This is a genomic window from Variovorax sp. GW821-FHT09B01, assembly GCF_059418345.1.
In genome coordinates this window covers 56360-111173 of sequence record NZ_JBWKPQ010000020.1, presented here as the reverse complement: position 1 = coordinate 111173, position 54814 = coordinate 56360, and the positions used below count along the sequence as shown (strand labels likewise).

Here is a 54814-nt window from a genome sequence, read left to right as displayed (position 1 = left end):
CGCCGGTAAAATCGTCCGCCTTCCCTGCCCCGCGCGGCCCGCGGCCCGTACGACCTGCGTACCGGCGCCATGGCCGCATTGCCCCCAAGCCCCCATGAGCGAACCCACCACACCCACCGCCCAACCCGGCCTCGAGAGCCTTTCCAAATCGTTCGAACCTGCGGCCCTCGAGGCGCACTGGGGTCCCGAATGGGAAAAGCGCGGCTACGCGCACGCGGGCTGGCGCGGCACCGGGAAGCCGAAGGCCGACGCCGGCGCGTTCTCGATCCAGCTGCCGCCGCCCAACGTGACGGGCACGCTGCACATGGGCCATGCGTTCAACCAGACGATCATGGACAGCCTCACGCGCTACCACCGCATGAAGGGCGACAACACGCTGTGGCTGCCGGGCACCGACCACGCGGGCATCGCGACCCAGATCGTGGTCGAGCGCCAGCTGCAGGCACAGAACATCAGCCGCCACGAGATGGGCCCGACGCCGCAGGAGGCGCGCAAGAACTTCATCGCCAAGGTCTGGGAGTGGAAGGAACGCAGCGGCAACACCATCACCCAGCAGATGCGCCGCATGGGCGACACCGTCGACTGGAGCCGCGAATACTTCACCATGGACGAGAAGCTCTCGCCCGTGGTGATGGACACCTTCGTCAAGCTCTATGAAGAGGGCCTGATCTACCGCGGCAAGCGCCTGGTGAACTGGGACCCGACGCTCAAGACCGCCGTGAGCGACCTCGAGGTCGAGAGCGAGGAAGAGGACGGCTGGCTCTGGCACATCGCCTACCCGCTGGCAGACGGCTCGGGCACGCTCACGGTGGCCACCACCCGGCCCGAGACCATGCTCGGCGACACGGCCGTGATGGTCCATCCGGAAGACGAGCGCTACAAGGCGCTGATCGGCAAGCAGGTGCGCCTGCCGCTGGTCGACCGGCTGATCCCGGTGATCGCCGACGACTACGTCGACAAGGCCTTCGGCACCGGCGTGGTGAAGGTCACGCCCGCGCACGACTACAACGACTATGCGGTGGGCCAGCGTCATCAGCTCGAGACCATCGGCATCCTCACGCTCGACGCGACCGTCAACGACAACGCGCCCGAGAAGTACCGCGGCCTCGACCGCTTCGTGGCGCGCAAGGCCGTGGTGGCCGACCTCGACGCGCTGGGCCTCTTGGTCGAGACCAAGAAGCACAAGCTGATGGTGCCGCGCTGCGCGCGCACCGGCGCCATCGTCGAGCCGATGCTGACCGACCAGTGGTACGTGGCCATGACCAAGCCCGGCGCCGACGGCCAGTCGATCGCGCAGAAGGCGATCGACGTGGTGCGCTCGGGCGAGGTGCGCTTCGTGCCCGAGAACTGGATCAACACCTACAACCACTGGATGGAGAACATCCAGGACTGGACCATCTCGCGCCAGCTCTGGTGGGGCCACCAGATCCCGGCCTGGTACGACGACGAGGGCAATGTCTACGTCGCGCGCAGCGAGGAGGAAGCGCAGGCCCAGGCGCCCGGCAAGACGCTGCGCCGCGAGGAGGACGTGCTCGACACCTGGTTCTCCGCGGCCCTGTTCCCGTTCTCGACGCTGGGCTGGCCGAACCAGGGCACCGAGCCCACGAGCGACTACAACCTCTACCTGCCCTCGAGCGTGCTGGTCACGGGCTACGACATCATCTTCTTCTGGGTCGCCCGGATGATCATGATGACCAAGCACTTCACCGGCCGCGTGCCGTTCAAGGACGTCTACATCCACGGCCTGGTGCGCGACGCGCAGGGCAAGAAGATGAGCAAGTCCGAGGGCAACGTGCTCGACCCGGTCGACCTGATCGACGGCATCGAGCTGCCCGAGCTGCTCGACAAGCGCACCCAGGGCCTGCGCAAGCCCGAGACCGCGCCCGCGGTGCGCAAGAACACGCAGAAGGAATTCCCCGAGGGCATCCCGGCCTTCGGCGCCGACGCGCTGCGCTTCACCTTCGCCTCGCTGGCCTCGCTGGGCCGCAGCATCAACTTCGACAGCAAGCGCTGCGAGGGCTACCGCAACTTCTGCAACAAGCTCTGGAACGCCACCCGCTTCGTGCTGATGAACTGCGAGGGCCAGGACTGCGGCCTCAAGGAGCACACGAAGGAGGAGTGCAAGGTCGGCGGTCCCGCGCACGGCTACCTGAAGTTCAGCCGCGCCGACTACTGGATCGTCTCGCAGCTGCAGCGCGTCGAGGCCGAGGTCGCCAAGGGCTTCGAGGAGTACCGGCTCGACAACGTCGCCAACGCGATCTACCAGTTCGCCTGGGACGAGTTCTGCGACTGGTACCTCGAGATCGCCAAGGTGCAGATCCAGACCGGCGACGACGCGCAGAAGCGCGCCACGCGCCGCACGCTGATCCGCACGCTCGAAACCCTGCTGCGCCTCGCGCATCCGGTGATCCCGTTCATCACCGAGGAGCTGTGGCAGAAGGTCGCGCCGGTGGCGGGCCGCACGGGCGAATCGGTGATGGTGGCGGCCTATCCGCTCAGCCAGCCCGAGCGCATCGACGAGGCCGCCGAGGCCTACGTGGCACGGCTCAAGGCGCTGGTGGACGGCTGCCGCACCCTGCGCGGCGAGATGAACGTCTCGCCCGCGCTGCGGCTGCCGCTCTATGCCGTGGCCGACGACGCCGAGGGCGCGGCCTTCCTGCGCGAGACCGCGCCGGTGCTGCAGGCGCTCGCCAAGCTCAAGGAAGTGCGCGTGTTCGACGACGAGGCCGCCTGGGCCGCGGCCGCCGAGGCCGCGCCGGTGGCCGTGGTCGGCAATGCCCGCCTGTGCCTGCACATGGAGATCGACAAGGTGGCCGAGCGCGCGCGCATCGGCAAGGAAATCGCCCGCATCGAGGGCGAGATCGCCAAGGTCAACGCCAAGCTCGGCAACGAGGCCTTCGTGGCCAAGGCGCCGCCGGCCGTGATCGAGCAGGAGCGCAAGCGCCTGGCCGACTTCACGGCCACGCTGGAGCGCCTGCGCGACCAGCTTGTGCGCCTCGGCTGACATACGGGCTTGTCCGCAGGCCGGTAGGATGGGTGGCCGATGCAGAATCGGCCAGGCGGCGGACCGGTTCCGCCGCCGCAGTTCCGGACGGCCCCGGCGGCCCTCACTCCTTCCTTCTTCCTGAACGAACCGACACCGAATTGCCCATGTCCACCTCCCCGACGCGCATCCGCAAGGCCGTATTTCCCGTTGCAGGCTTCGGCACCCGTTTCCTGCCGGCCACCAAGGCCCAGCCCAAGGAAATGCTGCCGGTGGTCGACAAGCCCCTGATCCAGTACGCCGTCGAGGAAGCCTATGCCGCGGGCATCCGCGACATGATCTTCGTGACCGGCCGCAACAAGCGCGCGATCGAGGACCACTACGACACCGCCTACGAGCTCGAGAGCCAGCTCGAGGCCAGCGGCAAGGATGCGCTGCTGAACATCGCGCGCTCGGTGATGCCCGACGACATGACCTGCTCCTACGTGCGCCAGCCGCGCATGCTGGGCCTGGGCCACGCGGTGCTGTGCGCCGAGCACCTGGTGGGCAACGAGCCCTTCGCCGTGCTGCTGGCCGACGACTTGATGGTCGGCCCCACGGGCGGTGAGCCGGTGCTGGCCCAGATGACCGCCGCCTTTGCGCGCCTCGGCGGCTCGCTGCTGGCGGTGCAGGAAGTGCCGCTCGAGCACGTGAAGCGCTACGGCATCGTGGCCGGCGACGCCGTCGAGGACGGCCTGGTGAAGGTCAACCGCATGGTCGAGAAGCCGAAGCCCGAGGACGCCCCCTCGCGCCTGGGCGTGGCCGGCCGCTACATCCTCACGCCCGGCGTGTTCGCCGAGATCCGCGAGCAGCCCAAGGGTGCGGGCGGCGAGATCCAGCTCACCGACGGCATCGCCGCGCTGATGAAGAAGGAATCGGTCTACGCCTATTCGTACAAGGGCGTGCGCTATGACTGCGGCAGCAAGGAAGGCTTCCTGCAGGCCAGCGTCGAACTCGCGCTCGCGCACCCCGAGGTGGGCGCCCAGTTCCGCGACTACCTCAAGAGCCTGAAGCTCTGAACTGGGTCACTCCAAATCAAAAGGCCGGGAAGCGATTCCCGGCCTTTTTGCTTTTCGATGCCGCGTCGCGGGCGGTCTCAGCGCCGCTTCAGCACATGGATGAAGTCGGTACCGACCGTCTGCTGCTCCATCAGCGCATTGCCGGTCTGGCGCGCGAAGGCCTGGAAGTCGCGCACCGAGCCGGGGTCGGTCGAGACCACGCGCAGCAGCTGGCCGCTGGCCATGTCGTTGAGCGACTTCTTGGCCTTGAGGATGGGCAGCGGGCAGTTGAGCCCGCGGGTGTCGATTTCGCGGTCGACGTCCATGCTCAGGCTCCCTTGCCGATGGGCGGCTCGGGCGGCAGGTTCAGGCCGCGGCGGCGTTCCTCGTTCTCGGCCGCGGTGAAGAACACCGGCTCGTGGCCGCGCGTGCGCAGCCAGTCGGCCAGCGCGTAGCCGGTGCCGGCGGGCCAGCACTTGAGGTCGGGCAGGTCGTAGAGGCGGTAGTCGACCAGCTCGGGCGAGAGCTTGACCTCGCCATCGGCCACCACGTGGTAGGCGATGATGACCTGGTTCATGCGCTGGAAGTCGTAGGCGCCGACGATCTTGGTGGCGCTCACGTCGAGGTTGGTCTCTTCCTTGACCTCGCGCGCGATGCCTTCCTCGGGCGTCTCGGCGGCCTCCATGAAGCCGGTGATCAGCGCGAACATCTTGCCGGGCCAGGCCGCGTTGCGCGCCAGCAGCACCTGGCCGCGGTACTCGACGATGGCCGCGAGCACCGGCGTCGGGTTGTTCCAGTGCGTGTGGCCGCAGTTGGGGCAGCGCAGGCGCTCCTTGGGGCCGCCGTCTTCCATCAGCGCGATCCATTCGAGCGGCGTGGCGCAGACCTGGCAGAACTTGGGATGGGGCATGGGGTGGCTCTTGTTCTTTCTTGTCTCGTTCCGGGGAACCGCCGGCGCGCCGCGTGGCGCACCGCGGTGCTGGCATCAGGCGGGGAAGACGCCGGTCGACAGGTAGCGGTCGCCGCGGTCGCAGACCACGAACACGATGGTGGCGTTCTCGACCGTGTTGGCGACCTGCAGCGCCGCCCACAGCGCGCCGGCGGCCGAGATGCCGCCGAAGATGCCCTCTTCGCGCGCGAGGCGCCGGCACATCTCCTCGGCATCGTCCTGGCTCACGTTGATCTCCTGGTCGACGCAGCTCGGGTCGAAGATCTTCGGCAGGTATTCGGCCGGCCACTTGCGGATGCCCGGGATGCGCGAGCCTTCGGCCGGCTGCGCGCCCACGATGCGGATCGCGGGGTTCTTTTCCTTCAGGAAGCGCGACACGCCGGTGATGGTGCCGGTGGTGCCCATGGCGCTCACGAAGTGCGTGACCTTGCCCTGCGTGTCGGCCCAGATCTCGGGGCCCGTCGTCTCGTAGTGGATGCGCGGGTTGTCGGGGTTGGCGAACTGGTCGAGCACGCGGCCCTTGCCCTGCGCCACCATCTGCTCGGCGAGGTCGCGCGCGTATTCCATGCCGCCGCTCTTGGGCGTGAGCACGAGCTCGGCGCCGAAGGCCTTCATGGTCTGGGCGCGTTCGATCGAGAGGTCCTCCGGCATGATCAGGACCATGTGGTAGCCCTTGATGGCCGCGGCCATCGCGAGCGCGATGCCGGTGTTGCCCGAGGTGGCCTCGATCAGCGTGTCGCCGGGCTTGATCTCGCCGCGCTCCTCGGCGCGCTTGATCATCGAGAGCGCCGGGCGGTCCTTGACCGAGCCGGCGGGGTTGTTGCCCTCGAGCTTGCCGAGGATCACGTTGTTGCGCCGCGCGTTCTCTTCGGCGTTGATGCGCTGCAGCGCCACCAGCGGCGTGCGGCCGATGGCGTCTTCGATGGTGGGGTACTTGTGGGTCATGACTGCGTCCGGTCTGCCGCGCGGGAGGCGCTGGATTCCGCCCCGGAGGGTAGCGGATATGCGAAAGAAGGAGCTTTTGGACGGTTCATCATTCCACTGTGCCATAATTTTGGGCTTCCTTCCTGCCGTGCCCGGGTGGTGAAATTGGTAGACGCAGGGGACTCAAAAATAGGGACTTCTACGTAGTTCTTGCTTGAGGTCACTGCCTGCCAAGCCGCATGGGACAAGGGATTGAGTGATAAATCGCCTCTTGATCGAGATGCCTGCATTTCGAGCCAGGAGTCAGCTAGGAGCCAGGACGATGCAAGCTGGCTCCCAGTGAGGAGTAGATAGTTGAAGTAGCATCGTGCGTCATGCCCGAGTGGTGAAATTGGTAGACGCAGGGGACTCAGACCAAATTTGAGCCCTCCGGGGGAAACCCCAGAGGTGAAGCCCGTCAAACTCGGCGAAGGCCCTGGACGCAAGTCCGAGCTAATACCGAGCCAAGCCCTGGAGCCGAAAGGCTCCTCGGAAGGTGTAGAGAGCAGACGGCGGGCACCTACGGCCGAAAGGCTATGGTGAAGGCGTGCTCCAGCCCACGAACGCCGTTTCTTCGGAGACGGCGGCGGCGAAAGCCGAAGTGGGAAGAAAATCCCCCGCCGCAAGGCGTGCCGGTTCGATTCCGGCCTCGGGCACCAATTCAAGAGCCGCCTCTGTCAAGCAGAGGCGGCTTTTTCGTTCTTGGTCTGCGTGCGCTTGAATCCTCGATCCCCCGCCATGAAGGTTTCCAGCATGTACGGGATCAGCATCGTGGCATCGACCGCCTCCCCATACGCCTGCGCGTACAGCGCGGCATAGCGGTCAAGGTCGGCTTTCAGGCTGACCGAGCACGCAAAGGTTAGCTTCGTGGACTCCAGCTTGGGCAGCGGCCCCAGCCGCAATTTCTTCGTCGTGCTCATCGCATCGCCCCCCGCTGGAAGAACATCGGCTGGTACGGTCGCAACACCAGATCGCGGTTGACGATGATCCGCACCGGCAGGCCCGGCCGCTCCGTCAAGGTCGGCTGAATGTTCATGTTGCGCCGGGTCATCTCCTGGCCGACCTGATTGATGCTGTCCTGCGCGCTGTCGCGCCCGGCAATCACGATGCGGTTGCCGTTCTGCCGGTTCTCCGGCGCGGCCAGCTCCGCGCCCACGCCCAGCAGTGTCGTCAGCGCCGCACCGGCAAAGACGCGATCCCAGTGCCAATCGACGCCATCCTCCAGGCCGGAGTAGCCGGCCGGGTCGGCGCCCGCGAGGTTGTCGAGCTTCAGCGAAGACGTATCCGGCAAGATAATGCGGTTCCACACCACCTGCACGCGGCTCTGCCCATAGCTCATCTGGCTGTTGTACTTGCCCATGAGGCGCGAGCCCTGAGGGATCAACAGAAACTTGCCCGTGGCCGAGTCGTAGACCGGCTCCGTCACCGTGCCAATCACGTCGCCCGGCAGGTCCGACTTGATGCCTGTCACCAGCGCCCCGGCGATCACCGTCCCGGCCATCATCTGGTACGGCGAGGCTGGCATTTGCAGATTGCCAGAATTGCGGGTTTCCGTAGAACCGCCTTTCAGGAAAGCCTCTTTCTGGTCTTGCCGGTTCTGCACGGCGGTCGGGTCGGCAGGCTGGGCAGCCGTCGAGGCCGGCCCAGCGGCCAGCGGGTCGAAGCCCGCCAAGGTCGATGCCGGGCCAGCCGCTTGCGCAGTCGCTGGCGCTGCGGTCTTGCCGGGCGTACCAGAATGGAAGAACACCGAGGAAGCCGCTGCCGCTTCGGCTTCCTTGCGCCGAGCGTCCTCCGGGTCGTGGCCCGGTGGCGCATACGTGGGTGTCACCGGCTGCTGCGCCTTCACGATGGCAGGGCCGAGATCGCCCGGCAGCGGCGGCCCCAGCTCCGGCACCTTCCGCAGCTTGGAGTAATCCGAAGGCAGGCCATCCAGCCCCTCGGACTTCGAGACGCGATCCACGTTGTAAAGCTCGGTCTGCTCGCCTGCGCCGCGCCGATGTGGCTGCAATGACCAGATCGTGGCCCCTAGCACGGCGACCGACAGGCCGCCCGTGAGCATGGCCAAGGTGCGCCGATTCAGGCGTGTGACCGGGCGCGGCTGGGCGCGCAGCGCCACCGCCTCGGGCGCGACCTTGCCCGCCTGTGGCGTGCCAAGATCGCGAGTGTCGTCCTGGCTCATGGTCAGTTCCTCCGCGTGCCACCGGAAACGCCATCGGTGCGCTCGATCCGCACCACATCGCCCTTGTCTCCGCCCAGGCGCAGTTCGGCCGCACCGAACAGGCGATCCACGATGTAATACGGCGACCGAAAACGGTAGTTCACCAACTGCCCGTCGCCCTGCGCGCCGATGACGAACAGCGGCGGCAGCTCGCCCTGCGCGATGCCCGGCGGGAACTGGATGTAGACCTTCCCGCCGTCATCGAAGGCGCGCAGCGGCTTCCACGGCGGATTGCTGCCGCTGACCGCGTAGCGGAAGCGGATCTTCTCCAGCGACAGGCCGCTATCGACCGGCGCGACGGCGCTGGCCGCTTGCGCCTGGCGCTGCAGGGCCAGCATCTTGTCCTTCGGGTACTCCCAGGACAACGACGCCATCCACGTCTTCTCGGTCGAAGTCAGCTCCAGCAGGTAGGTGCGCCGGCTGGTGGTGATGACTAGGTTGGTCTTCAACCCCGAGCGGATCGGTTTGACCATCACATTGACGCGCAGCGCATCGCCGCTGCCGCTCGACGTGTCCCCGACGATCCAGCGAACCGTGTCGCCAGCAGCCACCGTCACCAGCTCCTCACCAGGCTGGAGCGCGATCACCGTCACGCGGCCCACGGCCGCATAGACCTGATACAGCGCGCCATCTGTGAAGGGCCACACTTGAATCGCGTTGACGTAGCCCTCGCGCGTGGGCGCAATACGCGCCTCGGCGTTGGCGCGAGACACGCGCACGGTTTCATCGGCGGGTTCTGCGACGGACTTGGCATCCGGCACAGGTTTCATCTGCGCTGGCATCGGCAGCACCTGCGGCACAGCCACTACCTCCACAGGCGTAGGCGGCTCCGGCAGCGGCTGGGCCTGCACCGGCTCATCGAGCGAGATGGACGGCGGCGGCTTGCCCTGCGTAGCGCAGCCCGTGAGGGCAAGCAGCATGATCGGCAAGGCGGATTTACGGAAAAGATCATTCATGGTTTTGCTCCTTCGTTCGCTTCCAGTTCGCGGCTCCACGACAGCCCGTTGGCGTAGATGCCCAGGGGGTTTTTGCGCACGCGCTGCTCGGTGCGCGGCGTCTGCTGCACGATGGACACCACGGCGTTCCAGCGTTCGGTGCGATCCAGCGCGCCGTTGACGAAGCGCGTCTCCGTCCAGCGCACGTTGAACGACGTGTCGCTGGCGCGGGTCACGCTGCTGATCTGCACCGTCACCGACTCCTTGCCGATACGCGCGAACGGATCGTTCACGCGGGCGTACTCGTTGAGCACCACGGCGCCTTTGTCGGTCGTGTAGTCATAGGCATCGAGCCAGTTCTGCCGCACCACGATGGGGTCGATGGACAGCGAGCGCACCAGACCGATGAAGCGGCCGAGGTGGTAAGCAATCTGCGCATCGCTGGGCCGGTACGGCGTGGCCGCTTCGCCGACAGCGCGCACCTGACCCGAGTTGTCCACCTCGATGACGTAGGGGGTGACGATGGACTGCGCGGAACGCCAGACCAGGCCACCGGCCATCAGTACGGCCAAAGTGAGGCAGCCGAAGGCCATGAACCGCCAGTTCTTCGCCTGTACGCGGGCCGAGCCGATGCGCTCGTCCCAGGCCTGGGCGGCGGATTGGTACGGGGTAGCAGGCTGCGGTGTGTTGGCATAGCGCACCTGCGGTCTTTTGAATCGCATGGGAGTTCTCCTTCAAGATCAGGAATCGGAATCACGCAGGCTTGGCCCCTGGCTGGAGCTGCCGCCGTCGCCGCCGCGCAGCGTGTGGGCGGCGGTCGTCGCGGCATGGGTGAGTTGCTGCCTGCGGTGCAGGCGCTTGGCCCAGGCGGGTTGTTCGGCAGACGGAGCCGATCCGCTAGCGTCAGGGTCGGCGTGCGCGGCGCCGGAGGCCGGCGCGTCATCGGGCCGAAAGGCCGCCGCCATGCGTTCCTTCATCGACCGCGCCCCATCGGCGACTTTCTGCCCGGCCGCCTGCGCGCCGGTCTTGGCAACATTGCCCACGCCGGCGGCGGCACCCTTCAGGCCGCCACCGGCCGAAGTGGAGCCCGCCTGGTACGTCGACTTGGCGCTGCTGGCGGTCGATGCCATCGAGCGGGCGGCGGCGGGTGCCATGCGTGCCCCGGCCGCCACTGCGCTTCCGACGCCGGTAGCCGCGGCACCGACCGCCACGGCGGTTCCGGCTGCGCCGATGGCAGCACCGGCCATCGCGCCCGCGCCGAGCTGTGGCCCACCGGACACCAAGCCTGTCGCAATGCCCGGCCCAAAGATGCCCAGGGCCAGCATGGACAATGAGGCCAGCATGATGACCAGCGCCTGGTCGATGGACGGCTCGGAACCGGGCGGTATCCTGAATTCGGCGAACAGCCCTGAGCCGATACCCACGACGACGGCGAGCACCAGCACCTTGATGCCCGAGGACACCACGTTGCCCAGCACCTTCTCGGCCATAAACGCTGTCTTGTTCCAGAGGGCAAACGGCACCAGCACGAAGCCCGCCAGCGTGGTCAGCTTGAACTCGATCAACGTGACGAAGAGTTGCACCGCCAGCACGAAGAAGCTGACGATGACCACCAGCCAAGCGAGAAATAGCACGACGATGGGCGCGATGTGGATGAAGACCTCCGGGAAGCCCGCCATCTCCCGGATCTGGTCGAGGATGGGCGCCGCTGCGTCGATACCGGCCTTGGCCAACCGTCCCGGCTGCAGGAAGTTGCCCATGCTCAAGGTCGAGCCGCTGGCCGTCAGGCCCAGCCCGGCGAATGAGCGGAACAGGATGCCCGCCAGGGTGTTGAAATTGCCGATGATGTAGGCGAAGGCACCCACGTACAGCACCTTGCGGATCAGCTTGGCGATCACGTCCTCGCCCTGGCCGGTGGCATGCCCCATCGCCCAGAACAGCCCGGCGAGCGTCATGTCGATGACGATCAACGTTGCGGTCAGGAACGCCACCTCGCCATGCAACAGTCCGAAGCCCGAGTCGATGTAGCGCGAGAAGATGTCGAGGAAGCGGTCAATGACCGAAACGTCGTTCATGGCCTGGCTCCGTCAACGACTGTAGAAATCGACGGACCGCGGCGTGTACGGCGTGCCCTCACCCAGGAAGCGCCGGTTCACCTCGCGGCCCCGCTCCACGGCGGCGGCCTGCCGCGCCAGTTCCAGCGAGCCCGCGCGATCCTGCGTGATCTGCAGCCGCTGCGTTTGGATCGACTGCTTGGCCTGCAGGGCCAGCAACTGGTTCGTGGCCTGCATCGCCTGCAAAGCGCCCACCGCCGATTGGCTCTTGCCCACGAGGTCGGCCAGCACGCCTTCGTCGTCGCTCAGGTTCTGCGATGCCTGAGCCTGCATCTGCATGGTGGTCTGCAGGCCATCGAGCGTGTTCTTCCAGCGTTCCTGCGCGTCGCGGTACATCTGGTTGCCGCTCACGGTGGCGGCGTATTGCTCGGGGTACAGGCGCTGGAATTCCCGATCCAGATTCGTCACGTCATAGGCCAAGCCCTTGGCCTGCGCGATCAGCCGCTGGGTGGTCGCCAGATTGGCGCGCAGCTGGCCGACCACGCTGGATGGCAGACTGGCCAGGTTGCGCGCCTGGTTGATGAGCATCTGCGCTTCGTTCTGGAGCTGCTTGATCTGGTTGTTGATCTGCTCCAGCGTGCGGATCGCGGTCAGCGTGTTCTGCACGAGGTTCGTGGGGTCGATCACGACCCATTGCGCCTGCACGGCGGTAGCGGTGCAAAGCATGGCCGCGACGGCGGCGGCGAGAAGACGCTTTTTCATGATGGGTTCTCCTGGAGATGGGTGGACGGGAACGAGGACAGCAGGTCGGCGGCCCAATTCAGGCCGCGATGGCGCAGCCACGCGGCTACGAACGGGGTGGAAGCGGATGAAGCGGCAGCGAGCACCGCGTCGATGTCGCGCTGGTCTTGCGGCGTGGACGTGCCCGCAAAGGCCAGCGTCGCGGCGCCCAGGTCGAGGTCGAACAGGCGGTTGCCGAGTCGGGATTGGTAGTAGTAGTCGCGCTTGGGCTGCGCGGTCGCCACGATCTCGATCTGGCGCGAGTTCAGCCCGAAGCCTTCGTAGATAACCCTGATCTGCGGCTCGGTCGCCTGTGGGTTGGGCAGGAAGATGCGGCTCGCGCAGCTCTCGATGATTGCGGGCGCGATGCTCGAATCCTTGATGTCCGCCAGGCTCTGCGTGGCGAAGATGACGCTCACGTTCTTCTTGCGCAGCGTCTTGAGCCATTGGCGGATGCGCGCCGCAAACACCGGGTCATCGAGGAACAGCCACGCTTCATCGAGGATCAGCAGCGTGGGCGCACCGTCGAAGCGTTCATCGAAGCGCGCAAAGAGGTAATGCAGCACGGCCATGACGGCGGCCTTGCTGTGCATCAGTTCCTCCATCTCGAAGCACTGCACGGAGCCGGCGCCCAGGCGATCCGAATCCGCATCCAGCAGCTTGCCGTGGGCGCCGCCCAGCACGTACGGCGCGAGCGCCTGGCGCAGCGCATTCGATTGCAGCAGCACCGACAGGCCGGTCATCGTGCGCTGCTCCACCGGCGCACCGGCGAGACTGCCGAGCGCCGACCAGATGGCGGCCTTCTCTTCGGGGCCGACGGCTACACCCTCATGCCGCAAGCGCCCTTCGATCCATTCGGCGGCCCAGGTGCGGTAGCCCTCGCGGTCGATGCGGGCGAGAGGCTGAAACGCGATCTCGCCATCCATCCCGAGGTCGTAGTGCTCGCCACCCAGCCCGAGGATGGTGGCGCGCATCGAGCGTCCCATGTCGAAGGCAAAGATGCGCGAGCCGCGATAGCGCCGAAACTGCATCGCCAATGTGGCGAGCAGCACCGACTTGCCCATGCCCGTAGGACCAGCCACCAGCGTGTGGCCCACGTCGCCGATGTGCGTCACCAGCCGGAACGGCGTCGCGCCCTCAGTGCGCGTGACGATCAGCGGCGGGCCGTCGAGGTGCGCGTTCTTCTCCGGCCCGGCCCATACCGCCGACACCGGCATCAGGTGCGCCAGGTTCAACGTGGAGACAATGGGCTGGCGCACGTTCGCGTAGGCATGACCCGGAATGGACGACAGCCACGCATCCACGGCGTTGAGCGTTTCGGGGATGGTGACGAAGCCACGCCCCTGGATGACGCGCTCCACCCTGCGCAGCTTCTCGTCGGCCACGGCGGCATCCGCGTCCATGACGGTGACGGTCGCTGTCACGTAGCCGAAGGCCACTTGATCGCTGCCCAGCTCCTGCAAGGCGGCATCGGCATCGGTGGCCTTGTTGCTGGCGTCGGTATCGACCAGCGGGCTTTCTTGCTGGAAGATCGTCTCGCGCAGCAGCGCGATGACGTTCTTGCGCTTGGCGAACCACTGGCGGCGCAAGCGCCCCAACTCCCGTTCCGCCTCGGATTTGTCGAGGCACAGAAAGCGCGTGCTCCAGCGATACCCAAATCCCAGGCGGTTGAGGTCGTCCAGAATCCCCGGCCAGGTCGAGGTCGGGAAACCGCGCACCGTCGCCACGCGCAGATGCTGGTCGCCCAGCATCGGTGCCAGGCCGCCGATCAGCGGCGCGTCGGCTAGCAGAGCGTCGAGGTGGAATGGCACCTCGGGCACGCCCACGCGGTAACGCCGCGTTGAAACGGTGGCATGCAGGTAGGTCAGCGTCTGGCTGTCATCGAGCCAGACGATCTCCGGCATCACGCCATCGAGCAGGTCAAAGATGCGATCCGTCTCCGCGACGAAGGCAGTTAGGCGCTCGCGCCAATCCACGCCTTCGGTGGGTCGGTTCTCATAGAGCAGCCCTGCTGCGCGGGCGCGCGACTCCTCGGCCGGCAGGTACACCAGCGTGAGGTGGTAGCCACTCTCGAAATGGTTGCCCGAGTCCTCGAAGGCGGCGCGGCGCTCCTCGTCCACCAGCCAGGACAGCGGCTCAGGAAACTCCGAGTGCGGGTAGCTGGCCGCGGGCCGGCGCTCGGCTTCGATGAACAGCGCCCAGCCCGAGCTCAGGCGGCGCAGCGCGTTGTTCAGCCGCGCCGACGTGGAGATCAACTCGCCCTGCGTCGCGCTGTCGAGGTCAGGCCCCCGAAAGCGCGCCGTGCGCTGGAAGGCGCCATCCTTGTTCAGCACGACGCCCGGCGCGATCAGCCCGGCCCAAGGCAGCCAGTCGGCCAGCAGCGCCGGCCGCTGGCGGTATTCGGCAAGGTTCAGCATGGCATTCCCCTCACACGTCCAGCAGCGGCCGGTGCTTGATGTGGCGCGCGAAGACCTGCATGAACTGCGGATCGACACGCGCACCCCAGACCGCCAGCGCATGGCCGGCGATCCAGAGCACCACGCCCGGAATCCACAGTTGCAGGCCCAAGCCCACGGCGGCGGCCAAGGTGCCATTGGCAATCGCCACTGTGCGCGGCGCGCCGCCCAGCAGGATCGGCTCGGTCAGCGAGCGATGCAGGGGCACCTCGAAACCTGGAGCGAACCCCTGCACGCCATCGTGGGCCGCGTTCATACGACGGCCCCGCCCGAGAAGCTGAAGAACGACAGGAAGAACGAGGACGCGGCAAACGCGATCGACAGACCGAAGACGATCTGGATCAGCTTGCGGAACCCGCCCGAGGTATCGCCGAAGGCCAGCGCCAGGCCCGTGGCGATGATGATGATGACCGCGATGATCCGGGCCACCGGACCCTGGATCGACTCCAGGATGGATTGCAGCGGCCCCTCCCAGGGCATCGAGGAACCTGCGGCCTGCGCGGTGCCTGCGAGCAGCAGCATCAGCGCCGCGAGCATCAGACCCTGCAGGGCCGGGCGCGCCAAGCCATCCAGCCGCGCGGGGTGGCAGCGCAGGGCAAGCGGGTTTACAGAAATACGGAAAGCAGGAACGATCATCTGCGTCATGGCAGTTCTCCAGGTTGATCAGGGGACACGGAAGAAAGGTCGGACTGCGGCAGCAGCTCCGGGAATGGAGCCTCCAGCGCATCCGCCAGTTGGTAGCCCGAGCCGTCGAAGCCGACGACCCGAGCGATGCTCTCGATGCGGCGCTTGCGTCCGCGCCCGGCAATGTGGATGACCACGTTGACCGCTTCCGCGATCAGCGCACGGGGCGGGTTCACCGCCACTTCGAGAATCAGTTGCTCCAGGCGCAGCAGCGCGCCCAGCGCGGAGCCGGCGTGGATCGTGGCGATGCCGCCGGGGTGGCCGGTGCCCCAGACCTTGATGAGATCCAGTGCCTCGGCGCCGCGCACCTCGCCGACGACCACACGATCCGGGCGCAGGCGCATGGACGAACGCACCAGCTCGGTCATGGACACGACGCCCTGGCGCGTGCGCAGCGGTACGTGATCGCGCGCCGCGCATTGCAGCTCCACCGTGTCTTCGAGCACCAGCACGCGGTCGCCCGTGGCGGCGATTTCGGCCAGCAGCGCATTCGCCAAGGTGGTCTTGCCGGTGCTGGTGCCGCCCGCGATCAGGATGTTCTGGCGCTCGCGCACGGCGCGCACCAGCAAACCAGCCTGTGCGGCGGTCATCATCCCGTCCTCGATGTAGCGCGACAGCGGGATCACACCAAAGGCACGCTTGCGCAAGGCGAAGGCTGGCCCCGGTGCAGCGGGCGGCAGGATGCCCTCGAAGCGTTCGCCGGTCTCGGGCAGCTCTGCCGTCAAAAGCGGCTGGCCGCGATGCACCTCGGCGCCGACGTGGGCGGCCACGAGACGGATGATGCGTTCGCCATCAGCCTCGGACAGCTCCTCGCCCATCGGGGCGCGGCCCGTGGACAGACGATCCACCCAGAGCGTGCGGTCGGGGTTGAGCATGATTTCCACCACGTCCGGGTCTTCGAGCGCGGCGGCGATCAGCGGCCCCATGGCCGTGCGTAGCATCTGAATGCGGCGATCCAGCGAGGTGGCCGTGAAGGAGGAAAGAACGGCGCTCATAAGGCACGCTCCTGGGCATCTGCAGCGGCCGCCGCGCCCTCCGATCGCGTCGGATCGGGGTGCAGTTCCTCCACCACATCCCGCACCAGGCTGCGCCCGCGCAGCAAATGCCGTCCGAGCTGTTCGACGAACTGCTCGAAGCGGGCCTTGCCCTGGGCGCGAGCGGCGTCCTGATGGGCCTCGGGCACGGGCGTGCTCACAGTGAGGAAATAGCGGATGAACAGCGCCAATGTTTCGATGGCAATGTTCTGGTCGCGCTCCAGACGCTCGGCGTGGCGCGACAGGCGATCCAGTCGCTTGGCAATCGCCGCCTCGCGCTGGTCGGCCGCATCGGGCGACAGCCAGGAGGCCAGGGCCGCCGCGACGATGCTGGACTTGGACACGCCCTTCTTGGCGGCCAGTTCATCGAGCCGCTTGCTGTGCTCCGGCTGGATGAACACATTGAGGCGGTGTTGGGTCATAGGTCGATTCCGTCGTCAGGGTCAAGGGAAGCCAGCCGGGCCGTGCGCTGCAGGGCCGGGTCGAGCTGGCGAGGAAGGGGAAGCTGCATGTCATCGTCATCGAGCAGCCCGAGGTCGGCTGCAGGCGCAGCCAGGTCGGGGTCGTAGGCGGCGGCTTCGGAGAGTTCGGGTTGGCGACGCGGGCCGCCGTCGTCAGCGGCAGAGGGGAAGCCTTCAACGGCTTCGGTTGCAGGCGCCACCGGAACGGGAGGAACCGTCAGCCCGCTCCAGTCGTCGGGCCGTAAGGGAGGCACGTCGGCGTAGCGCCCCGCAACGAGTACAGGAGGCGGCAGCACGCGCCGCTGGAAGTTCGCGTCAGAGTAGTAGCGCAGCTTCTTGGCCTTGATCGGCGCGACGCTGGAAACCATCACCACCGCCTCATCGGGCGGCAGCTGCATCACCTCGCCCGGCGTGAGCAGCGGGCGGGCGGTTTCTTGTCTCGACACCATTAGGTGCCCCAGCCACGGTGCGAGTCGATGTCCCGCGTAGTTGCGCTGCGCGCGCAGCTCGGTAGCGGTGCCAAGGGTTTCGGAAATCCGCTTGGCCGTGCGCTCGTCGTTGGTGGCGAACGTCACGCGCACATGGCAGTTGTCGAGGATGGAATGGTTCTGGCCGTAGGCTTTGTCGATCTGATTGAGCGACTGCGCGATCAGGAAGCTGCGGATGCCGTAGCCCGCCATGAAGGCCAGCGCCGTCTCGAAGAAGTCCAGGCGCCCAAGCGCCGGGAATTCATCGAGCATCAGCAACAGCTTGTGACGGCGCTGGATGCCATCGCTGCCATCGAGTGATTCCGTCAGCCGCCGCCCGATTTGGTTGAGGATCAGGCGGATCAGCGGTTTGGTGCGGCTGATGTCCGAAGGCGGCACCACGAGATACAGCGACACGGGATGCTCGGCCGCGATCAGGTCGGCAATGCGCCAGTCGCAGCGCGAGGTGACTTCGGCCACCGTGGGGTCTCGGTACAGGCCGAGGAATGACATGGCGGTGCTCAACACGCCGGAACGCTCGTTGTCCGATTTGTTCAGGACTTCACGCGCTGCCGATGCCACCACCAGATGCGGTCCATCGCCGATGTGCGGCGTGGTCATCATCCGATGCAGGGTAAGCTCGAAGGGACAGGCCGGGTCGCTGAGGAAGTTGGCGACACCGCGCAGCGTCTTGTCTTCGCCTGCGTAGAGCACATGCAGGATGGCCCCAACCAGCAGCGCATGCGAGGTCTTCTCCCAATGGTTGCGCCGCTCCAGTGCTCCTTCGGGATCGACCAGAATGTCTGCGATGTTCTGCACGTCGCGCACTTCGTGCGCGCCGCGCCTCACCTCCAGCAGCGGGTTGTAGGCCGCCGACTTCGCATCGGTCGGGTTGAACAGCAGGCAGTGCGAGAAGCGCGAGCGCCAGCCAGCGGTGATGCTCCAGTTCTCGCCCTTGATGTCGTGAATGACGGCCGATGCGGGCCAGCTCAACAAGGTGGGCACCACTAGGCCCACGCCCTTGCCCGAGCGGGTAGGCGCGAAGGTCAGAACATGCTCCGGGCCTTCGTGCCGCAGGTACTGCTGGCGATGCAGGCCAAGGAATACGCCCGCAGACCGGTCAAGACTCGCCTTGTGGATGTCCTCCGCATTGGCCCAGCGCGCCGTGCCGTAGGTCGTGACCAGCTTGGACTGGCGCGAGCGCCAGATCGACATGCCGACGGCAACCACCACCGCGATCAGGCCGCTGCCTGCGGCAATGGCACCGCCCACGTCGAATACATGCGGCGCGTAGGCGTCGAAGAAGAACCACCACTCGAACAGGCGCCAGGGGTGATAGACCGGCGTGCCGAGGAAATCGAACCAGGGCGAACCCAGGCGTAGCTGGTAGCCCAGCGCCGCTGCTGTCCATTGCGTGGCGCTCCATACGCCAGCGATCACGATGCCGAAGACAACGGCAATCTGACCGAACAGCACGTTCGTTCCTTGCATTGGCCAACCTCCCGCTACGGCACAGGGACATGCCGTAGTGCCGAGGATCAAGGCGAGCGTGCAGGTCGGTCAAAGACCGTTATAGCGGGGATTCAGGCCAAAATGGCCAGACTTCTTGCTGTGGCGAAGGCAATAAAAATGCCGCATGCGCGAGCGCGCTGCGGCGTGATGAGGTAACAGCAAGAACTCTGTCGCGGCCAGGCGACGGCGCGGGGCGCTATTTGGATTGCTGTTCCGGCCGATCGCCGAAGAAACGCCGGTTGGCGGCTTCGGCCGCACGGCGGCAGAGTTCTTCTCCTGCCTTCGCGCGGTCTTCCTTGCACAGGCGCTGGACTTCTTTGAGGCGCTCGGGATGGGCAACGAGGAAGTCCACGGTTTCCGTCGGTTGGGATGGTCCACAGCCCGTCAGTGCGGCAACCATCAGCAGCGGCAGGAATCGGGTCATGGCTTGGGTCCTTTCAGCAGGTGGATCAGGAGTCCTCGGCGGCGCTGGAGCCATCCGCCGAATCAATGGAGGCCACTCGTTCGATGAACCGGGCCAGCATTTCGGAGGGCTCCACGTCACGGTGCAGCAGATACGTGGCCAGCATCTGCGGCTTGCCCGCCAAGCGCCGGGCCACAACACCTGGCCCACGGCCGGATGCAATGTGCGCGGCGCCCGCCAAACCGAGCGCCAATCCGGCTGAGACCAAGGTCATCATCACCTCATAGGACGCCACGCGCTGGGCGATCAGTGGCTGTTGCTCGTAGCGCTGCAAAACGCGATCAACTTGGCGTGCATGGCCTTCGCATATCGCCGGATCGCATAGCGCCAGCGGATAGCGCAACACTTCTTCCAACGGCACGTGCTTGTGGGCCAGAACAGGATGGCGAGCTGGGACCGCCACCATCAGTTCGTCTTCCCATGCAGGCCTGACCACAATGCCGTCGCCCACCTCTTCGGCCATCGAAAAGCCGACGTCATACAGGTCATCGTGCAGACCCTTGATCTGTTGATCCAACGGCACCTCAAATAGCCGAACATCAATCTCTGGATCTTCCGCTCGGCACTGTGCCAGCAGCGTCGGCATTCGCGAGGGCGTGATGCCATCGGACAAAGCGATGCGCAACTGTCGCTGAAACCCACTGGCGGCGGACTTGACGCCGTCACACGCCTGTTTCAGAGCTTCGAAGATTCGCGGCACCCGCTCCAGGAATGCCATTCCGGCAAAGGTCAGGCGGGTGCTTCGCGTGGTTCGCGTGAACAGTTGCGCCCCGAGCTCTTCCTCTATCTCCTTGATGGTGCGCGACAAAGGGGACTGATCGATGTGCAGCTTTTCCGCTGCGCGGCCGAAGTGAAGTTCTTCGGCCACCGCTATAAAGCAACGTAAATGCCGAAGCTCCATGGTGTATCTCATCCAATTTAAAAGGCCTTGACGAATTCCGGCACAACTGCGAAAAGGTCCGCCTCCAGCCCGTAGTCGGCCACGCTGAAGATCGGGGCCTCGGGGTCCTTGTTGATCGCCACGATCACCTTGGAGTCCTTCATGCCGGCCAGGTGCTGGATGGCGCCCGAGATGCCGGCGGCAATGTACAACTGCGGCGCGACGATCTTGCCCGTCTGGCCCACTTGCAGGTCGTTGGGGGCGTAGCCCGCATCCACGGCAGCACGGCTGGCGCCGATGGCAGCGCCCAGCTTGTCGGCCAGGGGGGTGATGACTTCGTCGAACTTTTCCTTGCTGCCCAGCGCACGGCCACCAGACACGATGATCTTGGCGGCGGTGAGTTCGGGGCGGTCGCTCTTGGCGATCTCGCTGCCCACGTAGCTGCTCTTGCCAGCGTCGGCGGCCGCAGCAGCGGTTTCGACAGCGGCGCTGCCACCCGTGGCGGCGGCGGCGTCAAAGCCGGTGGTGCGCACGGTGATGACCTTCACGGCATCAGCAGACTGCACGGTGGCGATGGCGTTGCCGGCGTAGATGGGGCGCTCGAAGGTATCGGCGGAGATGACCTTGGTGATGTCGCTGATCTGGGCGACGTCGAGCTTGGCAGCCACGCGCGGGGCCACGTTCTTGCCGCTGGCGGTGGCGGGGAACAGGATGTGGCTGTAGTTGCCGGCACCACTGCCATGGAGTGCCAGCACCTGGGCGGCCACGTTCTCGGCGAGGCCGTGGGCCAGGCTGGCGCCGTCGGCGTGGATGACCTTGGCAACGCCGGCGATCTGGCTGGCTTGCTGTGCGGCAGCGCCGGCGTTGTGGCCGGCCACCAGCACGTGCACGTCGCCGCCGCAGGCTGCGGCGGCCGTCACGGTGTTGAGCGTCGCGCCCTTGATGGTCGCGTTGTCGTGTTCAGCGATTACGAGTACGGTCATGTCAGATCACCTTCGCTTCGTTCTTGAGTTTCTCGACCAGGGCGGCCACGTCGGCCACCTTCACGCCGGCGCCGCGCTTGGCGGGTTCGCTGACCTTCAAGTTCTTCAGGCGCGGGGCCACGTCCACGCCGAGGTCTTCGGGCTTGACGGTGTCCAGCGGCTTTTTCTTGGCCTTCATGATGTTGGGCAGCGTGACGTAGCGCGGCTCGTTCAGGCGCAGGTCGGCGGTGATGACGGCGGGCAGCGTAAGGCTGAGGGTTTCCAGGCCGCCGTCCACTTCGCGGGTCACGGCTGCCTTGTCGCCGGCGATCTCGACCTTGGAGGCGAAGGTGGCTTGCGGCAGGTCGGCCAGCGCCGCCAGCATCTGGCCGGTCTGGTTGCAGTCGTCGTCGATGGCCTGCTTGCCCAGGATCACGAGGCCGGGCTGTTCATTGTCGATCAGGGCCTTGAGCAGCTTAGCCACGGCCAGCGGCTGCAGTTCTTCATTGGTCTCGACCAGGATGCCGCGGTCGGCACCGATGGCCATGGCGGTGCGCAGCGTCTCCTGGCATTGGGACACGCCGCACGAGACGGCGACGATCTCCGTTGCCGCGCCTTTCTCCTTGAGCCGCACAGCCTCTTCGACGGCAATCTCGTCGAAGGGGTTCATGCTCATTTTGACATTGGCGATGTCCACGCCGCTGCCATCGCTCTGGACGCGGACCTTGACGTTGTAGTCAACCACCCGCTTGACGGGAACCAGGATTTTCATGGGAGGGTTTCCTTTCAGGATCATTCAGAGTTGATCATCCGCCAGGGCCAGCGTGCTGGCGGCGCCGCCCGTGACGATGTCGCGCAACATCGGCGCCTGCACTAGGACATGCGCTGCGTAGTGGCTGGCCGTGGCACGCTTGGCGCCGAGAAAGCCCGCATCGCCAGATCTCGCCGCGAGTTGCGCAGTGGCGGCTTCGGCCATGCGCGCCGACAGCCAGCCGCCGATCACCGTGCCCGCCAGCCGCAAGAAGGGCACGGCGCCCGCCGCGCACTGCGCGGGTTGGTCGTCGTGGGCCAGCAGCCAGTCGGCCGCGTCCCCCAGCGCACGCGCCGAAGCCGCTAACACGCCGCCGATCTGCGCCAGCGCGGCATCGGGCATCTCGGCCAACCGGCGCGCATCGCCGTCGATGCGGCCCAGCAGTGCCTTCAGCGTGCGCCCGCCCTCGCGCGCCAGCTTGCGGCCAATCAGGTCGTTGGCCTGGATGCCCGTCGTGCCTTCGTAGATGGTCGTGATGCGCGCGTCGCGCAAGTGCTGTGAGGCGCCGGTTTCCTCGACGTAACCCATGCCGCCATGCACCTGCACACCATCGGACGTGATGCCCTGTGCGCTGTCGGTGCACCAGCCCTTGACCACCGGGATCAGCAGGCCGACCAGGGCCAGCGCCTGCTCGCGCTCTTGCGCGTCGGCGTGGCCTGCGGCGCGGTCCATCTGGCCGGCGCAGAAATAGGCCAATGCGCGCATGGCCTCGGTGCGGGCCTTCATGTCCATCAGCATGCGCCGCACGTCCGGGTGGCCGGCGATGGTGGTGCTGCCGCTGAGCAGTGGCTTGCCCTGCACCCGCTCCAGCGCGTAGGCGCGTGCGCGCTGGTAGGCGCGCTCGGCGATGCCCACGCCTTCAAGGCCGACGTTCAGCCGCGCATGGTTCATCATCGTGAACATGCAGGCCAGCCCCTGGTTCGGCTCGCCGACCAGGTAGCCGATCGCGCCCCCGCAGTCGCCAAAGCTCATCGACGCCGTGGGGCTGCCGTGGATGCCCATCTTGTGCTCGATGGAGGTGCAGGCCAGGTCGTTGCGTTCGCCCAGGGAGCCGTCGTCGTTGACCAGGTACTTCGGGCACAGGAACAGCGAGATGCCTTTCACGCCGGGCGGTGCATCGGGCAGGCGCGCCAGCACGAGGTGGACGATGTTCTCGGCCATGTCGTGCTCGCCCCAGGTGATGAAGATCTTGTTTCCGCTGACGCGGTAATGGTCGCCTTCGGGCACGGCGCGACTGCGCAGCGCGGCCAAGTCGGAGCCTGCTTGGGGCTCGGTGAGGTTCATGGTGCCGGTCCAGCGGCCCGCGACCATGGGCTCCAGGAAGCGGCGCTTGAGTGCGTCGCTGCCATGGTGCGCAATGGCTTCCACCGCGCCCAGCGTGAGCATCTGGCACAGGCTGAACGCGAGGTTGGACGACTTCCACATCTCCAGCACGGCTGTGGACACCAGCGTGGGCAGGCCCTGGCCGCCCCATTCGGTGGCAGCGGGCATGCCGTTCCAGCCGTTCTCGCAGAAGCTGGCCCAGGCTTCGCGAAAGCCATCGGCTGGCGTGACCTGGCCGTCGTGCCAGCGCGCGCCCTGCACGTCGCCGGTGCGGTTCAGCGGATCAAGCACGCCGGTGGCGTAGTGGGCAGCCTCCTGCAGGATGGCCTCGACCAGGTCGGGCGTGGTTTCTTCATGGCCCGGCTGGGCACAGATCGCATCCAGGCCTCCGACTTCCTTCATCGTGAACAGCATGTCGCGCAAGGGCGCGGCGTAGGTAGACATTGCTTACTCCTCTTTGTGGGTTCAACCCGTCTGCCCCATAGGGCATACATCCATGCATGACCCTACCCACCAGGACAAGGCCCGGTCGATCAACCGCTTCAGGGCGGCTGAATTTCTCAGGCGGCTTACGACGCGATTAGTTGGTATGACAAGATTTCTAGAAGCCGCTGAAGCGTGTGAAGTTCTCGACCGGCTCACGCTCGGTGCGCACGCGGTTCACCACGGCCGCCGGGTCGGCATAGCCCAGTGCCATGCCGCACAGGACCATCTGCCCGTCCGGGATTTGCAGGGCTTCAGCCAGAAGGCGCGGGTAAAGGGTCCACGCCATCTGCGAACAGGTATCCAGGCCTCGTGCGCGGGCCGCCAGCATGATGTTCTGTAAGAACATCCCGTAGTCCACCCAACTGCTCTGCACCATGCGCCGGTCCAAGGTGAAGATCAAACCGACCGGCGCATCGAAGAAGGCAAAGTTGCGTGCATGTTGAGCGCGCATGGCATCCGTATCTCCCTTGGAGATTCCGACTGCGGCATAAAGAGCGAAACCGCACCGACGCCGCCTGGTCAGGTAGGGCTCGAAGAACTCGGCCGGGTAGATGTCGTATTCGGACTGGTGCTCTCCCTCTTCATGGTGAAAGGCGTGCAATACACGGTCGCATAGGCGCTTCCTCGCCTCGCCCGCCACGGCAATGACATGCCACGGCTGGGTGTTGGTGCCACTGGGCGCGCTGGCTGCCACCGACAGAATCTGGGCCACCGCTTCTTGCGACACCGGGGTCGGCAGAAAGGCGCGCACGGAACGACGTTCGCGCATCACCGCATCAATCAGCATGTTGCGCAAAGGCACGGCGCAGACAGACATTCACTCTCTCCTGGTTGCTGGGCTATTCGGGTGAGCACACCGACATGCCGTTGCCGAAGAAGCATTCATGCGAATGCATCGATGCCGAACGTCCACGGGTCGTCCCTGGGTGTGCTACCAAGCGGTATTCTGGGCACTCGGCACATACGCGTCTTGCCCGCCAGTGCATGGCGAGTTGACTTTGTATGCACAAGGCAAAATCCGGTTGACCGCAGCCGGACGCTACATCGTTAGCGGGCCGTTTTCTTGGTGTAATTTCGGATTCAGCGCCAGCTATCGTTGCTCCCTTTGACCATGTTGAAACCCGTCGTCACTGTTCCTGTTTTTGCCGTGCATGGCCTGCTCGACGGCGCGCGCAGCAAAGGACTGGCCACCGAGTCCTGGCTGGATGGCGTTCTGGCGCAGGCCCGCATCGCCGAGTCGCTGCTGCATCTGGAGCAGTCGCGTGTGACCATAGAGCAATACATCGCACTCTTCAGTGCCGTGAAGAACAGCTTGGACGACGAATGCCTAGGCCATCTACACGGTCGGCCGTTGCGCTGCGGCAGCTTTGCGCTGATGGCTCGCTCTACGCTCGGGGCCAAGACGCTGGCAGCCGCCTTGCAGCGCGTGAGTGCATCCTTCGCCCTGCTGCAGGACGACGTGGCGCTTGTGCCCGTCTCTGATGGCTTGCTCAAGGGTGCTGCTCTGGACGTGCGCCACGCCCTGGGCAAACATTCAGACTTCCTGCACGGGCTGCTGTTGCGCGTTTTCTGGCGTCTGCTGGTATGGCTGCACGGCGGCCGACTGGTGCCCAGAGGGCTCGATTTTGCCTTCGAGCCACCGCCGCGTGCCGCAGACTATGCCCAAATCTTCTCGGGCACGTTGCGGTTCGGGCAGGCGCGGTCGGCGGTCTGGTTCGAGGCATCCGCATTCACGCAGCCGATGCGCCGTGACACCGCCGCGCTCCAGACCTTTTTGCGTGCCACACCGGGCAACCTGATCGGCCCGCGTCTAATCGAGCGGACAGCCAGCGCGCGGGTGCGCGCGCTATTGCAGCAAGCGTGCCCGGAGTGGCCCGATCTGACTGTCGCCGCGCAGCGCTTGCACATGTCGGTCAGCGCACTGCAGCGGCATCTGGCCGTGGAGGGCAAGTCCTTTCAGGTGCTGAAGGACGAGTTACGGCGCGACATGGCGATCGTTCGGTTGACCAGCACCGATGCCGCGCTGAGCGCCATCGCCGCCGAGTTGGGGTTCGCCGACGGCACCGCCTTCCAGCGGGCCTTCAAGTCATGGACCGGCAGCACGCCAGGCGTCTATCGTTCGCGCACCCAAAAAACGTAGCGCTGCTTCGACGCGGTCGCACTCAAAGCGACGAGCACAGATGCCCGCCATCCACTGGCACGCAGGCGCCGGTCATCCACGACCCGGCCTCGGTCGCGAACAGCAGGAACAGACCGTTGAGCTCCTCCGGCTTACCCAGGCGGCGCATCGGGATGCGCTTGATAAGCGCCTTGCCATGGTCGGTATCCCACATGGCATCGGTCATCTCGGTGTCGATGTAGCCCGGCTCGATGGCATTGACGCGAATGCCGTGGCGCGCCCATTCGAGCGCCAGGCTCTTGGTCATGTGCACGACTGCAGCCTTGGACGTGGCATACAGCATGGCGCCCGGCATCACGCGTTCGCCCAGGATCGATGCGATGTTGATGACTGAGCCTCCCCGCCCCGCATCCACCCAGCGCTGCGCGGCACGCGCGGCCACCAGCCACACGCCGCGCACGTTGGTCTCCATCAGCGAGTCGAAGTCGGACACAGGCAGCGTGAGCGACAAGGCGTCGTTGGAAGCCCCGGCGTTGTTAACCACCACGTCGAGGATGGTGCCCGAGGCGTCTATCTCGGCGAAGGCGTCGTCGATGGACTGCTCGGAAGCCACATCCATTTCCAGCACCGTGACCTGAGGCGAACCGAGCTTTTCGAGTTCCTGGGCGAGTTTGTCGAGCCGCGCCTTGCGCCGCGCCCCAATCACTACCTTGGCCTTGCAACCAGCAGCCAGCCGAGCGAAGTTCTCGCCCAGGCCCGACGAGGCCCCCGTGACCAGCACCCGCTTGCCTGCCAGCATTGCACCCAGATCCATCATCGTCTCCTTGCATCTTCAGTTCGCCGTCGATGCCGGGAGGTTAGCGCAGGGCCGCTCGGCTGCGGGGTTGCCTCGCTCCCCCATCCGTCGAAAGAGGTGCCTTGTCAGTTGATCGAGACCATCCGTCATTGCCGCGCCAAGCACCGCTGCCTACGATTGCCTGTATGCCTTGGGTACCCTGAGCGCCGCACGAAAGCACGCCACGGTGTCGACGCTCCGGTCCCGATGGGCTGCGGCGTCTGGGGGCAGATTCAGGAGACGACAAGTGCTGCAACAGTCACCCATGGAATGGTCCATCGACCATGCGCCCATCGAGGGCAGGATAGATGCGACGGAAGCGATCCTCAAGGACTCCTTCCAGCGCTGGAGTCTTTCCTCCCCGGCGAAGCCTGCTGCATTCCAGGCGAAGTTGCGGCGACACGAACTCGCCGGAGCCTCCTTGGTATGCACCGTGACCGGTGCTTGCGTCGAGCAGTCTCCTCCTGGACATTCGTCATTCGACGATGAGTTCTGCCTGGGGCTGCAGCTGAACCTGAGCGGCCGAGTACAGTTGCAGCAGTGGGACACGCCAATCTGCGAGGGCGACATGTTCCTCTGGCGTACCGATCAGCGGCAAGACTATGAGGTGCTGGAACGAACCCACAGCGTGTCGTTGATGATTCCCTGGCAGCTCATGCGCGAGCATCTACCGGGCCGCAAGCAGCCGCCCGCAGCCTGCCGCATTGACAGTCACACAGGCGTGGGCTCACTGCTCAGCCAACACCTGATGGGGTTGGCAAAGGAGATCGGCGCCGTGCCGCCCTCCGCCCACGTCGCCCTTTGCCGCACGGTGATCGGGCTTCTGGACATTGCGCTGCCAGAGCCGGAGAGCGCCACTCGATTCACGGCCATGGCCGCGTTGCGCGAACGAGTACTTGCCTACATCGCCCAGCATTTTCAAGAGGATGACCTGAGTCCGGCACGCATCGCCGCGGCGCACGGTATTTCACTGCGTTACCTTCATGCGCTGTTTGCGCAGGGCGATACCACGGTGGTCGGCCACATCCTGGAAAGCCGATTGCAAGCGTGCTGGCGGACACTCGTTGACCCGGTCTGCCGGCATCTGCAGGTCTCGGCGATCGCCTTTCACTGGGGCTTCAACTCCACCAGCCATTTCTGCCGCGCATTCAAACAACGCTTTGGAGTGTCGCCCAGCGATGCACGCGGCATGACTGCTCACGGCTCCGCCATCGGCCCGGTCGAGTCAGCCGGGCTTTCCCTTGCACACGCAAAGTCAACTTGCCATGCACTGGCGGGCAAGACGCGCACGGGCTGAATGCCGACCATATGCCCTGGACAGACTGAGAACGCAGAGATTCGACGCTTCGCCCGCCCCGTTGTGGGTATGCGGGCATGACCCGGGGCCGCATCGCTGGCCAAGTTTTCAAACCTTCATCGTACAAACCTTCTGAGGAGCGCTCCCATGCTGCCGCAATTGCACCGTCAACCCTGGATGGACAGCGACATCGAGACCTTTCGCGACCAGGTGCGCCGCTACATCGCCGCCGAGATGGCTCCGCACCTGCCCGCTTGGCGCGAACAGGGCTACGTCCCGCGCGAGACCTGGCGGCCCTTCGGCGAGATGGGGTTCATGCTGCCCGAAATGCCCGAAGCCTACGGCGGCACCGGGGCCAGCATTGCCTACCAGCTGGTGGTACAGGATGAGTTGACCAGAGCGGAAATGCCCAACAACGTCCAGGTGAACAGCATCGCTGCGCACTACATCATGGACTACGGCACCGAGGAGCAGAAGCAGCGCTGGCTGCCCAAGCTGAGCAGCGGCGAGATGCTGCTCGGCATTGCGATGACCGAACCCGGCTGCGGGACGGACCTCAAGGCCATCGCCACCCGCGCGCGCCGTGATGGCGACCACTACGTGATCGACGGTGCCAAGACCTTCATCACCAACGGCTACACCTGCAATCTGCTGATTGTGGTCGCACGCACCGGCGAGGCGGGCAGCCGAGGCCTTTCGCTGATCGTGGTGGAGACCGAGAACCTGCCAGGGTTCCGCGTGGGCCGCCTGCTCGACAAGATCGGCCTGCATGCGTCGGACACCGCCGAACTCTTCTTCGACGGGGTGCGCGTGCCGGTCGATCAAGTCCTGGGGGGCGTCGAAGGGCTTGGTTTCAAGCAGTTGATGGGCCAGTTGCCCTACGAACGCATGACCATCGCCGTGCCTGCGGCGGCCATCATCGACCGGGCCCTGGAACTCACCGTCGAATACACGAAGGAGCGCAAGATTTTCGGCGCACCGCTGTTCGAGATGCAGACCACGCGCCACAAGCTGGCCGAGATCGCCACCACCGCTCACGTGGTGCGCACCTTCGTCAACGACTGCATCCAGCGGCTGCTGGACGGAAAGCTCGACGCCGAAGCCGCGTACATGGCCAAGTGGTGGTGCAGCGAGCAGCAGTGCCGCGTGGTGGACGAGTGCCTGCAGATGTTCGGCGGCTACGGCTACATGTACGAATACCCGATCGCGCGCATGTACACCACCTCGCGCGTGCAGAAGATCTACGGCGGCGCGAACGAGGTCATGAAAGAACTGATTGCGAGGAAGCTGTGAACGCCTCGCACATGCTGCAAAAGCCACTGCACGGCGTCCGTGTGGTGGAGTTCGAAGGGATCGGGCCGGGCCCGCTGGCCGCCATGATGCTGGCCGACATGGGTGCCGAGGTGATTGCGCTGACACGGGCCGAGCAGGCCGCCGGGGCGCAGCCGCTGGGCGGGGCGGCGGCCAACCCGCTGCACCGGGGCAAGACGGTCGAGATCACCGACCTGAAGTCGCCCGGCGGCAAGGCGCGCGCCCTGGATCTGATCGGCCAGTCCGACGTTCTGATCGAAGGCTTTCGCCCCGGCGTGATGGAACGGCTGGGGTTCGGCCCCGCCGAATGCGCGGCGCGCAACCCCAAGCTGGTCTATGGCCGGATGACGGGCTGGGGCCAGGACGGCCCGCTCTCCCGGGCCGCTGGCCACGACCTGAACTACGTGGCGCTGACGGGCCTGCTGTCGCTGTCGGCCCGCAAGGGGCAGATGCCCATCGTGCCGCCCTCGGTGCTCGGGGACGCGGCCGGGGCGCTGGGCATGGCCTTCGGTGTCGCCTGCGCGCTGGTCGATGCGCGCGGTAACGGTAGGGGCAGTGGCCGCGGCCGGGTCGTGGATGCCGCCATCATCGACATCGTGGCCATGATGGGCACGCTGGTGCATTGGATTCGCGCCAATGGGCAGATCGACGGCACGAAGCCGAGCCCGTTTCACGATTCGCCGTTCTATGACGTGTACGCCTGTGCCGACGGCGGCTTCATCAGCCTCGCGGTGGTGGAGCCCGCGTTCCACGCACTGCTGCTGTCGAAGCTGGGCCTGACGGACGTGAACCCTGCCGACCAGTACGACACGACGACGTGGCCAGCGCTGAAGGAGCGCATTGCGGCCCTCATCCGCAGCCAACCCAGGGCGCACTGGTGCGCGTTGCTCGAAGGCAGCGACGCCTGCTTCGCGCCCGTGCTCAGCCTGGCCGAGGCGGCGCGGCATCCGCACAACGCGGCACGGGGTATCTACCAGACCACCCCCTCCGGCGCCATCGAGGCGGCCCCGGCCCCACGGTTCCAGGCACTCAACGCAACCACATAGGAGACCAGAGAATGACCAACACCACCAAGATCGTGCGCGGCTGCCCGTCTACCTCGGGCAACGACCGCCAGCTCAACACCACGACGCTCATCCGGCACGCCGCGCGCACCCACGGAGACCAGGAGATCGTCTACCGCACGCCCGATGGCGGCTGGGACCGCTACACCTATGCCGACTGCTACGCGCGCGTCTGCCGCAGCGCCAATGCGCTGCGCGCGCTCGGTGTCGAACCTGGCGACCGGGTCGGCATCCTGGACTGGAACAGCCGACGCCATTTCGAGCTGTACTGGTCCATCCCTGGCCTGGGCGCGGTCATGCTGCAGATGAACCTGCGCCTGGGCGCCGAAGACCTGGGCTACGTGGTCGGCCACAGCCAAGTGTCCTACGTATGCGTGGACGAATCATTGCTGCCCATCGCCGAATCCGTCGCGGCGAATTCGCCCCAGATCAAGGGCTGGATCGTCATGACCGACAAGCCGCTGGACCAGATTAAGACCACGCTGAAACCGCTGCTGCACTACGAAGACCTGCTGGCCGCCGCCGACCCCAAGATCGACTGGCCCGAGATCGACGAAACCTCGGCCTACAGCGCCTGCTACACCACCGGCACCACGGGCAAGCCCAAGGGCGTGTACTACTCGCACCGCTGCATCTACCTGCACTCCACGGGCATGGCCACCAATCTGGGCATGACGCTGAGCGACTGCGTGATGCTCATCACGCCCATGTTCCACGGGCAATGCTGGGGCCTGCCGCAGGCCGCCACGCTGCTGGGCGACAAGATCGTGCTGCCGGGCCGCTATGTCGCCGAGGACACCAAGCCCCTGGTTGACGCCATGATCGCCGAGGGCGTGACGGTCGCCAACGGCGCACCGGCCATCTTTCAGCCCATGCTGCAGTACATCGAAACGATGCCGGTCAAGCCGGACTTCAGCAGCATGCGCATGCTGTCCGGCGCCTCCGAGCCGCCGCTGTCGATGATGATCGGTTTCTACAAACTCACCGGTGCCGAGGTGGTCCACGGCTACGGTGCCACCGAAGCCACGACGCTGGTGACCATGAACCGCCTCAAGTCCACGCTCAAGAAGCGCCTGACCGAGGAAGAGCGCTGGAACCTCAAGCGCAAGCAGGGTCTGGTGCTGACCGGGGTGGACATCCGCATCCTCGATGCCGATGACAAGGACTTGCCGCATGACGGAAAGTCGGCGGGCGAGATTTGCGTGCGCGGCCCCTGGATCACGGCCAGCTACCACGACATGCCCGATTCCGCAGACCGCTTCCTGGAGGGTGGCTGGTGGCGCTCGGGCGATGTCGGCACGGTGGACGAGAACGGCTACCTCAAGGTCACCGACCGCATCAAGGACGTGATCAAGAGCGGCGGCGAATGGATTTCTTCCATCGACATGGAAAACCTGCTCATGGGCCACCCCGCCGTGCGCGACGCCGCCGTGGTCGGCGTTCCGCATCCGAAGTGGCAGGAGCGGCCGCTGGCCCTGGTGGTGCTCAAGCCCGGCCAGCAGGCGACCCAGGAACAACTGAAGGAGCACCTGGGCAGCGCCTTCGCCAAGTGGCAGTGGCCGGATCAGGTTCTGTTCGTCGAGGCCATCCCCAAGACCAGCGTCGGCAAGCTCGACAAGAAGCGCATACGCGTCGAGCAGGCAGACCGCTATTCCGCCTGACACCCGCTTTGCATGACCCCCAGTTTCTTACCAGGAGAACCACATGAATGACCATGAACCCGTGATCGTCGGCGCGCTGCGCACCCCCGTGGGCAAGCGCGGCGGGCGCCTGCAAAAATGGCACCCCGTCGATCTGATGGCCGAGACGCTGCGCCAGCTGGTCGAACAGTCCGGCGTCAACCCCTCCGATCTGGACGACGTGATCGTCGGCTGTGTGCTGCAGTGGGACCAGCAGCATGGCAACCTGGCCCGCCATGCCGTGCTGGCGGCGGGGCTGCCCGAATCCGTCCCGGCTGTGACGGTGGACCGGCAATGCGGCTCCGGCCAGCAGGCGGTGAGTTTTGCCGTGCATGGCATCCAGGCGGGGGCCTACCAGCTGGCCATCGGCGGGGGGGTGGAGTCGATGTCGCAGGCGCCGCTGCCGCCGTCGTTCAAGCCCGGCGCGCCGCTGGGCGCGCAATACAGCCCGCGCGAACTGGCGCGCTACCAGGACAACCCGCTGATACCGCAAGGCGTTTCGTCGGAGTTGCTGAACTCGCGCTTCGGCCTGACCCGTGAAGTCCTGGATGCATCCGCCGTGCGCAGCCACAAGCGCGCCGCCGAGGCGATTCAGGCCGGTCGCATCAAGGATCAACTGGTGCATCTGACCGAGGACCCGGCCGACCCGAACAGCCCCGTCGTCGCCGCCGACGAGGGCGTGCGCGCCAACCCCGACCCCGAGAAGCTGGCCACGCTGAAAGCCGTGTTTGCCGCCAACGGCACCACCACCGCCGGCAACTCGTCGCAGATCAGCGACGGCGCCGCCGCACTGCTGATCGCCAGCCGTGCCTATGCCAAAAAGCATGGCCTCAAGCCGCGTGCGCGCTTCGTCAGCACCGCCGTGGCCGCCGCCGACCCGGTGATCCAGTTCACCGCCGTGCTCGACTCCACCCGCAAGGCATTGAAGGAATCGGGCCTGACCATCAACGACATCGACCTGTTCGAAGTCAACGAGGCTTTCGGCGGCGTGCCGCTGATGTTCCAGCAGGAATTCGGCATCCCGGACGACCGCCTGAATGTCAACGGCGGCTCGATGGCCATTGGCCATCCGCTGGGTTCCACCGGCGCGCGCATGCTCACCGACCTGCTGTACGAACTGGAGCGCCGGGGCGGCCGCTATGGCCTGCAAACCATCTGCGAGGCTTCGGGCACGGCCAACACCACCATCATCGAGCGGCTTGCATGAGCGGGGCCACCATGAGCGAAGCCAGTGAAGTGCTCGTCAGCCGTGACGGCGCCGTCGTCACCCTGACCATCAACCGCCCGCGTGCGAAGAACAGCCTGAACCGCGCGGTGTTCGATGGCCTGTCCGCACAGCTTGCGCAACTGCGCGACGACGATGTCGTGCGGGTCGTCGTCATCACCGGCGCCGAGGGCGTGTTTTGCGCGGGCGCCGACATCACGGCCTTTGAAGTGCTGCGCGCCGCGCCGCTGCTGGGCGACCGCTCGGCGACCGGCTGGGACTTCTTTGCGGCGCTGGGGCGCTTCCCCAAGCCCGTCATCGCGGCGGTGGAAAAGGTCGCGCTGGGCGGCGGCACGGAACTGGCGCTGGCCTGCGACATCGTGATCGCGGGCGAGTCCGCCAAGTTCGGCGTGCCGGAAGTCAAGCTGGGCGCCATCCCCGGTGCGGGCGGCACCCAGCGCTTGATTCATGCCATCGGCAAGTCCAAAGCCATGGCGCTGTTGCTGACCGGCGATTTCATGGATGCCCGCAAGGCTTGCGACGTCGGCATCGTCGCCGAAGTGACGGCGGACGGCCAGGCCCTGCCGACGGCGTTGGCGATGGCCAGCCGGATTGCGGCCAATTCGCCGCTGGCCGTGGCGCTGGCCAAGGATGCGGCCCTGGCCAGCTTTGAAACCCCGCTCGCGCAGGGCCTGGAGCATGAGAAGCGCAATTTCGTTGTCGCTTTGCGTTCGGCCGACAACCTGGAAGGGCAAGCGGCATTCCTGGGCAAGCGCACCCCCAAATTCACCGGCCAATAACGCCTGTCTGTCATCTTCAAGGAAAAACCATGCAACTCAATTCCGGCATTTCTGCCGTCATCACCGGGGGGGCTTCCGGCCTGGGGGCCGCCACGGCCCGGCGTTTGGCCAGCCATGGCGTCAAGGTCGCCATCTTCGACATGAACGAAGCCGTCGGCCAGGCGTTGGCCAGCGAGCTTGGCGGCGTTTACTGCAACGTGGACGTAACGTCCGAGGAGCAGGTGGACGCAGCCTTCGCCAAGGCCCGCGCCGCGATCGGGCAGGAACGCGTTTTGGTCAACTGCGCCGGCACGGCCGACGCCGTCAAGACTGTCAGCCGCGATCGGAAAACGGGTGAGATCCGCCCGAGTGCGGTGGATCGCTTCAACCGCATCGTGCAGATCAACCTGGTGGGCACGTTCCGCTGCATTGCCAAATCGACGGCGGGCATGCTGGCGCTGGAACCGCTGGCCGACGGCGACCGCGGCGTCGTGGTCAACACCGCTTCGGCCGCTGCGGTGGACGGCCAGGTCGGCCAGGCCAGCTATGCCGCCAGCAAGGCCGCCGTCATGGGCATGACCTTGCCGATCGCACGCGACCTGATGGACGAAGGCGTTCGCGTCAACACCATCCTGCCGGGGATCTTCGGCACCCCCTTGCTGCTGGCCCTGCCGGACAACGTCAAGCAAGCGCTGGCGGCCAGCGTGCCCTTTCCCAAGCGTTTGGGCGACCCCGATGAATTCGCGCAGGCCGTCGAGTTTCTGGTCACTTGCGGCTACATGAACGCCGAGTCCATCCGCGTGGATGGGGCCCTCCGCATGGCGCCGCGCTGACGCCTTGAACCCTCGAAGAGCTGCGCATGATGTCGTCAACCCGAGAAAGCCGCGCGACGGGAGCCTGGAATGTCAGGGGGCCGGCCACGGGTGACTGCAAGTCATGGCGTGATGTCGATCCGCAGCTCGCCAGGAGCGTCATTCGCCATGATTGACCTGCATTACGCACCGACACCCAACGGCTGGAAGATCTCCATCCTGCTTGAGGAACTCGGACTTCCCTATACGGTGACTCCGGTCAACATCCGCGCTGGCGAGCAATTCAAGCCGGAATTTCTGGCGATCAGCCCGAACAACCGCATTCCGGCCATAGTGGACCATGCGCCGCTCGACGGCGGCGGCCCGCTTTCGGTGTTCGAGACCGGCGCCATCCTGGTCTATCTGGCCCAGAAAACCAACCGCTTCCTGCCCACGGATCTGCGCGGCTTCACCCAAACCATGCAATGGGTGATGTGGCAGGTGAGCGGACTGGGGCCCATGCTCGGCCAGCATGGTCACTTTGCGCTGTATGCGCAGGAAAAGATCGCCTACGCGATCGAGCGTTACCGCGACGAAGCGGCGCGGCTGTATCGCGTGCTCGATACCCAGCTCGGCAAGACCGGCGCCTATGTCGCCGGCGCCGAGTACGGCATCGCCGACATCGCCTGCTTTCCCTGGGCCATGACCCACAAGGCGCAAGGCTTCACGCTCGACGATTTTCCCCACATCAAGCGCTGGTACGCCAGCGTGCGCGCCCGGCCGCAAGTGCAGGCGGGACTGGCGGTCGGCAAATTCGAGAAGGAGCCGCTGGACGACGAAGCAAGAAAGAACATGTTCGGCCAGAAGGCCAAGGAGATGGCACACCGCATGTCGCCCAACAACCAGCGAGAAACACCATGATCGAATTCTTCTTCGACTGCTCCAGCCCCTGGACCTATCTCGCCTTCCACAACATCCAGCCGCTCGCCGACGAACTGGGCGTCGAGGTCACATGGCGGCCCATCCTGGTCGGCGGCATCTTCAACACGATCAATCCGACCGTCTACGCCTCGCGCGAGACGCCGGTGCCGCAGAAGGCCCGCTACCTGAAAAAGGATCTGGCAGATTGGGCCCGCTCGACGGGGCTTGCGATCAAGATGCCGCCGACGGTGTTTCCCGTCAACAGCGTGAAGGCGATGCGCGGCTGCGTCTGGCTCGGCAACGACATGGTGCCGTTTGCCCGCGCCATATTTGAAGCCTATTGGGGCGAGGACCAGGACATCTCGCAGGATTCGGTGCTGACCCATGTGTGCCAGCGCATTGGCATCGATCCCGCCCCATTCTTTGCAGGCATCGGCGAGCAGGCGATCAAGGATCAGCTCAAGGCCAACACCGATGAGGTGGTCGCGCGCGGCGGCTTTGGCTCGCCGACCATCTTTGTGGACAAGACCGACATGTATTTCGGCAACGACCGCATGCCGCTGATCCGCGAAGCCGTGCTGCGCCTGCAAGGGAAGACGGCCTGATACCGCAAGCAGGGTTCACCCATCCATTCATCTCACCACCACCACAGGAGACATCATGCAAAAAAGACAATTCATCACCATGCTTTCCGGCGCCATGCTGACCGGCGTTTCTGGCCTGGTCCGCGCGCAGGGCGCAGGCACCCCGGGCGTGACGGATCGCGAGATCAAGATCGGCTCGACCGGGCCGCTCAGCGGCCCGGCCGCAGGCTATGGCGTCGTCGGCAAGACCATGTCTGCATGGTTTGACCTGGTCAACGCCGAGGGCGGCGTGAATGGGCGCCAGCTCAAGCTGGTGCTGGCCGACGATGGCTACAGCCCGCCGAAAACCCTGGAGCAATCGCGCCGCCTGGTGGAGCGCGATCAGGTGGCTTTTCTCGCGGCGCAGATAGGCTCGTCCACTGGGCTGGCGTCGCGCAGCTATCTCAACAACGCCAAAGTACCGCAACTCTTCGTTTCGTCCGGCTCTGCCACGTGGCTGGATGATGCGGCTAAGTTCCCCTGGAGCATGGGCTGGCTGCCCCTGTACACCGACGAAGGGCGCATCCTGGCCAGGCACATCCTGCAGACGCGGCCCAACGCGAAGATCGCCATGTTCTACCAGAACGACGACGCCGGCAAGGATGTGCTGCGTGGCGTGAAGGAGGTTCTGGCTGCCGCCGGGAAGAAGCTCATCAGCGAAGAGTCGCATGAAGTGTCGGATCCGACGGTGGACTCGCAGATCGTCTCCATGCATGCCTCGGGCGCGGACGTGCTGGTGGCGTGGGGTTCGCCCAAAGCCACCCTCCAGTCGCTGCGCAAGACCCACGACATCGGCTGGCGCCCGGCCATCTACATCAACCCGAGCGCATCTTCGGTGCCCGCGGTGCTGACTCCGGTGGGGCTGGACAAGGTCAAGGGCATCATGAGCGCCGCGTTCCTCAAGGATCCGAGCGATCCGACCTGGAAGGACGACCCTGGTGTCCTGGCCTGGCATGCCTTCATGGACAAATACAACAAAGGCGCGGCCAAGGAGTACCTCACCGTGCTCGGTGCCTGCCTTGGGCAAGTGACAGTGCAGTTGCTCAAGCAGTGCGGCAACGACCTCTCGCGCGAGAACATCATGCGGCAGTCGCGCCGCCTGGACATGGATTTGCCCATGATGCTGCCGGGCCTGCGTGTCAAGACCAGCGACGCCCGCCCTCACCCGATACCGGACATGCGCATCCAGCAGTTCGACGGCACGAGCTGGAAGGTGATGCCGTCCTGACGGGGCGAGCGCAGCGATGGAACCCATTCTTTCCGTACGCGACCTGACGATCCGCTTCGGCGGTGTCGTCGCGCTGGACGCCTTCTCGATGGACGTGCCCGAGGGCTGCATCTTCGGCCTGATCGGGCCGAACGGCGCTGGCAAGACGACCTGCTTCAACTGCATCAGCGGCCTGTACCGGCCCACCCACGGCAGCGTGCGCTTCGGCCAGGCCGAGTTGACGCGCCTGCCGCGCCACGGCGTGGCACGGCTGGGTCTGAGCCGCACCTTCCAGAACGTGGCGCTCTACCCCTCGCTCACGGTGCGCGAAAACGTGATGGTGGGTGCGCACGCGCGGCTGCCGGTGTCGATGCTGGGTGCCGCGCTGCGCTCGCGCGCCGTCCGTGCCGCCGAGGAAGAAATCGCGCACTCGGCTGACGCGGCCCTGGCCACGCTGCGGCTGTCCGACTATGCCGACCGGGGCGTGGCGGAACTGCCGGTGGGCATCCAGCACCGCGTGGAAATCGCGCGGGCGCTGGTGACGCGGCCCAAGCTGCTGCTGCTTGACGAACCCGCCGCTGGCCTCACCGCTGGCGAGGTCGATGAACTGCGCGACGTGCTGCTGCGCCTGCACGAGGAATTGAAGCTGACCATGGTGATCGTGGAGCACAACATGCGCTTCGTGATGAAGACCTGCTCCGACCTCGCGGTACTGAGCTTTGGCCGCAAGCTCGCCCAGGGCTCGCCCGAGGAAGTGGCCAACAACGACGCCGTGCTCGATGCCTATCTGGGAGGTGTGCTGTGACCCAACGGCTTGAAATCCGCAACCTCGCGGTGGCCTACGGCCGAACGGCGGTGGTGCATGGCATCGACCTGCACGTGCAGGCCGGCGAGATGGTGGCGCTGCTCGGCGCCAACGGCGCGGGAAAGACCTCCATCCTGCGCGCCATCAGCCACCAGCAGGTGACTGCCAAGGGCACGCTGCGCTTCGAGGGCCAGGACATCATCGACATGGCCGCGCCCGCCATCGCCTCGCTGGGCATCGCCCACGTGCCCGAAGGGCGCGGCACCTTTGGCGACCTGACGGTGCTGGAAAACCTGCGCGTGGGCGCCATCCACCGCCGCGACAAGGACGGCATCGAGCAGGACATCGCCCGGATGCAGACGCTGTTTCCCAAGCTGTCCAGCCGCGCGAAGCAGGCGGCGGGCACGCTCAGCGGCGGCGAGCAGCAGATGCTGGCCATCGCGCGCGCGCTGATGACGCGCCCCAAGATGCTGCTGCTGGACGAGCCTTCGTTCGGCATCGCGCCGCGCGTGACGCAGGAGATCTACGAACTCCTGCACCAGTTGCGCGAAACCGAGCACCTCACGGCGCTCATCGTGGAGCAGAACGCCCAGGTCGCGCTGAACCTAGTCAACCGGGCCTATGTGCTCGAAAGCGGGCGCGTCACTGCCCAGGGCACCGCAGCCGAGCTGCGCGAAGACGACGCCGTGCGCCGCAGCTACCTCGGCCACTGATCAAAAAAGGTTCATCACCATGCAAGCATTCCTTCACCAGATAGCTTCGGGCCTGGCGGCGGGCGGCATCTATGCCAGCCTCGCCATCGCGCTTGTGCTCATCTATCGCTGCACTTCGTCCGTCAACTTCGCGCAGGGCGAACTGGCGATGTTCTCCACCTATATGAGCTGGGCGTTGGTTCAGGCGGGCGCATCATGGTGGGTGGCCTTCGCCGTCGTGGTCGTGGGTTCCTTCCTGCTCGGGCTGGCGCTGGAACGGGTCATCTTCCAGCCCCTGCGGCACAAGCCGGTGCTCTCGGTCGTGGCGGCCAGCATCGCGCTGCTCATCATCTTGAACAGCCTGGTCGGCTGGCTGTTCGGGCATGAGATGCTGGAGTTCGCCACGCCGTTCGGTGGCGTCCTCAGCCGTGCCGAACCCTATCTGTCGGCCCACGAGGTCGGCGTTCTGCTCGTCACCCTGGCCGAACTGGCGGCGGTATTCGCGTTCTTCCGCTTCACCCGGTTCGGCCTGGCGATGCGTGCGGTGGCGGTGAACGCGCCGTCGGCGGAACTGTCGGGCATCAGCACCAACAAGGTGCTGGCCGTGGGCTGGGGTCTTGCAGCGGTGGCCGGTGCCGTGGCGGGGCTGATGGCCGCGCCCATCGTGTTCCTGGAGCCGTCGATGATGATGGGGCCGCTGATCTACGCACTGGCGGGCGCGCTGCTGGGCGGCATCGCCAGCCCTGTGGGCGCCGTGGCCGGGGGCTTCGCCGTCGGGGTACTGGAGAACCTGCTGGGCGCCTACGTGGTCGGCAACGACCTGAAACTGACCTGCATCATGCTGTTGATCATCGCGATGCTGGTCTTGCGGCCCGCCGGTATCTTCGGCAAGACGGCCCAGGTGAGGGTGTGAGCATGAGTACCATGAACGCCCCACTCAACATCCGCCCGGCGGCATCGCCCACCTGGTTGCGCTGGACGGCCTCGGTGGTCGGGCTCGCGCTGCTGGCCTGGTCCTTTAGTTGGCAAAGTTATCCGTTGTACGTGATGACGCAGGTGCTGATCTATGGCATCGCCATCATGGGCCTGAACCTGCTCACCGGCTACACGGGCCAGATCTCGCTCGGCCACAGCGCCTTCTTCGCCATCGGTGCCTATACTGCGGCGGTGCTCTCGCATCACCTGGGCTGGCCATTCTACGTGGGCGTGCCGGTGGCGGCGCTGTTGTGCTTCGTGGCGGGTTTCCTCTTCGGCTTCCCGGCGCTGCGGCTGCCCATGCTTTATCTGGCGCTGTCCACCTTCGCGGTGGCGGTGGTGACACCGCAGGCGCTCAAGTGGAAAAAGATCGAGTGGCTGACCGGCGGCGTGGCGGGGATCGTCCTGGAAAAACCTGTGTTCCCAGGAGTGCTGGCCGACCGGGCGGACTGGGCCATCATGGCCTGCGTTGCGGCCTGCGCGCTCTGCGCCTTCCTGCTGGCGCGGCGGATTCTCGGCTCGCAGTTCGGCCGCCTGGTGGACGCCTCGCGCGACCAGCCGCTCGCGGCGGCGGCGGGCGGGCTCGACATCACCGCCCTGCGCACGCAGATGTTCGGCCTCAGCGCGGCGTTCACCGGCCTGGCCGGTGCCCTGAGCGTGGTGGCGGGCCAGTTCGTCGCGCCCGAGAACTTTCCCTTCCTGCTCTCGGTGTCCCTGCTGGTGGGCAGCTTCGTGGGCGGGGTGCGCAGCCTGTGGGGCGCCTTCCTGGGGGCTGCCTTCATCGTGCTCACGCCCAACTTGGCCGAGAGCGTGTCGCAATCCGCGCCGTGGATGATCTTCGGCTTCGCACTGCTCGCGGTGGTCTTCCTGGCCCCCAATGGCTTGAGCGGCTGGATCACCAGCCTCCGGCGCAGGCGTGCAAATTCCTCATCCGCCCAGTCTTAGATGCTTTCCATGCAGCCCGTCTTCGTCGCTGGCACGGGCATGACCCGTTCCGGCAAGCACATTGACTGCGGTCTCAAATCGCTCACCGCCGAGGCGATTGGCGAAGCCATTGCCGATGCAGGCATCACCCCGTCCCAACTGCAGGCGCCCCACATGCGCAACGCCGCTGCTGGTGTCATGGCCGACCAGGTGCTGATCCCCGGAAAGGTGGCGTTGCGCGGCATGGGCATCAGGCGCATTCCGGTCGTCAACATCGAGAACGCTTGTAGACGCATCCTTGCAGTGGGTGCTCGATATGCTGCTGGCTTCAGATAACAGATAAGCCCTGTTGCCGTCGGATTTGCCAGGATACGCGGCCGTCATGTACCTGCGCAGAAATCGGCATACCGAGTCGTTGTTCGATGACAGGCCTCCATGGCACCAGGCTGAACCCCATGCCGTCATCGAGCATGGCGTAGCGCCCGCTGGCCAGCATGACGCTGCGGCGGTAGATGCCCGCCACGCGCTGGCCATCGGCCACGGGCCGATGCTCCAGGCCAGTTTCGGCGGCCAAGTCCTTCGCGGCATGCGCTACATCCCGGCTGCGCAGCGTTGCCAGCAGATTGCGCGCCAGGATGACGCGTTGGCCGCGCCGCTCGGCCAGCCCCTGTTCGGCCAGGAAGTCGGTGCGCTGTTGCATTGCCTGCTTGGCCTCACCGCCAAAGCCCAGGTCGCCCAGGCCAGAGCCGCCGCCGATCAACTGCTGGTCAAGCCAGGTGGCCCCGATCACGCGGGCCTGCCGCTCGATGGGCAGGTGCGATTTCAGCTCCACGGCCACGCCGCCCAGGCGCTGCGCGTCGTAGCGACGGCCCTGATCGGGCAGGTCGCCCGGCACCTTCCATAGCCCTTCGGCCACGCGCTCCACGATGCCTGCCCGGCGCAGGGCTTCCAAGCGCCGGACGTGGGCCGCGACGACTTCCTGCGGATCGCGGCCCGGCACGGCCTGGCCCTGCGCGATAGCAAGGTGGTGGTCGGTGCGGTACAGACCATCGCTCGCCAGCACGGCGATGTTCTTGTCGGCCGCGCGCACGTCGGCCGATCCCTTCACCTCCACCACGGCGCCGGTGGGATAGTTCGCCAGCTCGTCGCGGGTGTTGAGCGCGACGTAGTGGGCCTTGCCGTCCACCCCGTCGATGACCAGATAGCCACGGTCGCGCAGCTCGTCGGCCAGCCCCTTCGCGGCTACGCGGCCGAGAATGGTTCGGCCATCGTCGCCCGGCTCGAACACCGCCAGTTCGCGCGGCTCGCCGCGCATGGCACGCTGCATGGTGCGGATGATGTCGCCACGCTCGCCCAGGGCGCGCAGGGTCTTCTCGGCATCGGCATGGACGGCCCAGGTGCCCGGCTGCGTCTCGTCGGCCAGCCCCAGGCGCTGCAAGCGTTGCAGGCGGCCGATCAGCAGCAGGCGTTGGCGTTGCAGCTTCGGTTCGTTGAAGCGTTCGATCTGCACCCGGCCGTCTTCGCCGGCCTCGCGTTTCAGCGTGCGATCCAGGCTCGTCCACCGCTCCTGCTCCACCTCGCGTTGCAAGGTCTGCTGGATCTCCAGTTCGGTGCGCGGCCCCAGCCATTCGGTCGCCAGCTCGGATGCGCGATGCCGAAAGCCATCGGCGATGTAGTCACCCGCGATGATGAGGTCTTTGCTGGTATCGTCGCGCCCGCGCACGATCAGGTGGGCGTGGGGGTTGTCGGTGTTCCAGTGATCAACGGCCACCCATTCCAGCCGTGTGCCCAGGTCAGCTTCCATGCGGTTCATCAGATGCCGTGTATAGGTGCGCAGGTCTTCCAGCTCCGCGCCGTCCTCGGGCGAGACGATGAAGCGGAAGTGATGCCGGTCGTCGGCGCAGCGTTCCTTGAAGGCGTCGAGGTCGGCGGTATCGGTCTGCGGCCCGTAGGCTTGGCCTGGCTCGCCGTCGCGGCCCACGCCGTCGCGCTCGATGTAGCGTAGGTGCTTGGCGAGCGATTGCGGGCTGGCCCGCTGCTGGTTCACCAGTAGGGTCTTGATGGTCACGCGCCGCGACATGGGTGTCAGCTTCGCGCCCGCAAACCGCGCCGCCGTATGGCCGCGCCCCAGGCGTGAGCCGGGCCGCTGGCCGGTGGCCTTGCCGCCGACGGCCGATGCCGGACGGCGCACCGAGGACTTGCCGCCACTGGCCTTGCCGGCCTGCTGGAGCACCTTGGAAACGAAGCCCTGGCCGCGGTTTTTTGGCGCGCTGGGGCGGATGTGGAAATCGTCGTCGCGGCGGTTGATCATGACTTCTCTCCCTGAAAGCTGGGGCGTAGTCCGTCGTGCGAAGCACGCGAACAAGCCCATATCGACGCGGGCCACGCGCCACAAGCAGCACGGCGGCGAAGCCGCTGCGTGCCGCGCCACCCCCACGTGCAGACTGGCTTTGCGGGCCGACAGGTGCCGCCCCCTTTTGTCTTGCCTTCCGCATTTGCCTCCCGCATCCGCTCCAGGCAACTGCGGCCCGGCGGCAAGGCTGCACCGGCAGCCAGCGCACCGGCGAACACGGCGATGGCCGCAGGCCATCCGTGTTCGAGACAAGACGCCTGCACGTGGGACGGCTGCGCCGGAGGCAGCGTGAAGTGCGGCGCGGATGCGCTCGCACTGCATGTGCGACGACACACGGAACGCCGCCGGAACGACACGCCCGATAGCACGATGATGCACAGCGAATCAGCGGCCATCATGGGCGCGACTCCAGCCAAACCGGGCGCGCAACGCCAACCACGGCGGCTGCGCTGACCGGCCCGAAATACCGGCTGTCGAAAGACGCCGGATTGGTCGCGCTGAGCAGGAACAGCTCGCCAGGCTGAAGGCGACGGCACTGCTGCCAGGATGGCAGCGGCCGGCCCCAGCGATCGGCAGGCAACACGGCGGCTGAAGGCACGCCGTCGATGCGGACTTTGCCGTCAGCGATACACACCTCTTGCGGCGCCATCGCGCCCACGCGCTTGAGCAACGGGATGCGCGTCGGTAGGTAGCCGCGCTGCGCAGCCAGCGCGGCGGCCTCGGCGGGCAGCGGCACCAACACGATGCTACCCACGGACAACGGACGTGGCGGCGAGCTGGTGCGATGGTCGAGCGGATCGACGCGATACCATCCGACCGCCACGCTGTCGGATGGGTTGTAGGTCAGGCGCGGCAGCGGATGCACGAAGGACGCCCAGGCAAGCGCAGCGAGGCCGCAGGTGGACAGGCCCGCCAGCATGAGGCGAGCGCGCAGGCGCGAGCGTGGATGCGTGACAGCAGTGGGAACAGAAATCGTGCTCATGACAGCGCCCTCACGGCCAGCCAGGCGGCGTGCCGCTCGGCGCTGTATTCGGGCAGCGGCAAGCGCGCCGCGAGCCGGTTGCCCAGCGTGCGCCAGTACGCGGGCGAGGCGGTAGCAGGCGTGATGCCCAGCGCTTCGATGCCGTCGATGCGTTCCAGCACGGCACGCACCGATTGCTCACCCTCGGCGTGCAGCAACAGGCGCGCGCCCGGCTGCACGCCGGGGATGCGCTGCGCGCCATCCATCGGCATGCACGCCTGCATCACCATGAGCTGCCAGCGGATCGTGCCGTAGTCGTTGGCCTGCCAGCGGATGCGGCAGAGAACCGCGTTCGGCGTGAACACCGCGCAGCGACGCCAGCGGTCGAATCGGATGATGCGCGAGGGATCGCCGAAGCGCAGATAGAGGTCGAAGCGTTGGTCGATGTAGGCGAGCGCAACGCGCGTCAGCGGCACGCCATCGGCTCGGCCGACTGGCGGGGCAGATGACGTCGGCAATGCTGTCGAAACGGGTGTGATCATGGAGACTTCTCCGGGAATTCCCGCTTCAGCAGCGCGCGCAACAGATCAGCCACCGTCACGCCTTGCGTGAAGGCCGATACCTTGATGCGCGCCCGCATGGCGGGCGTGATGTCGAGGGTCAGGCGGGCCGTGTAGAGGTCGCCTTTCTGGAGGTCATCGGCGCTGCCCTGGCGAATCCACGCCTCGGCGTGCGGATTCGCGGGCGGGCGCGCGCCGATGCCCACGCGCTTGCCCGTGCGTTTGCTGGCGGGACTGCTCATGACGGCCACCGCAGCAGTTCGTCCACCAGCGCGGTGATTTCGCTGGCGGCGGCGCTGTCGGGCGCCGTCTCGCGCGCCAGTCGGCCAGCGGCCACGCTGTCGGCGAACACGATGCGTTGATGCACTTCCGCGCGCAGCGCGGGCAGCGGCTGCTCGGCCAGCGCTCCGCGTGCTTCGCGTCCGATCACCGTGGTGCTGACGCGCCGGTTGATGACAAACGCCGCGCGCAGCGCAGGCCGAAACACCTGCGCCTCGCGGATCAGCGCCACCATCTCGGCACTGGCCCACAGGTCGTAGGGACTGGGCTGCACGGGAATCAGCACCCGCTCGGCCGCCAGCAGCGCGGAGCGCGCCAGCGCCGCGATGCGTGGTGGCCCGTCGATGACGACGTGATCGGCCCGCCTGGCGAGTTCTGGCGCTTCCTGGTGCAGGGTTTCGCGAGCAAGGCCCACAGCGCTGAACAGCCTTGGCAAGCCTTGCTGGCTGCGGCGCTGCGTCCAGTCCAGCGCGGAGCCCTGCGGATCGGCATCCAGCAGGACGACGTGCTGGCCGCGCATCGCCAGCTCGCCGGCGATGTGCGTTGCGAGCGTGGTCTTGCCCACGCCGCCTTTCTGGTTGAGCAGCGCGACGATCATGGCCTGGCCCTCCGCGTTGGAAAGCCCGGCTGTTGCCGCTGCGCTTCGCGTCCTGTGGCGGTTGTCCACCGAGACGCGGCGCTGCTACTACCAGTTAGAGTATTTAAGTTAGGGAAGTTAAGGGAGACCGAAACCCGCGCCAGCATTGGCTTTGCGGCCGATGGACACGCCTGATAGCACGATAGTCCCACGCCCGATAGCACGATACCTGGCACGCCTGATAGCACGAGCCCGTCCACAGGACGCGCACCGTTTATCCCCGTGCCGTGGACGGCACGGGACGCCCTGGCCGGAAGGTCAGCAGCTCGGCGCCATCCAGCCGTTCGATGCCCAGGACGTAGCCCGGCAGTGACTGCCGCGCGACCAGCGCACGCAGGTCGCAGGCAAAGTCGTAGGGCTTGGCCGTGCTGCCCGACTTGCGGTACAGGTGCTGGAAGTCGAACTGCCACCCGCCCGGCTGCCGCCCACCGTGCTTGCGCACCAGGCGGTACAGCCAGCGCTCGATCCCGCCCGTCAGCCGGAAGTACGCCGGGTCGATGGTCAGCACCAGGGCGGCATCGAGCACGCCCGCATAGAACCAGTCCGGCAGGATCAGCTCCAGTCCCAAGGGCGTTCCCCTGGCATCGGCCAGCTCCTTCCACTCGTTGATCCACGAGAAGCGGTGCAGCCGCCTTCCCGTGGTCTCCCGGATGGACGTGGCCACCGTCGTGGATTGCAGGCGATCCAGCGCGGCCTTGAGGCGCTGGTAGTCGCGCAGCGATGTACCGCGCCCGATGAAGCGCAGGATCTCGTAGGGCGTGGCCTGCATCAGCCGCGACGGGCGCAAGCCCGCGTCGCGCGCCTCCACGATCTGCGAGGCCGCCCAGATCAGCACGTCGGCATCCCAGATCGTGGCGATGCCGTGTTCCTGCGTGCCTTCCACGCGGATCGTGATGCCGCCGGCCTGAAAGTCGATCGGCGTCGTGCGCCGCGACTTCGCCAGCGAGAAGAACGGAAAGGCCATCAAGTCCTGGCTGTCGCGCGGCGCCATGTCGCCCGGCAAGGCGCGAAACAGATCGAGCTGTTCGCGCTCCTGCCTGACTGCCCCGGATGGGCTGAACATGGCGAAGGCCACCCGCGCGCCAGTGATCAGCGCGCACGGCTGTCCGCCGAGTGCTGCTCGGCGTATTCGGGATCGGACGTGCTCTCGAAGCTGCGCTCGGCGGCCCAGGCATCGAGGTCGGCCACGGCGTACATGACGCGGCGGCCGAACTTGCGGAACTTGGGGCCGCCACCCAGCACGCGCTGCTTTTCCAGCGTGCGCGGCGACAGCCGCAGGTAGTCGGCAGCCTCGTCGTTGGTGAGATAACGCTGCGGCTGTGCAGCAGCGGCCGGGGTAGCTGCGGGTGCGGCGGCAGGCCGCAAGGGAGCAGGACGCATGGTGAGAACCTCCATCGGTTGCAGGGCTCCGGCCACACAGCGCAACCGGATGGAGGCAGTCTCAGAAAACGAAGCGCTCCTGCTCAGGGTCGTTTTGCGTCCTCTTCAAAACGACCCTTCTCAAGCGGCGCAAGCTGTGCTAGGCGGCGATAGCCGCCGCGCATCAGCGCATCGCCGCGCCGCACCAGGCGGCGCACCTTGGAGCGCAGGCCGCCGTCGCTGTACCAGCCGGCCGCGGCGTCCGCACCGAACAAGCCCTCGGCCACGTCGCGCAAGGACGCGCCCGCCAGGGTGGCGTCGAGCGCCTGCAGGGTGTGCAGCTCCAGCAGCGCCGCAGGGGGCGGTCGGGGGCGAGCCATCGGCGCTGGCGTGTCAGGCACGTGGGTGGCCCCACGGCCACGGTAGGCATGGGCCACGGCCATGCCGTCCTCAAGGCCAGGCGCCAGCGCATAGCGCTGGCAAAGGCCGGGGCTGCGCGCGATCAGCGCCAGGCCCTTGCCGTCGTGGAGCAGTTGCTTGTGGCCGGGAATGCGCCAAAACGCGAACGGCTCGGCATCCGGTGGCGGATCGGCATCGGGGTGAAGCTGCACCACGGCCTCATGGCCGGGGAGCCAGGCCGGATGCGCGTCACGCGCGTCCAAGGCCGGGTCTTCCAGCAGACGCAGGCCCCAGCGATGCGCAGCCTCATGCATTGCTTGTGCTTGGCGATGACGGCGCAGCCAGTCGAGCCGGTAGTCGGGATGGCGACGCAGGTACTCCCAGGCCAGTGCGAGCGTGTCCAGGCACAGGACGTAGAGGTAGGCGGCGGTCGGATACCAGTGCGCGAAGTGGTGCGGCTCGGCCATGACGCAAGCTCCCGTAGAGCAGGACGGCCGTCACCGGTTTCACACGCAAACGTCACCGCATCAAACTTGCATCCAATCGTGAATAAGCTGGTAGATTGGTAACTTGCGTGTCAAGACGAAATGCATCGGATGGGTTGCATGGATCGTCTGAATGCGACGGTGGCGCGCGAGGACATACGCGCCTCCTGCGATATCCACCGTGCCCGATGCCACGGCCGGCATCATGACCGATTGCGCCACGATGGCACCGATTTGGTGCGATAGTGCGGACTAAGACCGGACGGGTCTGGAGCAAGACCGAAATAGTCTCAATGCGCCCGGCTTGGCCTGGGCGCGAACGGCTCAATCGAGGATGGAGCCGTTCTCCTGGGCCAGCCGCAGGTACTCCGACAACGGGCGCACCGCCCGGAAATACCGGTCCCGCATCACGGGCTGTTTGCTCGGCCCGACGATGGATGCGAGGTCGGACAGCTTGATCTCGCCTAGCTCGGGCATGCCGATCCCCAAGTCGATCAGGCCATGGGCCGTATCGCCGTCGGCGGGGTCGAGCGACACCAACAGCCAGGTGGCGTGTGCATCCGGCGTGAACAGCCGCACCACGGGCAGCGGGTCGATGACCCGGCCAGCGGCGCGGGCTTGGCCGTGTTCCAGCAACAGCCTGCGCTCGTCCTCGGTGATGAGCTGGTTCATGGGCGTCCCCTCATTCGCACAAAACCGCCGAAGCGTGAAAGCGCAAAACCGCATTGGCGGGTTTGTGGAAAGGCACGGATGCGGCTTTGCGCTTCTGTGAGAAGCCGCAGATACGGATTTCCGTAAAAGCACAAAAGCGGCAGGCAGGCATAGTTGAACACTATAGATTGTAGCCCTATAGGGCGCAATCGGCTGTCATCTTGGATTTTGGGGAGATCCAGGGTTGGCAGCGAAACATACATTGTCGGAGGCACTAAAGACCATCAGGAAAGCGCGTGGATTGAGCCAGGAGGCGTTCTCCGACGTGTCCAGCCGCACCTACATGAGCACGCTGGAGCGCGACCTCAAAAGCCCCACCCTGAACAAGCTGGCCGAGCTGTGCGAGGTCATGGAGGTGCACCCGCTCACGCTGCTGACGCTGGCCTATGCCGGCGACGACCTGCAGCAGGTTGATCAGCTTCTGGTGCAGGTGCGCCAGGAGTTGGAGACTGTGGCGAAGAAGAGTGACACGCCATAGCGTGCGACGTTGCTGGCGTGGCCGATCCGGCTCAGCCGGTTCGGGGACTGCAGGGGCGCCAAGCATCGCGCGGCGGGGATAGGCCACAGGGCTTTCCCCAGGAGGCAAGCGAAGCGCGCAGCGCCGCAGGCGCGAAGGCGTGAGGGATTGCAGCCGGATGGCCGTGACGGCGAAGTCGGCACGGGGCGCAGCCCGTAAAGCCCGGCGGTGCAACGCACCGACACGCCCGGCCACCGCTTGCGGCGGGCAACTCAACACATGCGAAAGCCGCTCGACACGGCGCAGCCTTGGCGATGGTGTTGCCTCCTTGAAGTGCCGCGAAGGCAGCACAGCGCCCCGCCACGTGGGCGGGGCGCTGTGGCGGTCACGCCGCCTGGGGCTTGCTGCGCGACCAGATCAGGTCGTGCGTGCCGTCCTCGCCTTCGATCAGGCGGGCATAGACCGTGGCCGGGAACGAAGGATCGTCAAGGGTCACGGAGATGTACTCCCGCCCGGCCTCGCTGGTCTTCTTCCACGCCGCGCCGATATCGTGGCTGGCGGCCTGCAGGCGAAAGTCCGGGGCCTTCTCGTTGTCCCCCTTGTCGTTGGGCACCAGCTTGACCTTGACGTTGAGCGTCAGGGTGCGAAGCGTGCCGGTGTAGCCGTCTTTGTCTGCGGTGAAGCTGCCGATGTTGGCCATGATGAAACTCCTTTTGGTGGAACAAGGTTCGCGCCCATCGCGTCCTTGTTGTGATCCGGCCGGCGGGGGACGGGCGGGCTGCACCGCTTGCGGTCGAAACGCAGTGGAGAGCCGGGAGGCGAAAAGAATTTGCTGCGCGAGGAAGCCGCGCAGCGGCGGGGAAATTGTTTTCGCTGGACGGTTGCAGCCATGAAGCCCGAGGCGCAGCCGCGCCCCCGCCAGGATTCACAACAACACAAGGACGCCTTGGGCCGAACCGCACCGAAAAGAGACAGGGCCGACTCGGCATCCCCGCACGAAGGCTGCACCGGCTCGCCCACTGACGCGGGCCGGGTCAACCACCCGACGACAAGCGAGAACGCCCCGGCCGCACCTTGCGGCGCCGGTCTTGAGGCGTGGCGTGGAAGCTCCATGGCGATGCCGGGCGGGATGTCCGTGAACCGTCCTTCGTGACGTGATGGGCGAGAACCGCCAGCGTTGAGGACGGCACGCATTCGTACAACCTGCCGCAGTAAGCGCCAGCGTGTTCGCCAGCGCCTCGTCCATCGTGGCGGGGCGTTGGCCGGGTCGATCCGGCATCGCCGGTTCGGCGGTATTTGAGGGGCGCCAAGCTCGCGCGGCGGGGATGTCCGACGCAGTGCTGGAACACATGCGCACGCGCTACCGTGTCGATGCACATTGGCTCCCCAACCGACAATCCGCGCAAACCTTGGCGGACCAGGCTACTGCGTGGGGCCGCATGGCGGGACCGGCCGACAGCAAGACGTGGGTGGGGTTGCCGTTGGCCGTGCACCGGCGCTGCGACAAGCCGATGCACGGACTGGCCAACCGCATCGCCTACGACGGTGCGATGGTGTACGGCACCATCGCACCGCGAGCCGACAAGGAAACCCCCGCCCGACTGCCTACGGGGTGGATTCACGCCAGTGGAACATCCGACGGGAACTGGGTGCCGGCTGAAGGAAAAGCCCTGCGGGCGCTGCTGGCCTTGCTTCATGAGGACGGAGTGAATGCAGCCGACATTTCGGTCATCACGCCCTTCAAGAATGTCCTGGAGAACCTCAAACGCTTGCTCGGCGACACGATGGTTTCCGGAACCATCCACACCATGCAGGGAAAGGAAGCGCCGGTTGTCATCATGGTGTTGGGCGGAAATACCGACGGTCCCGGCGCACGCGACTGGGCGGTCTCGGAGCCCAACCTGCTGAACGTGGCGGCAACGCGGGCGAAGCGGCGCTTCTATGTGATCGGCGACCGCAACGACTGGCAGAACCGCGCTCTGTTTTGTGATGTCATGGATCTCTTGCCGCTCCAGCGTCTTCCCGAACATGAAGCCGTGGCGATGACTCAACCTCAATAATTGTGCAGGCTGAGACCGTGCATGCACAGGTCATACTGGCGGCAAGCCTTGACTTCCCTGCAACTACCGAGTGTGCCGCCCGGCCACCTCCTGACACTGGCCCTGGACGGGCCAGTGCCCGAAGGCATTGCGCAATGCAGCAATGCCTTCGACACCGGGCGCGGCCACCGCCGCGCCCGGATTTTTGAAGCTCACCGCGCCTAGGGCGAAACGACCTAGGCGCGGTGCTGACGATGGTTATTCCTTTGTCTCAATGATCCACCACACGGCCCGCGCTAAGGCACGGCCCGTGATGGGATGAATGTCGGTGAGATCGGCTCGGGCCATCCAGCCCGAGGGCGGACGGTAACCGCGCACATCGCCCTCGCCGTGCCAGCGGCGGGCGCGTACCGTGCCGGGCGCGTAGACCGCCGCCATGCGCGGGCCACTGGTGATGTTGATGGTGGGCATGGTTCGGCTCCCTGCGGCAAAGCGCTCCGGCCTTGGCCCGGGCGCTTGCCTGCGGCATGGGTCAGGCGGCCAATGCCTCGGCAGGTTCATGCATCACGGTGGCTATTCTGGGCAATTAAAGTCGTAAACACCCACCCAGCATCCATGCGGCTGTTCGCAATGCCCAGCCAGGCCGCTGCCTATCTAAAGTCGTAAACACCAGCGTGGACTGCCCTCTCAATGAATGAGGTAGCTGAGGCCGGAGATGGTGCGGCCTCACGACTTCAGCTCATACCATGCGACGCCGCTCCCATCCACGGTGCACCCTACGGCGCTTTCCGCGATGAAGTAATTCATACAGGCCACGGCCTCGCCCGTGGCGAGACTCAGTTGCTGCCCGTCCTGCTCATCGATGGCACGGTGGAACAAGGCGGGGAACACGTCCACGATGCGCTGCGGCCCGCCCGTCAGCGACTGGCGCAGCCGTTCCAGCGCCCGCTCCTGACCGGCGCGCAGCGAGCCCAGGCGTTCGTGCAGCCCGTAGAAGGGTTCATTGTGCGAGGGCAGCACCAGCACATCGGCGGGCACTTCCCGCGCCAGCTTGTCCAGCGACTCGAACCACTCCTTGAGCGGATTGGCCTGCGGCTCGGTGGCGAACACCGACACGTTCGACGAGATGCGCGGCAGCACCTGGTCGCCCGCAACCAGCAGTTTCAGGCCGGGGCAGTACAGGCAGGCATGCTCCGGCGAATGGCCGCCGGTGGTGATGACCCGCCAGGCGTGCGCGCCCAACTGCAGCAGGTCGCCATCCTGCAGGCGCCGGAAGCTCTCGGGCAGCGCATGGATGTGCTTGCCGAAGCTGCCGAAGCGGCTGCGGTAGCCCTCGATGGCTGCCTCCGACCAGCCCGCGCGGCGGTGGAACAGCACGCCGTCGGGCGGCGCCTCGCGGTTCGTGTCGGCGTGCATCACGCGGCAGCTCAGGTATTCCAGGCGGCTCATGTGCAGCGGCACGCCAGCGCGGCGCGTGAACCAGCCTGCCAGCCCGATGTGGTCGGGGTGCATGTGCGTGGTGTACACGCCCTGCAGCGGTCGCGCCAGCGGCCCCTCACCCATCAGCGCCAGCCAGTCGGCCACGGTGGTGGGGTTGTTCAGGCCGGTGTCCACCAGCACCCAGCCATCGTGCGTGTCGATGGCCCAGACGTTGATGTGGTCGAGCCGGAACGGCATGGACAGCCGGATCCAGCGCACGCCGGGGGCGACCTCGACCGTGTGGTGCGACGCCGGGGGCTCGAAGGGGTAGGTCAGCGCGGGGGTGTCTGGCTTCGTCATCGCATCAGGTTATATGCCAGTGAGCCCGCCCGTGCACAGCAGGGTCTGGCCGCTCACGTAGTCGGACTCGGGAATGCAGAACAGGTAGGCCGCGCCGGCGGCCTCCTCGGGCGTGCCGGCCCGGCCCAGCGGAATGTTCCGCTCCATCGCTGCCATCAGGTCCGGGTTCACGCCCACCTTGATCTCGCGTCCCTCGACCTGGATGGCGGCGTCGGAATCGGCGGTGGCCTCGGTCATGCGGGTGCGGATGAGGCCGTAGGCCACGCAATTGACCGTGGTGTTCAGGCGCCCCCACTCCTTGGCCAGCGCCATGGTCAGGCCCACGATGCCCGCCTTGGCGGCGGAGTAGTTGACCTGCCCCGCATTGCCGAAGACGCCCGAGACCGAGGAGACGTTGACCACCTTGCGCACCACACGGCGGCCGGCCTCGGCGTCGGCCCGGCTCAGCGCGCGGACCACCGGCTGCGCCGCGCGCAGGATGCGGAACGGCGCGGTCAGGTGCACGTCGATCATCGCGTCCCACTGCGCGTCGCTCATCTTCTGGATGACGTTGTCCCAGGTGTAGCCCGCGTTGTTGATGAGGATGTCCAGCCCGCCAAACGCGCCGGTGGCCGTGCCGATCAGCCGGTCGGCGAAACCGGCTTCGGCCACGCTGCCGCAGCAGGCCACCGCCTCGCCGCCCAGCGCGATGATCTCCTCGCGCACGGCCATGGCGGGTTCGTCGTCGAGGTCGTTGAGGACGAGCCGGGCCCCTTCGCCCGCGAGCTTGAGGGCCATCGCCCGGCCAATACCCCGGCCCGAGCCGGTGACCACGGCCACCTTGCCGCGCAGTTTTTCCGACATGGTGTGCTCCTCCTGTTTACCGGGCGGGTGCCGCCTCGGCGTCGTAGGCGCCGGCGCTGCCTTGCTGGCGCAGGACGGCGCGCTGGATCTTGCCGGTCGCCGTCTTGGGCAGGCTGTCCATCTGGCGCAGGTAGCGCGGCTTGGCGAAGCGTGGCAGTTGGGCGCTGGCCTGGCGGACGATGTCCGCCATGTCCAGCGCCGCTCCCTCGCTGGGCACCAGGGCGAGCATCACCTCGTCCTCCCCGCCCGCGCCCTGCGCCGGAACGGCGTAGGCCGCCACTTCATGGACGCCGGGCAACTGGCCCACCACGACCTCGACCTCGGTGGCCGAGATGTTCTCGCCCCGGCGGCGGATGCAGTCCTTGATGCGGTCCACGAAGGTGATAAGCCCCTGTTCGTCCCGCGTGCCTGCATCGCCCGTGTGGAACCAGAGGTTGCGCCAGGCCTCGACCGTTTTCGCCGGGACGTTCAGGTAGCCCGCCATGAAGCCGAAGGGCACCTTGGGCCGCACCAGGATTTCGCCCACTTGCCCGGCCAGCACCGGCACATCGGTCTCGGGGTCGGCGATGCAGATCTCGAAACGGTCCTCGTGCGCCCAGCCGGCCGCGTTCGGCGCAGCGTGCCCGATGCGCCCCCAGATGGGAATGCCGACCTCGGTCATGCCGAACCCAGACAGCACGTCCTTCACGCCGAAGCGCTCGCGGAACACGGCCTCGTGCTGGGCCGGGTTGGGCGCGCTCAGGCTGGCGCGCAGGCGGTGGTCGCGGTCCTGCTCCGTGGGCGGCTGGTTGATGACGAACATGGCCGTCGTGCCCAGGTGGTTGGTCAGCGTGGCGCCGCTGCGGCGGATGTCGGCCAGCCAAGTGCTGGCGCTGAACCGCTGCTTGAGGAAGGCCGGTATGCCCGCCAGCACCGTCGCCCCCAGTTGCATGAACAGACCGTTGGCATGGAACAGGGGCAGGCAAATGTAGTACTTGTCGGCCTCGGTGATCTCCAGGCTGCGTATCGCCCCCAGCCCGAGCAGGGCGCAGTGGCAGTGCGGCATCAGCACGCCCTTACTGGGCCCGGTAGTGCCGGAGGTGTACATGATGCAGAAGATGTCCTCGGGCCGGGGCGCGGGGCCTTCCCACGGCGCGCAGGCGCTGCTGTCCATCCAGGCCACCTGCCGCCAGCGTTCGGGCACGGCGGCGGGCGCGTCGCCCACCACGACCAGGGTGCGCAGGTGGGGCAGCTCATCCGCCAGGCTGGCGACGTGCTCGACCAGCGCG

At 66.4% G+C, this 54814-nt stretch carries 56 protein-coding genes (1 of these 56 only partly in view); 20 read left to right on the top strand and 36 right to left on the bottom strand.

Annotated elements, in window-relative coordinates:
• Window positions 1-94: 94 nt before the first annotated feature.
• Both AC07RV_RS35430 and galU read left to right on the top strand, forming a co-directional pair.
• On the top strand, window positions 95-3004 hold the full coding sequence (locus AC07RV_RS35430; protein WP_296784087.1) for a valine--tRNA ligase: 2910 nt from the start codon (window positions 95-97) through the stop codon (window positions 3002-3004).
• Window positions 3005-3150: 146 nt separating this feature from the next.
• Window positions 3151-4041: a UTP--glucose-1-phosphate uridylyltransferase GalU gene (gene galU, locus AC07RV_RS35425; protein WP_093355683.1), complete on the top strand. Its 891-nt coding sequence runs from the start codon at window positions 3151-3153 to the stop codon at window positions 4039-4041.
• Window positions 4042-4118: 77 nt separating this feature from the next.
• Here the strand turns inward: galU and AC07RV_RS35420 are convergent, their stop codons facing one another.
• The 21 genes from AC07RV_RS35420 to AC07RV_RS35320 form a co-directional block, all read right to left on the bottom strand.
• Complete coding sequence (locus AC07RV_RS35420) at window positions 4119-4346, bottom strand: sulfurtransferase TusA family protein (RefSeq protein WP_057592910.1); 228 nt, start codon at window positions 4344-4346, stop codon at window positions 4119-4121.
• A gap of 2 nt (window positions 4347-4348) precedes the next feature.
• Window positions 4349-4930 carry an NUDIX domain-containing protein gene (locus tag AC07RV_RS35415; RefSeq protein WP_296784082.1) on the bottom strand — a complete coding sequence of 194 codons (582 nt, stop codon included), beginning with the start codon at window positions 4928-4930 and terminating at the stop codon, window positions 4349-4351.
• A 75-nt stretch (window positions 4931-5005) separates the two neighbouring features.
• The gene (gene cysM / locus AC07RV_RS35410; RefSeq protein ID WP_296784079.1) at window positions 5006-5914 is read right to left on the bottom strand and encodes a cysteine synthase CysM; all 909 of its coding nucleotides are present in this window, start codon (window positions 5912-5914) and stop codon (window positions 5006-5008) included.
• 695 nt (window positions 5915-6609) lie between these two features.
• Window positions 6610-6852: a DUF2274 domain-containing protein gene (locus AC07RV_RS35405; RefSeq protein WP_016452507.1), complete on the bottom strand. Its 243-nt coding sequence runs from the start codon at window positions 6850-6852 to the stop codon at window positions 6610-6612.
• Complete coding sequence (locus tag AC07RV_RS35400) at window positions 6849-8111, bottom strand: TraB/TrbI/VirB10 family type IV secretion system protein (protein WP_016452508.1); 1263 nt, start codon at window positions 8109-8111, stop codon at window positions 6849-6851. The genes AC07RV_RS35405 and AC07RV_RS35400 overlap by 4 nt, the downstream gene beginning before the upstream one ends.
• A gap of 2 nt (window positions 8112-8113) precedes the next feature.
• Window positions 8114-9106, bottom strand: a complete 993-nt coding sequence (gene trbG / locus AC07RV_RS35395; protein WP_016452509.1) for a P-type conjugative transfer protein TrbG — start codon at window positions 9104-9106, stop codon at window positions 8114-8116.
• On the bottom strand, window positions 9103-9807 hold the full coding sequence (trbF, locus tag AC07RV_RS35390; protein ID WP_016452510.1) for a conjugal transfer protein TrbF: 705 nt from the start codon (window positions 9805-9807) through the stop codon (window positions 9103-9105). The genes trbG and trbF overlap by 4 nt, the downstream gene beginning before the upstream one ends.
• An 18-nt stretch (window positions 9808-9825) precedes the next feature.
• On the bottom strand, window positions 9826-11160 hold the full coding sequence (trbL, locus tag AC07RV_RS35385) for a P-type conjugative transfer protein TrbL (protein ID WP_016452511.1): 1335 nt from the start codon (window positions 11158-11160) through the stop codon (window positions 9826-9828).
• Between the two features lie 12 nt (window positions 11161-11172).
• The gene (trbJ, locus tag AC07RV_RS35380; protein WP_016452512.1) at window positions 11173-11901 is read right to left on the bottom strand and encodes a P-type conjugative transfer protein TrbJ; all 729 of its coding nucleotides are present in this window, start codon (window positions 11899-11901) and stop codon (window positions 11173-11175) included.
• Window positions 11898-14336, bottom strand: coding sequence for a conjugal transfer protein TrbE (gene trbE, locus AC07RV_RS35375; protein WP_016452513.1), 2439 nt, complete (start codon window positions 14334-14336; stop codon window positions 11898-11900). The genes trbJ and trbE overlap by 4 nt, the downstream gene beginning before the upstream one ends.
• Window positions 14337-14346: 10 nt before the next feature.
• Window positions 14347-14631, bottom strand: coding sequence for a VirB3 family type IV secretion system protein (locus AC07RV_RS35370; RefSeq protein ID WP_016452514.1), 285 nt, complete (start codon window positions 14629-14631; stop codon window positions 14347-14349).
• Window positions 14628-15020: a TrbC/VirB2 family type IV secretion system protein gene (locus tag AC07RV_RS35365; RefSeq protein WP_016452515.1), complete on the bottom strand. Its 393-nt coding sequence runs from the start codon at window positions 15018-15020 to the stop codon at window positions 14628-14630. Before AC07RV_RS35365 ends, AC07RV_RS35370 begins: the two co-directional genes overlap by 4 nt.
• The gene (trbB, locus tag AC07RV_RS35360; RefSeq protein ID WP_016452516.1) at window positions 15017-16054 is read right to left on the bottom strand and encodes a P-type conjugative transfer ATPase TrbB; all 1038 of its coding nucleotides are present in this window, start codon (window positions 16052-16054) and stop codon (window positions 15017-15019) included. Before trbB ends, AC07RV_RS35365 begins: the two co-directional genes overlap by 4 nt.
• A complete protein-coding gene (locus AC07RV_RS35355) occupies window positions 16051-16515 on the bottom strand; it encodes a hypothetical protein (RefSeq protein ID WP_016452517.1) in 465 nt (154 codons plus the stop codon). Before AC07RV_RS35355 ends, trbB begins: the two co-directional genes overlap by 4 nt.
• Window positions 16512-18512, bottom strand: coding sequence for a conjugal transfer protein TraG (locus AC07RV_RS35350; protein WP_016452518.1), 2001 nt, complete (start codon window positions 18510-18512; stop codon window positions 16512-16514). The genes AC07RV_RS35355 and AC07RV_RS35350 overlap by 4 nt, the downstream gene beginning before the upstream one ends.
• Window positions 18513-18729: 217 nt before the next feature.
• The gene (locus AC07RV_RS35345) at window positions 18730-18957 is read right to left on the bottom strand and encodes an EexN family lipoprotein (protein WP_016452519.1); all 228 of its coding nucleotides are present in this window, start codon (window positions 18955-18957) and stop codon (window positions 18730-18732) included.
• Between the two features lie 25 nt (window positions 18958-18982).
• A complete protein-coding gene (locus AC07RV_RS35340; RefSeq protein ID WP_016452520.1) occupies window positions 18983-19897 on the bottom strand; it encodes a LysR family transcriptional regulator in 915 nt (304 codons plus the stop codon).
• Between the two features lie 17 nt (window positions 19898-19914).
• Window positions 19915-20859, bottom strand: a complete 945-nt coding sequence (locus AC07RV_RS35335; RefSeq protein ID WP_026382503.1) for an electron transfer flavoprotein subunit alpha/FixB family protein — start codon at window positions 20857-20859, stop codon at window positions 19915-19917.
• 1 nt (window position 20860) lies between these two features.
• Window positions 20861-21610, bottom strand: a complete 750-nt coding sequence (locus AC07RV_RS35330) for an electron transfer flavoprotein subunit beta/FixA family protein (protein ID WP_026382504.1) — start codon at window positions 21608-21610, stop codon at window positions 20861-20863.
• Window positions 21611-21634: 24 nt separating this feature from the next.
• Window positions 21635-23416, bottom strand: coding sequence for an acyl-CoA dehydrogenase (locus tag AC07RV_RS35325; protein ID WP_016452523.1), 1782 nt, complete (start codon window positions 23414-23416; stop codon window positions 21635-21637).
• Between the two features lie 157 nt (window positions 23417-23573).
• Window positions 23574-24275, bottom strand: a complete 702-nt coding sequence (locus tag AC07RV_RS35320) for a nitroreductase (protein ID WP_016452524.1) — start codon at window positions 24273-24275, stop codon at window positions 23574-23576.
• A gap of 294 nt (window positions 24276-24569) precedes the next feature.
• Between AC07RV_RS35320 and AC07RV_RS35315 the strand changes: the two genes are divergently transcribed.
• On the top strand, window positions 24570-25598 hold the full coding sequence (locus AC07RV_RS35315; protein ID WP_016452525.1) for an AraC family transcriptional regulator: 1029 nt from the start codon (window positions 24570-24572) through the stop codon (window positions 25596-25598).
• A gap of 22 nt (window positions 25599-25620) precedes the next feature.
• On the opposite strand, the gene AC07RV_RS35310 is transcribed toward AC07RV_RS35315, so the two are convergent.
• Entirely contained in the window at window positions 25621-26391 is a 771-nt protein-coding gene (locus tag AC07RV_RS35310; RefSeq protein ID WP_016452526.1) for an SDR family NAD(P)-dependent oxidoreductase, read from the bottom strand.
• A 286-nt stretch (window positions 26392-26677) separates the two neighbouring features.
• Between AC07RV_RS35310 and AC07RV_RS35305 the strand changes: the two genes are divergently transcribed.
• The 15 genes from AC07RV_RS35305 (at window position 26678) to AC07RV_RS35235 (ending at window position 41020) form a co-directional block, all read left to right on the top strand.
• Complete coding sequence (locus tag AC07RV_RS35305; protein WP_017405984.1) at window positions 26678-27709, top strand: helix-turn-helix domain-containing protein; 1032 nt, start codon at window positions 26678-26680, stop codon at window positions 27707-27709.
• Between the two features lie 147 nt (window positions 27710-27856).
• Window positions 27857-29002, top strand: a complete 1146-nt coding sequence (locus AC07RV_RS35300; RefSeq protein ID WP_016452528.1) for an acyl-CoA dehydrogenase family protein — start codon at window positions 27857-27859, stop codon at window positions 29000-29002.
• Between the two features lie 11 nt (window positions 29003-29013).
• On the top strand, window positions 29014-30066 hold the full coding sequence (locus AC07RV_RS35295; RefSeq protein WP_016452529.1) for a CaiB/BaiF CoA transferase family protein: 1053 nt from the start codon (window positions 29014-29016) through the stop codon (window positions 30064-30066).
• Window positions 30067-30077: 11 nt separating this feature from the next.
• Window positions 30078-31745, top strand: coding sequence for a long-chain fatty acid--CoA ligase (locus tag AC07RV_RS35290; protein WP_016452530.1), 1668 nt, complete (start codon window positions 30078-30080; stop codon window positions 31743-31745).
• Window positions 31746-31788: 43 nt separating this feature from the next.
• On the top strand, window positions 31789-32970 hold the full coding sequence (locus AC07RV_RS35285) for a thiolase family protein (protein WP_016452531.1): 1182 nt from the start codon (window positions 31789-31791) through the stop codon (window positions 32968-32970).
• Complete coding sequence (locus tag AC07RV_RS35280; protein WP_016452532.1) at window positions 32967-33767, top strand: enoyl-CoA hydratase/isomerase family protein; 801 nt, start codon at window positions 32967-32969, stop codon at window positions 33765-33767. The genes AC07RV_RS35285 and AC07RV_RS35280 overlap by 4 nt, the downstream gene beginning before the upstream one ends.
• 29 nt (window positions 33768-33796) lie before the next feature.
• Window positions 33797-34579, top strand: a complete 783-nt coding sequence (locus AC07RV_RS35275; RefSeq protein ID WP_016452533.1) for an SDR family NAD(P)-dependent oxidoreductase — start codon at window positions 33797-33799, stop codon at window positions 34577-34579.
• A gap of 147 nt (window positions 34580-34726) precedes the next feature.
• Window positions 34727-35458 (top strand): glutathione binding-like protein, encoded by a 732-nt coding sequence (locus AC07RV_RS35270; RefSeq protein ID WP_016452534.1) that lies wholly within the window; start codon window positions 34727-34729, stop codon window positions 35456-35458.
• The gene (locus AC07RV_RS35265) at window positions 35455-36063 is read left to right on the top strand and encodes a 2-hydroxychromene-2-carboxylate isomerase (RefSeq protein WP_016452535.1); all 609 of its coding nucleotides are present in this window, start codon (window positions 35455-35457) and stop codon (window positions 36061-36063) included. The genes AC07RV_RS35270 and AC07RV_RS35265 overlap by 4 nt, the downstream gene beginning before the upstream one ends.
• Before the next feature lie 55 nt (window positions 36064-36118).
• Window positions 36119-37309: an ABC transporter substrate-binding protein gene (locus AC07RV_RS35260; RefSeq protein WP_016452536.1), complete on the top strand. Its 1191-nt coding sequence runs from the start codon at window positions 36119-36121 to the stop codon at window positions 37307-37309.
• A gap of 16 nt (window positions 37310-37325) precedes the next feature.
• The gene (locus tag AC07RV_RS35255) at window positions 37326-38093 is read left to right on the top strand and encodes an ABC transporter ATP-binding protein (RefSeq protein WP_016452537.1); all 768 of its coding nucleotides are present in this window, start codon (window positions 37326-37328) and stop codon (window positions 38091-38093) included.
• The gene (locus tag AC07RV_RS35250) at window positions 38090-38806 is read left to right on the top strand and encodes an ABC transporter ATP-binding protein (RefSeq protein WP_016452538.1); all 717 of its coding nucleotides are present in this window, start codon (window positions 38090-38092) and stop codon (window positions 38804-38806) included. The genes AC07RV_RS35255 and AC07RV_RS35250 overlap by 4 nt, the downstream gene beginning before the upstream one ends.
• A gap of 19 nt (window positions 38807-38825) precedes the next feature.
• Window positions 38826-39698, top strand: a complete 873-nt coding sequence (locus tag AC07RV_RS35245; RefSeq protein WP_016452539.1) for a branched-chain amino acid ABC transporter permease — start codon at window positions 38826-38828, stop codon at window positions 39696-39698.
• A gap of 11 nt (window positions 39699-39709) precedes the next feature.
• Entirely contained in the window at window positions 39710-40705 is a 996-nt protein-coding gene (locus tag AC07RV_RS35240; RefSeq protein WP_197488159.1) for a branched-chain amino acid ABC transporter permease, read from the top strand.
• A 9-nt stretch (window positions 40706-40714) separates the two neighbouring features.
• The gene (locus AC07RV_RS35235) at window positions 40715-41020 is read left to right on the top strand and encodes a beta-ketoacyl-[acyl-carrier-protein] synthase family protein (RefSeq protein ID WP_016452541.1); all 306 of its coding nucleotides are present in this window, start codon (window positions 40715-40717) and stop codon (window positions 41018-41020) included.
• On the opposite strand, the gene AC07RV_RS35230 is transcribed toward AC07RV_RS35235, so the two are convergent.
• The 9 genes from AC07RV_RS35230 to AC07RV_RS35190 form a co-directional block, all read right to left on the bottom strand.
• Window positions 41013-42995, bottom strand: a complete 1983-nt coding sequence (locus tag AC07RV_RS35230) for a relaxase/mobilization nuclease domain-containing protein (protein ID WP_016452542.1) — start codon at window positions 42993-42995, stop codon at window positions 41013-41015. The two genes, AC07RV_RS35235 and AC07RV_RS35230, sit on opposite strands and share 8 nt — an antisense overlap.
• Window positions 42996-43431: 436 nt before the next feature.
• On the bottom strand, window positions 43432-44019 hold the full coding sequence (locus AC07RV_RS35225) for a S26 family signal peptidase (RefSeq protein ID WP_016452543.1): 588 nt from the start codon (window positions 44017-44019) through the stop codon (window positions 43432-43434).
• A complete protein-coding gene (locus AC07RV_RS35220; protein ID WP_016452544.1) occupies window positions 44016-44540 on the bottom strand; it encodes a DUF2840 domain-containing protein in 525 nt (174 codons plus the stop codon). The genes AC07RV_RS35225 and AC07RV_RS35220 overlap by 4 nt, the downstream gene beginning before the upstream one ends.
• The gene (locus AC07RV_RS35215; protein ID WP_016452545.1) at window positions 44537-44800 is read right to left on the bottom strand and encodes a hypothetical protein; all 264 of its coding nucleotides are present in this window, start codon (window positions 44798-44800) and stop codon (window positions 44537-44539) included. Before AC07RV_RS35215 ends, AC07RV_RS35220 begins: the two co-directional genes overlap by 4 nt.
• On the bottom strand, window positions 44797-45435 hold the full coding sequence (parA, locus tag AC07RV_RS35210; RefSeq protein ID WP_016452546.1) for a ParA family partition ATPase: 639 nt from the start codon (window positions 45433-45435) through the stop codon (window positions 44797-44799). Before parA ends, AC07RV_RS35215 begins: the two co-directional genes overlap by 4 nt.
• 253 nt (window positions 45436-45688) lie before the next feature.
• Entirely contained in the window at window positions 45689-46537 is an 849-nt protein-coding gene (locus AC07RV_RS35205) for a replication initiator protein A (RefSeq protein ID WP_016452547.1), read from the bottom strand.
• 26 nt (window positions 46538-46563) lie between these two features.
• Window positions 46564-46854 carry a helix-turn-helix transcriptional regulator gene (locus AC07RV_RS35200; protein WP_016452548.1) on the bottom strand — a complete coding sequence of 97 codons (291 nt, stop codon included), beginning with the start codon at window positions 46852-46854 and terminating at the stop codon, window positions 46564-46566.
• A gap of 83 nt (window positions 46855-46937) precedes the next feature.
• On the bottom strand, window positions 46938-47699 hold the full coding sequence (locus AC07RV_RS35195; RefSeq protein ID WP_016452549.1) for a DUF2285 domain-containing protein: 762 nt from the start codon (window positions 47697-47699) through the stop codon (window positions 46938-46940).
• 342 nt (window positions 47700-48041) lie between these two features.
• Window positions 48042-48389 carry a DUF2958 domain-containing protein gene (locus AC07RV_RS35190; protein ID WP_016452550.1) on the bottom strand — a complete coding sequence of 116 codons (348 nt, stop codon included), beginning with the start codon at window positions 48387-48389 and terminating at the stop codon, window positions 48042-48044.
• A 223-nt stretch (window positions 48390-48612) separates the two neighbouring features.
• Between AC07RV_RS35190 and AC07RV_RS35185 the strand changes: the two genes are divergently transcribed.
• Window positions 48613-48906, top strand: a complete 294-nt coding sequence (locus tag AC07RV_RS35185) for a helix-turn-helix domain-containing protein (RefSeq protein WP_016452551.1) — start codon at window positions 48613-48615, stop codon at window positions 48904-48906.
• Between the two features lie 364 nt (window positions 48907-49270).
• On the opposite strand, the gene AC07RV_RS35180 is transcribed toward AC07RV_RS35185, so the two are convergent.
• Entirely contained in the window at window positions 49271-49585 is a 315-nt protein-coding gene (locus AC07RV_RS35180) for a DUF736 domain-containing protein (RefSeq protein WP_016452552.1), read from the bottom strand.
• A gap of 523 nt (window positions 49586-50108) precedes the next feature.
• Between AC07RV_RS35180 and AC07RV_RS35175 the strand changes: the two genes are divergently transcribed.
• A complete protein-coding gene (locus tag AC07RV_RS35175; protein ID WP_200874531.1) occupies window positions 50109-50945 on the top strand; it encodes an AAA domain-containing protein in 837 nt (278 codons plus the stop codon).
• Between the two features lie 237 nt (window positions 50946-51182).
• Here AC07RV_RS35175 and AC07RV_RS35170 read toward each other — a convergent pair whose 3' ends face one another.
• The 4 genes from AC07RV_RS35170 to AC07RV_RS35155 form a co-directional block, all read right to left on the bottom strand.
• The gene (locus AC07RV_RS35170; RefSeq protein ID WP_016452554.1) at window positions 51183-51395 is read right to left on the bottom strand and encodes a hypothetical protein; all 213 of its coding nucleotides are present in this window, start codon (window positions 51393-51395) and stop codon (window positions 51183-51185) included.
• 255 nt (window positions 51396-51650) lie between these two features.
• Window positions 51651-52703 (bottom strand): MBL fold metallo-hydrolase, encoded by a 1053-nt coding sequence (locus tag AC07RV_RS35165; protein WP_016452555.1) that lies wholly within the window; start codon window positions 52701-52703, stop codon window positions 51651-51653.
• A gap of 9 nt (window positions 52704-52712) precedes the next feature.
• Window positions 52713-53546: an SDR family NAD(P)-dependent oxidoreductase gene (locus AC07RV_RS35160; RefSeq protein ID WP_016452556.1), complete on the bottom strand. Its 834-nt coding sequence runs from the start codon at window positions 53544-53546 to the stop codon at window positions 52713-52715.
• Window positions 53547-53562: 16 nt separating this feature from the next.
• Window positions 53563-54814 carry the 3' portion of an AMP-binding protein gene (locus AC07RV_RS35155; protein ID WP_016452557.1) on the bottom strand. 353 nt of this gene lie beyond the right edge of the window, so 1252 of the gene's 1605 nt are visible here — the last part of the coding sequence; the start codon falls outside the window, past its right edge; the stop codon is at window positions 53563-53565.

Excerpts from the sequence above, each read along its gene's own strand:
- trbB (WP_016452516.1), bottom strand. The coding sequence starts at position 16,054 with ATGAGCGCCGTTCTTTCCTCCTTCACGGCCACCTCGCTGGATCGCCGC.
- AC07RV_RS35415 (WP_296784082.1), bottom strand. The coding sequence starts at position 4,930 with ATGCCCCATCCCAAGTTCTGCCAGGTCTGCGCCACGCCGCTCGAATGG.
- AC07RV_RS35180 (WP_016452552.1), bottom strand. The coding sequence starts at position 49,585 with ATGGCCAACATCGGCAGCTTCACCGCAGACAAAGACGGCTACACCGGC.
- AC07RV_RS35370 (WP_016452514.1), bottom strand. The coding sequence starts at position 14,631 with ATGAACGCGGCCCACGATGGCGTGCAGGGGTTCGCTCCAGGTTTCGAG.
- AC07RV_RS35420 (WP_057592910.1), bottom strand. The coding sequence starts at position 4,346 with ATGGACGTCGACCGCGAAATCGACACCCGCGGGCTCAACTGCCCGCTG.
- cysM (WP_296784079.1), bottom strand. The coding sequence starts at position 5,914 with ATGACCCACAAGTACCCCACCATCGAAGACGCCATCGGCCGCACGCCG.
- AC07RV_RS35245 (WP_016452539.1), top strand. The coding sequence starts at position 38,826 with ATGCAAGCATTCCTTCACCAGATAGCTTCGGGCCTGGCGGCGGGCGGC.
- AC07RV_RS35340 (WP_016452520.1), bottom strand. The coding sequence starts at position 19,897 with ATGGAGCTTCGGCATTTACGTTGCTTTATAGCGGTGGCCGAAGAACTT.
- AC07RV_RS35225 (WP_016452543.1), bottom strand. The coding sequence starts at position 44,019 with ATGAGCACGATTTCTGTTCCCACTGCTGTCACGCATCCACGCTCGCGC.
- AC07RV_RS35260 (WP_016452536.1), top strand. The coding sequence starts at position 36,119 with ATGCAAAAAAGACAATTCATCACCATGCTTTCCGGCGCCATGCTGACC.
- AC07RV_RS35325 (WP_016452523.1), bottom strand. The coding sequence starts at position 23,416 with ATGTCTACCTACGCCGCGCCCTTGCGCGACATGCTGTTCACGATGAAG.
- AC07RV_RS35235 (WP_016452541.1), top strand. The coding sequence starts at position 40,715 with ATGCAGCCCGTCTTCGTCGCTGGCACGGGCATGACCCGTTCCGGCAAG.
- AC07RV_RS35195 (WP_016452549.1), bottom strand. The coding sequence starts at position 47,699 with ATGGCCGAGCCGCACCACTTCGCGCACTGGTATCCGACCGCCGCCTAC.
- trbF (WP_016452510.1), bottom strand. The coding sequence starts at position 9,807 with ATGCGATTCAAAAGACCGCAGGTGCGCTATGCCAACACACCGCAGCCT.
- AC07RV_RS35265 (WP_016452535.1), top strand. The coding sequence starts at position 35,455 with ATGATCGAATTCTTCTTCGACTGCTCCAGCCCCTGGACCTATCTCGCC.
- trbJ (WP_016452512.1), bottom strand. The coding sequence starts at position 11,901 with ATGAAAAAGCGTCTTCTCGCCGCCGCCGTCGCGGCCATGCTTTGCACC.
- AC07RV_RS35310 (WP_016452526.1), bottom strand. The coding sequence starts at position 26,391 with ATGGATCTGGGTGCAATGCTGGCAGGCAAGCGGGTGCTGGTCACGGGG.
- AC07RV_RS35275 (WP_016452533.1), top strand. The coding sequence starts at position 33,797 with ATGCAACTCAATTCCGGCATTTCTGCCGTCATCACCGGGGGGGCTTCC.
- AC07RV_RS35215 (WP_016452545.1), bottom strand. The coding sequence starts at position 44,800 with ATGAGCAGTCCCGCCAGCAAACGCACGGGCAAGCGCGTGGGCATCGGC.
- AC07RV_RS35405 (WP_016452507.1), bottom strand. The coding sequence starts at position 6,852 with ATGAGCACGACGAAGAAATTGCGGCTGGGGCCGCTGCCCAAGCTGGAG.
- parA (WP_016452546.1), bottom strand. The coding sequence starts at position 45,435 with ATGATCGTCGCGCTGCTCAACCAGAAAGGCGGCGTGGGCAAGACCACG.
- AC07RV_RS35285 (WP_016452531.1), top strand. The coding sequence starts at position 31,789 with ATGAATGACCATGAACCCGTGATCGTCGGCGCGCTGCGCACCCCCGTG.
- AC07RV_RS35305 (WP_017405984.1), top strand. The coding sequence starts at position 26,678 with ATGGAATGGTCCATCGACCATGCGCCCATCGAGGGCAGGATAGATGCG.
- AC07RV_RS35160 (WP_016452556.1), bottom strand. The coding sequence starts at position 53,546 with ATGTCGGAAAAACTGCGCGGCAAGGTGGCCGTGGTCACCGGCTCGGGC.
- trbL (WP_016452511.1), bottom strand. The coding sequence starts at position 11,160 with ATGAACGACGTTTCGGTCATTGACCGCTTCCTCGACATCTTCTCGCGC.
- AC07RV_RS35365 (WP_016452515.1), bottom strand. The coding sequence starts at position 15,020 with ATGACGCAGATGATCGTTCCTGCTTTCCGTATTTCTGTAAACCCGCTT.
- AC07RV_RS35280 (WP_016452532.1), top strand. The coding sequence starts at position 32,967 with ATGAGCGGGGCCACCATGAGCGAAGCCAGTGAAGTGCTCGTCAGCCGT.
- AC07RV_RS35295 (WP_016452529.1), top strand. The coding sequence starts at position 29,014 with ATGCTGCAAAAGCCACTGCACGGCGTCCGTGTGGTGGAGTTCGAAGGG.
- AC07RV_RS35430 (WP_296784087.1), top strand. The coding sequence starts at position 95 with ATGAGCGAACCCACCACACCCACCGCCCAACCCGGCCTCGAGAGCCTT.
- AC07RV_RS35335 (WP_026382503.1), bottom strand. The coding sequence starts at position 20,859 with ATGACCGTACTCGTAATCGCTGAACACGACAACGCGACCATCAAGGGC.
- AC07RV_RS35290 (WP_016452530.1), top strand. The coding sequence starts at position 30,078 with ATGACCAACACCACCAAGATCGTGCGCGGCTGCCCGTCTACCTCGGGC.
- AC07RV_RS35355 (WP_016452517.1), bottom strand. The coding sequence starts at position 16,515 with ATGACCCAACACCGCCTCAATGTGTTCATCCAGCCGGAGCACAGCAAG.
- AC07RV_RS35220 (WP_016452544.1), bottom strand. The coding sequence starts at position 44,540 with ATGATCACACCCGTTTCGACAGCATTGCCGACGTCATCTGCCCCGCCA.
- AC07RV_RS35350 (WP_016452518.1), bottom strand. The coding sequence starts at position 18,512 with ATGCAAGGAACGAACGTGCTGTTCGGTCAGATTGCCGTTGTCTTCGGC.
- AC07RV_RS35165 (WP_016452555.1), bottom strand. The coding sequence starts at position 52,703 with ATGACGAAGCCAGACACCCCCGCGCTGACCTACCCCTTCGAGCCCCCG.
- AC07RV_RS35255 (WP_016452537.1), top strand. The coding sequence starts at position 37,326 with ATGGAACCCATTCTTTCCGTACGCGACCTGACGATCCGCTTCGGCGGT.
- AC07RV_RS35170 (WP_016452554.1), bottom strand. The coding sequence starts at position 51,395 with ATGCCCACCATCAACATCACCAGTGGCCCGCGCATGGCGGCGGTCTAC.
- AC07RV_RS35270 (WP_016452534.1), top strand. The coding sequence starts at position 34,727 with ATGATTGACCTGCATTACGCACCGACACCCAACGGCTGGAAGATCTCC.
- AC07RV_RS35300 (WP_016452528.1), top strand. The coding sequence starts at position 27,857 with ATGCTGCCGCAATTGCACCGTCAACCCTGGATGGACAGCGACATCGAG.
- AC07RV_RS35200 (WP_016452548.1), bottom strand. The coding sequence starts at position 46,854 with ATGCGTCCTGCTCCCTTGCGGCCTGCCGCCGCACCCGCAGCTACCCCG.
- AC07RV_RS35190 (WP_016452550.1), bottom strand. The coding sequence starts at position 48,389 with ATGAACCAGCTCATCACCGAGGACGAGCGCAGGCTGTTGCTGGAACAC.
- AC07RV_RS35330 (WP_026382504.1), bottom strand. The coding sequence starts at position 21,610 with ATGAAAATCCTGGTTCCCGTCAAGCGGGTGGTTGACTACAACGTCAAG.
- AC07RV_RS35240 (WP_197488159.1), top strand. The coding sequence starts at position 39,710 with ATGAACGCCCCACTCAACATCCGCCCGGCGGCATCGCCCACCTGGTTG.
- AC07RV_RS35315 (WP_016452525.1), top strand. The coding sequence starts at position 24,570 with ATGTTGAAACCCGTCGTCACTGTTCCTGTTTTTGCCGTGCATGGCCTG.
- AC07RV_RS35230 (WP_016452542.1), bottom strand. The coding sequence starts at position 42,995 with ATGATCAACCGCCGCGACGACGATTTCCACATCCGCCCCAGCGCGCCA.
- AC07RV_RS35205 (WP_016452547.1), bottom strand. The coding sequence starts at position 46,537 with ATGTTCAGCCCATCCGGGGCAGTCAGGCAGGAGCGCGAACAGCTCGAT.
- trbG (WP_016452509.1), bottom strand. The coding sequence starts at position 9,106 with ATGAATGATCTTTTCCGTAAATCCGCCTTGCCGATCATGCTGCTTGCC.
- trbE (WP_016452513.1), bottom strand. The coding sequence starts at position 14,336 with ATGCTGAACCTTGCCGAATACCGCCAGCGGCCGGCGCTGCTGGCCGAC.
- AC07RV_RS35320 (WP_016452524.1), bottom strand. The coding sequence starts at position 24,275 with ATGTCTGTCTGCGCCGTGCCTTTGCGCAACATGCTGATTGATGCGGTG.
- galU (WP_093355683.1), top strand. The coding sequence starts at position 3,151 with ATGTCCACCTCCCCGACGCGCATCCGCAAGGCCGTATTTCCCGTTGCA.
- AC07RV_RS35400 (WP_016452508.1), bottom strand. The coding sequence starts at position 8,111 with ATGAGCCAGGACGACACTCGCGATCTTGGCACGCCACAGGCGGGCAAG.
- AC07RV_RS35345 (WP_016452519.1), bottom strand. The coding sequence starts at position 18,957 with ATGACCCGATTCCTGCCGCTGCTGATGGTTGCCGCACTGACGGGCTGT.